This is a genomic window from Pseudomonas sp. SJZ080 (assembly GCF_007828295.1).
GTDB lineage: Bacteria > Pseudomonadota > Gammaproteobacteria > Pseudomonadales > Pseudomonadaceae > Aquipseudomonas > Aquipseudomonas migulae_A.
In genome coordinates, this window is sequence record NZ_VIUK01000010.1 from 151,271 (window position 1) to 204,604 (window position 53,334).

Below are 53,334 nucleotides of genomic sequence, written 5' to 3' on the forward strand. Positions count from 1 at the left end.
TGGTGCCCGGGGTGCGCTGGGGTATGTTGCTGGGTTCTGATGAGCTAAAGCAACACCTGAATAAATACCACCCCCCCCCTGTTGGAGCCGGCTTGCTGGCGATGGCGATTCCAAAGACGCCATCGCCAGCAAGCCGGCTCCTACAAGGACGGTGTTGTCAGGCGAGTTCGGGGGTGGTGGCGTAAGCCTGTTCCAGCAGAACAGTAAAGCGGTTGAACGCTGCGATGGCGCCTCTATCCAGCTCTGCTTCTTCCTGCTCGGTGAGCTCCAGACCATCCAGGGTCTTGACGAAGCTTTTCCAGCCTTCAGCGCGGCCACCGGCCGGTTCGCCGAGGTGACGGGCGCCGAAGGTTTCGCTCAGGCCCAAGCCCGCTGCGCGCTTGATCAGGAACGCTGCGCCAAGCTTCGAGCCTTCGGAAACAAACAACCAACCCAGCGCTTCGGCCTTGGTCGGATTCTTCACGGCACCCGCGACGGGTGCCGGCACTCCGGTTTCCAGATCAGCCAGGTCAGCCTTGGCCGCTTCGGCACGGCAGCGTGCCGCCAGATCAGGAACGATGGCGATCAGTTCGGCATCGTTGTACAGCCCCACCAGTTCCGACTGGAACAAATACTGCGCAACCACGAAACGGGCGAAACTGGCCTGGGTTTCGAACGGTGCGTGGGCTTTGACCAAGGCGTCGAGTCTGGTGTGTGGCTCGTTCGTGATCTGGTTCAAACGTTGCGAACGCAAAGCCGGGCGTCGAGCAGTGTCCTGGGTAGTCATGAGAAGTCCTTGAAGAAAAGAGGCGCTTGATAACGAGACGAACAAGAAGGCGCCTGACAGTAAAAAAACTCACTGTGCAGCTCTATTAAAAGCCGCACAGCGACATGGGCAGAATCAGATATCCCAGACCAGATTGACCGCGAAGTTGCGACCCGGTTGGGTCAGGCGATCAAGGTTGGCCGGGCTGATGACCGAAGCCTCGCCGACGCCGTCGTAACCGCGCACGTCATCCCACAGCCAGTACTTCTTGTCGGTCAGGTTGTAGACCCCGGCGCTGACGGTCACCTCGTCGGTCACTTTGTAGAAACCGGTCAGGTCCAGCACGCCGAAGCCCGGTGATTTGAACTGGCTGCTGACGCCATCCGGCGATTTGAATTTGGTGTCGTCGACGCGATCCTTCTTTTTCACCAGCGTCCAGCTGAGCAAGCCACCGTAGTTGTCCTGGTCGTAACCGAGGCCGAACACACCGGTCAGCGGGTTGACGCTGTTGATCGGTTCGCCGTTGTCGTTGTTGCGACCGTAGGCGTAGGCCACCGAGCCTTGGGTATACAGCCCTTGTGGCGCGCCGAACACGTCGAGGTTCAGACGTCCCTTGATCTCTGCGCCCTTGATGGTGGCGTGTTTGATGTTGGCGCTCTGGAAGGTCAGCTCGCTGTAACCGGGGGTGATGGCGTCCTCTTCGATGAAGTCGCGGTACTTGTTATAGAACACGGCCACATCGAAGGAGCCTGACTCGAAATTACCGCGCAGCCCGGTTTCGAAGCCTTTGCTGGTTTCCGGCTCGAGGTTCGGATTCGGTTCCACGCGATAGCCAGTGGTGGTGTTCTCGAAGCGCCCGAATAACGCCTTGGCGGTCGGCGTGCGGAAACCTTCGGCGTACTGGCCGTACCAGGTGTAGTGATCGGTCAGCGCGTAGGTCAGGCCGAATTTTGGCGACACACGGTGCCAGGTCTTGGTGTCGTCACTGACGGTGCCGCCAGGAGTAGCCGCCACCGTATTCATGAATTCCTGGGTGATGTGCGGCTTGAGCTCGGTGTAGTCGTAGCGCAGTCCCGGCAGGAAGGTCCATTTGTCCCAGCTGATCTGATCCTGGGCAAACAGGCTGTAGGTGTTGACGGTCGGGTCCGGGAAGTCGCTGGATTTTCTCAGGACATCCAGTGGGCTGACGGCACCGACGACGCGGCAGGAACCAAAAGACTGGTAGCAGGTGCCGTTGCCGCTGCGCGACCCGGTGACTTTCTGCTGCTTGATCGTGGTGCCGTAGGTCAGCAGGTGCTCGGTGTCGGCAATGCCGAAAGCCTTGTCCAGTTGTGCGTCGAATACCCACTGCTTTTCTTCGTAAAGGGTTTCCCGGGTGCGCAGCACTTTGCGCGAGAACGGGAAGTAGAACTCTTCGGTGCTTTGGTCAGTCTTGGCGACCTGATGGTTCAGGCTCCACTTGACGTTATCAACCAGCAGGCTGTCGAGGGCGAAGCTGTGTTCCAGGCCGAAACGCTCGCGGGTGACGGTGTCGTTGCCGGTGCGCCACTGGTACATGCCGCCGGGCAGAGCACTGTTTGAAACGGTTGGTGCGCCTTGGAAATAAGGACCGCCGTAAGCACTTTTCTGATCGGTGTCCCTGTCGTCCTTGTACTTTTCATATGTCAGGCCCAGACGCGAGTCTTCGTTGTAGTTCCAGCCAATCTTGGCCAGCACGTTGTAAGTGCGCACGTCTTCCGGGTTGGCCGCAGTGCGCGCCAGGCCGGTGCCATTGTTGCTACCGTAGGATTCGGTTTCGTGACCGTCGCGCTGGCTGTAATGCAGCAAGCCATCGAACTGGTCGGCGCGGCCGGCCACGGTGGCGGATTTCAGCCAGCTGTCGTCGGCGGAGCTGTAGCCGGTTTTCAGGCGGGCGCCGACGTCTTTGCCGGGCTTGATGATGTCGTTCGGGTCTAGGGTGAAATAGCTGACGGCGCCGCCGATGGCGTTGCTGCCGTACAGCACAGAGGCCGGACCGCGGAGGATTTCGACGCGTTTGATGATCTCCGGGTCGACGTAGTTGCGCTGGGTCTTGGCGTAGGGGCCGTTGAAGAAATCGTTCGGCACTTCGACGCCGTCGACCTGGGTCAAAATCCGGTCGCCGTCAATGCCGCGGATGTTGTAGCCGCTGATCCCGCCGCGCTGGCCGGCACCACCGACCGAAACGCCCGGTTCGTAACGCACCAGGTTCTTGATGGTGTTGACGTTGTTGCGGTCCAGCTCTTCGCGGGTGTGAACAGTGACGGTCCCCGGCACGCTCTCGATGCTTTGTTCCTGGCGGGTGGCGCTGATGGTCACCTGGTCCAGGTTGATCGCATTACTGTTACTGCGCTTCTCCAGCACGATGTTGTTGCCCAGTTTGCGATAGCTCAGGTTGGTCCCCACCAACAGGCGATCCAGGGCTTTCTCCGGCGACAGGGAGCCGCGCGCACCCGGCGAGGCCACGCCTTGCGCGAGTTCTGCCGGCAAGCCGACCTGCCAGCCCGTCACGGCAGTAAAGGCATTGAGTGCCGAGACCAGCGACTGTTGCGGGATGGCAAACGCGTAATCGCCCATGTTGCGCACCGGCTGCTCGGCGGCGGTGGCGGCCATGAGCGGCGCGCTGCCGGCCATGAGGATGGCGGCGGTCAGCAGTGAGAGCACGCGGGAAGGTGAAGAGGAGTGGCGGGTAAGGCGAGAGGACATCGATAGCGCTCCGTGTCGCACGAATCTTTATAGGTGCTGATTGGCATATGAAGATGCGAATCAATTGCATTGGCTATAACGAGACGTACGGGCTCAGGCTATCGAGTAAAAATAATTCTCATTTAGTTCAGGATCACCAGCGCCGGAAATTCCTGGAGCCGTGCCGAGGTGATGTGGGCCAGCGAACGGACGACGTCCAGCGGCTGGTCGAGGCGGTAATTGCCCGTCACGGCGACGTCCGCCAACTGTTCGTTGGTGTTGATGATCCAGCCCGGGTAGTAGCGCCGCAGTTCGGCCAGCACCTGGCTCAGCGGGCAGTTCTCGAACACCAGTCGGCCCTGGACCCAGGCCAGGTCGGTCGCGGCGTCGAGTTTGGCGGGCCGGTCGAAACCGTTGGGTCCGATGCGAATGCTCTCGCCGGCGGACAAGCGGATTCGCGCGTCGTCGCGAGTCGCGCGTAGATCGACATCGCCGCGCTGCACGCGAACCTGGGTCACGCCATCGAGGTAACGTACGGCGAACGCCGTGTCGTGCACGCTGGCCTTCACCGGGCCGGCATCGATTTCCAATGGCTGGCCGAGATGGGCCGGCACTTCGAAAAACGCTTCGCCTTGATACAGACGGGCGACATGCCTTTGATCATTGATGGTGCTGGAGAACGCCGAATTGGTATTGAGCAGGACCTTCGAGCCGTCTTCCAGTTGCAGGCGCTGACGTTCACCGACCACGGTCAAGTGATCGGCCTGAAGGCGCATCGGCACATTGCTGAAGCTGAACAAACCGAGAATCAGCACGGCAGCAGTGGCCAGTGGTTTCCAGTGCGGGCGCAGGCGCGACAGCACAGTCACCCTGGGCGGCAGGGCGGCCAGGTTTTGCGCACATTGCACGACTTGCGGGCCGTCCCAGATTGCCTGGGCCTTGGCGAACGCTTGCGCATGCAATGGATCAGCGTCCAGCCATTCGTGGAACTGCCGGGTTTGTTCCTCGCTCGCACTGCCCATGACGATCAGCCAGTCCAAAGCCTGGTCCATCGCGCTTGCGGCGTCCCGTGCCGGGGAAGGCGGAGGGGAGCGGTGGGTGTCCGTCACGGTGTTTCCTCGGCAGTGTCTGTGCACGGCTGTTTTTTTAGTGAAACCTGAAAGTGGGCAAGGGTAGCAAAGCGTGGCGTGCTCAGTCGCCGTTCAACCGCTCGGCGACACCGACGCAGATGGCCATGATCAGCTTCAGCTCCTTTTGCACGGTGCTCAACGACACGCCGAGTTTCTCGCAAATCTCCAGGTAACTGTGCCCGTGCAGGCGACTGAGGATGAAGATCTGTTGCTGGCGGGCGCTGAGTTCACCAAGGCTCACGTTCAAGCGCTCCAGCAGTTGTTCGGCATGGGCAGCGTCTTCGGCACTGCTGGCGGGGGCGGCGATACTTTCCACCACGTCCGGCGGAACGTCGTCGAGCATCGTGCGGGACTGAATGCGCCGCGCACGCAAATGGTCCAGCGCCAGGTTGCGGGCGGTCTGGAAAACAAAGGGTTCAAGGTGATCGATGGCGCGCTCGCCAAGGGCTCGGGTCACGCGCAGGTAGGTTTCCTGCAGGAGGTCTTCGGCGGTGCTGTGATTGTTGACCATCCGCTCCAAAGTGCGCAGCAGCGAAACCCGCTGGGCGATGAAGACGTGATTGAAGCGCGATTGACTCACGGGAAGACCTGATCCATTTCGAGCGAATGATAATGCTTATCATCCGCTCGAGTGGTCAAGTATTGATTTGTGAAGGTTTATGCCCGGCCCAACAGATACGTCGCGTAATCAGGGATGCGCTGTGAGTGCGCCTGATCCATCAGCGGGCTGCTGAGCAGGTAGTCGGCGCTGCATTCGTTGCAGGCTACCGGAATGTTCCAGACCGCCGCGACCCGCAGCAACGCCTTGATGTCCGGGTCGTGGGGCTGCGGTTCGAACGGATCCCAGAAGAACACCAGCATGTCGACCCGCTGCTCGGCGATTCGCGCGCCGAGTTGCTGGTCGCCGCCCAATGGGCCGCTGATCATGCTCTCCACCGGCAGGTCGAGGCGTTGTTGCAACAACAACCCCGTGGTACCAGTGGCAACCAGCTCATGTTGCGCGAGCTTGTCTTTGTGCCGCTCGGCCCAGTCCAGCAAAAACACCTTGCAGTGGTCATGGGCGACCAGGGCGATACGCTTGCGCGCTGCCACGGTCTTTTGCGTAAAGCTGATTCCGATCATGGGGTAGTCCGAAGGCAAATTACCGACGATGGTGTTCATGAGGCCGCCATCGCCAGCAAGATCGGGTACGCCGCAACCTTGTAGGAGCCGGCTTGCTGGCGATAGCGGTGTCACGGACGCCAACTTGAGTACGCCATCGCCAGCAAACCGGTCGGGTACGGTACAACCCTTGTAGGAGCCGGCTTGCTGGCGATGGCGGCATCACAGGTGACAACTTACTCGGCGTTGCACAACGCCAGGCAGTTATCGAGCATGCGGTTGGAGAAGCCCCATTCGTTGTCGTACCAGGCCAGGACCTTGAGCAGCTTGCCGCTGGACTTGGTGTGGTTGGCGTCGAAGATCGACGACAGCGGGTTGTGGTTGAAGTCGCTGGAGACCAGCGGCAGGGTGTTGTAGCCCAGAATCTTCGAATGCTGGCTGGCTTCCTTGAGCAGCGCGTTCACTTCATCGGCCGACGCTTCGCGCTTCAGTTGCACGGTCAGGTCCACCAGCGAGACGTTGATCACTGGAACACGCACCGCCATGCCGGTCAGTTTTCCTGCCAGTTCCGGCAGCACCAGGCCGACCGCTTCAGCGGCGCCGGTTTTGCTCGGGATCATGTTCTGAGTCGCCGAACGGGCGCGGTACGGGTCGGTGTGGTAGACGTCGGTCAGGTTCTGATCGTTGGTGTAGGCGTGAATCGTCGTCATCAGACCGCTTTCGATGCCCAGCTCGCGGTGCAGCACCTGAGCCACCGGTGCCAGGCAGTTGGTGGTGCACGACGCGTTGGAAATAATCTGATGGGATTGGCGCAGAATGTCGTGGTTAACCCCATACACCACAGTGGCGTCGGCGCCTTTGGCCGGGGCTGAGATGATCACTTTGCGTGCGCCGGCCGTAATATGCGCAGCGGCTTTGGCCCGGTCGGTGAACAAACCGGTGCATTCGAACACGACATCAATCTTTTCCGCGGCCCAGGGTAGCTCGGCCGGGTTACGAATGGCGCTGACGGAAATCCGGTCGCCGTTGACGGTCAGGCTTTCCTGATCGTGCTGGACATCGGCATCGAACGTGCCGTGAACGGTGTCGTACTTGAGCAGATGAGCGTTCATCGCGCTGTCGCCCAGATCGTTGATGGCAACGATCTGCAGATCCTGGCGATAGCCCTGGGTATACAGTGCGCGCAGGACGTTGCGGCCGATTCGGCCAAAACCATTGATTGCGATTCGAAGAGTCATTTAACAGGGCCGCCGTCGTTTTGTTGTTGGAATTACAAGATTATTCGCATAAAAATAGAAAACAAGCCTTTTTAATGGCAATATTTTGTTCAATCTACAACGAGTGACCTGAATCAACTGGTCCGAATGATCAAGAAAGCCGTCTGTCATCCCAACAACAACGGCTCTTGTTCAGCATAGACAATCAGGTCGCCACATCCGTTAGCCTGGAGTTCTACACATGCATCCCCGCGTCCTTGAGGTCACCGAACGGCTTATCGCCCGCAGCCGCGCAACACGCGAGGCTTACCTTGCGCTCATTCGCGGTGCAGCCAGCGACGGCCCGATGCGCGGCAAGCTGCAATGCGCCAACTTCGCCCACGGCGTGGCCGGTTGCGGCACCGAAGACAAGCACAGCCTGCGGATGATGAACTCCGCGAACATTGCGATCGTTTCGTCCTATAACGACATGCTCTCGGCGCACCAGCCGTATGAAGTTTTCCCTGAACAGATCAAAAAAGCCCTGCGCGAAATCGGCTCCGTCGGCCAGTTCGCCGGCGGCACCCCGGCGATGTGCGATGGCGTGACCCAAGGCGAACCGGGCATGGAACTGAGCCTGCCAAGCCGTGAAGTGATCGCGCTGTCCACCGCTGTTGCCCTTTCCCACAACATGTTCGACGGCGCGCTGATGCTCGGCATCTGCGACAAGATCGTGCCGGGCCTGATGATGGGCGCGTTGCGCTTCGGTCATCTGCCGATGATTTTCGTACCGGGCGGGCCGATGGTCTCGGGCATTTCCAACAAGCAGAAAGCCGATGTGCGTCAGCGTTATGCCGAAGGCAAGGCCTCGCGCGAAGAGCTGCTGGAGTCGGAAATGAACTCCTACCACAGCCCCGGCACCTGCACCTTCTACGGCACAGCCAACACCAACCAGTTGCTGATGGAAGTCATGGGCCTGCACTTGCCGGGCGCCTCGTTCGTCAATCCGAACACGCCGTTGCGCGAAGCCCTGACCCGCGAAGCGGCGCATCAGGTCACGCGCCTGACCAAGCAGAATGGCAATTTCATGCCGATCGGCGAAATCGTCGATGAGCGTTCGCTGGTCAACTCCATCGTGGCGCTGCACGCCACTGGTGGTTCGACCAACCACACGCTGCACATGCCGGCGATTGCCATGGCGGCGGGCATTCAACTGACCTGGCAGGACATGGCCGACCTCTCCGAAGTCGTGCCGACCCTGAGCCACGTCTACCCGAACGGCAAAGCCGACATCAACCACTTCCAGGCGGCGGGCGGCATGTCGTTCCTGATCCGCGAACTGCTGGAAGCCGGCCTGCTCCACGAAAACGTCAACACGGTTCTGGGCCACGGCCTGAGCCGTTACACCAAGGAACCGTTCCTCGATAACGGTGAGCTGGTGTGGCGCGAAGGCGTCACCGACAGCCTCGATGAAACCATCCTGCGCCCGGTGGCGCGTGCGTTTTCGCCCGAGGGCGGCTTGCGCGTGATGGAAGGCAACCTTGGACGTGGCGTGATGAAAGTCTCGGCGGTCGCCCTGGAAAACCAGATCGTCGAAGCACCGGCGATGGTGTTCCAGGATCAGCAGGATCTGGCTGACGCGTTCAAGGCCGGTTTGCTGGAGAAGGACTTTGTCGCGGTGATGCGCTTCCAGGGGCCGCGCTCTAACGGTATGCCGGAACTGCACAAGATGACGCCGTTCCTCGGCGTGCTGCAGGATCGCGGTTTCAAAGTCGCACTGGTGACTGACGGGCGCATGTCCGGCGCCTCGGGGAAAATCCCGGCGGCGATTCACGTCAGCCCCGAAGCATACGTGGGCGGCGCTTTGGCGCGAGTCCAAGAGGGCGATATCATCCGCGTCGATGGCGTCAAAGGCACCCTGGAGCTTAAGGTGGACGCCGAAGAATTTGCAGCGCGCACGCCGGCCAAGGGCCTGTTGGGCAACAACATTGGCACCGGTCGCGAACTGTTTGGTTTCATGCGCATGGCCTTCAGCTCCGCAGAGCAGGGCGCCAGCGCCTTTACTTCTGCCCTGGAGACGCTTAATTGAAACTGGCTTTGGTCGGTGACATCGGTGGGACCAACGCACGTTTCGCGTTGTGGAAAAACCAGCAGCTGGAATCGGTCCAGGTGCTGGCGACGGCGGATCATGCCAGCCCGGAAGAAGCCATCGGCGTCTACCTGAGCGGGCTCGGTCTGGCGTTGGGTTCGATCGGTTCGGTGTGCCTGTCGGTGGCCGGTCCGGTGAGCGGCGATGAATTCAAGTTCACCAACAATCACTGGCGCCTCAGCCGCAAGGCGTTCTGTCAGACCTTGCAGGTCGATCAACTGCTGCTGGTCAACGACTTCTCGGCGATGGCGCTGGGCATGACCCGTTTGCAACCGGGCGAATTCCGCGTGGTGTGCGAAGGCACGCCGGAACCGTTGCGGCCGGCGGTGGTGATTGGTCCTGGCACGGGCCTGGGCGTCGGCACCTTGCTCGACCTGGGCGAGGGCCGCTTCGCCGCATTGCCGGGCGAGGGTGGTCACGTCGATTTGCCGTTGAGCAGCCCGCGTGAAACTCAGCTGTGGCAGCACATCTTCAATGAAATCGGGCATGTCAGTGCTGAAACGGCGTTGAGTGGCAGCGGTTTGCCGCGCGTCTATCGGGCGATTTGTGCGGTGGACGGGCACACGCCTGTGCTCGAAACACCGGAAGCGATTACGGCGGCCGGTCTGGCAGGTGATCCGATTGCGCTGGAAGTGCTGGAGCAATTCTGCTGCTGGCTCGGTCGCGTCGCCGGCAACAATGTGCTCACCCTGGGCGCACGCGGTGGTGTGTTTATCGTCGGTGGGGTGATTCCGCGGTTTGCCGATTTCTTCCTTGAAAGCGGTTTCGCCCGGTGTTTTGCCGACAAGGGCTGCATGAGCGATTACTTCAAGGGGATTCCGGTGTGGCTGGTGACGGCGCCGTATTCCGGGTTGGTCGGCGCAGGTGTGGCGCTCGACCAGGCTTGAGGCCGGGTTTGTTTCATCGCCAGCAAGCCGGCTCCTACCAAGACTCCGCGGCCCCCTGTAGGAGCCGGCTTGCTGGCGATGGGGCCAGAACAGACACCAACGATTTATGATCGATCAGGCATAATCCGCCCAATTCAAACAACAAGGACGCCGCCCCGTGAGCTCAGTCAACAAGTCGATTTTGTTGGTCGATGACGATCAAGAGATACGCGAGTTGCTGGACACCTACCTGACCCGCGCGGGTTTCCAGGTGCGTACCACGCCCGATGGCGCCGGTTTCCGCCAGGCGTTGAACGAGGCGCCGAGCGATCTGGTGATCCTCGACGTGATGCTGCCCGACGAAGACGGTTTCAGCCTCTGCCGCTGGATTCGCCAGCATCCGCGTCAGGCGCAGGTGCCGATCATCATGCTCACTGCCAGCTCCGATGAAGCCGACCGCGTCATCGGTCTGGAGCTGGGCGCCGACGACTACCTCGGCAAACCCTTCAGCCCCCGTGAATTGCAGGCGCGCATCAAAGCCTTGTTGCGCCGCGCGCAGTTCGGTCAGGAGCGTTCCGGCAGTGAAGTGCTGGCGTTCGATGACTGGCGCCTGGACATGGTCAGCCATCGGCTGTTCCACATCGACGGGGAGGAAGTGATTCTCTCCGGCGCCGATTTCGCCCTGTTGAAACTGTTCCTTGATCACCCGCAGGAAATCCTCGACCGCGACACCATCGGCAACGCCACCCGTGGCCGCGATCTGATGCCGCTGGACCGGATCGTCGACATGGCAGTCAGCCGTTTGCGCCAACGCCTGCGCGATACGGAAAAGCCGCCACGGCTGATCCGCACCGTGCGCGGCAGTGGCTACCAACTGGCAGCCAATGTGGTTGCCAGCAATGGTCACTGAGTTTTTCCGCAAGCTCGCGGCCAAGGTGCCAGTGCCACGTTCGCTGCTCGGGCGGATGTTGTTGCTGACCCTGCTGGCGGTGCTGTTCGCCCAGGCGCTGTCGAGTGTGATCTGGGTCTCGCAACTGCGGGCCACGCAGCTTGAAGGCCTGGTCACCAGCGCCCGCAGCCTCGCCCATTCGATGACCGCCAGCGTCAGTTACTTTCGTTCGTTGCCGGTCGCGTTCAGGCCGCTGGTGCTCGACCAGTTGCGCAGCATGGGCGGCACCCGTTTTGTCGTGACCCTCAATGACAAACCCTTGGGCATGGAAGTGCTGCCGGTTACCCCGCGCAAAGAAGCCGTGCTCAAAGCGGTGGACGAAGTGCTGCGCCAGTCGCTCGGCCAGGACACGGATATTTCGGTGACGTTCGTGAGTCCCGAAGACCTGCGGATTTTCAACGGTGGCCTGAAGCTCGATGAGCTGCCGCGCTCCTGGGCGCATTACGCGTTGACCCTGGAACCGGTGAATCCGCCGGTGCTGGTCACGCAAATCCAGATGGCGCCGGGCGAGTGGCTGTACATCGCCTCGCTGTTGCCCGAGCCCTACACCAGCCTTGAAGAGCAGGGGCTGCCGGCTCAGCAAGTCTGGTTCATCGTCCTCACCAGCGGTTTTTTGCTGTTGTTCATCGGCCTGCTGGTGCACTGGCAGAGCCGGCCGCTCAAGCGTCTGGCGCGTGCTGCGCGGGACATGTCCCTCGGTGCCGAAGTCGAACCGGTGGCGGAGGGCGGCGGCAGTGAGGTGGTTGAAGTGGGTCGCGCCTTCAACGCCATGCGCGAACGCATCAGCCGTTACCTGACTGAACGCAGCCAGTTGTTCAGCGCGATTTCCCATGATTTGCGCACACCGATTACACGACTGCGACTGCGGGTGGAATTGCTCGAAGACGAAAAGCTGCAAGCCAAGTTCGGCCGCGATCTGGATGAGCTGGAGCTGCTGGTCAAAGGCGCGTTGCAATGCGTGAAAGACACAGACATCCACGAAAACATCGAGCAGGTGGATCTTAACCATGTGCTCGATTGCCTGGTGGAGCCGTATCTGGCGCCCAATGGCAACGGTCGCGTGACTCAGCAGGGCCGGGCGCTGGCGGCGTATCCGGGCAAACCGCTGGCGCTCAAGCGCTGCATCGGCAACCTGATCGACAACGCCCTGAAGTACGGGCAGAACGCGCACCTGCATATCGATGACGACGAGAACGCGTTTGTTCTGCATGTCGATGATGAAGGGCCGGGCGTGCCGGAGCAGCGGCTGGAGCAGGTGTTCGAGCCACACTTTCGCCTGGCCGGGCAGCAGCAGGGTTATGGGTTGGGGTTGGGCATTGCGCGCAATATTGCCCATAGTCATGGCGGGGAAGTCAGCCTGCAGAATCTGCGTGAAGGTGGATTGCGGGTGACCCTCCAATTGCCTCGATCAATCGACTGAAAAAACACAAATCCCTGTAGGAGCCGGCTTGCTGGCGATAGCGGTGTGCCTGACACACCGCGTTATCGCTGATCGCCAGCAAGCCGGCTCCTACACAAACGACCAGGCGCCACGCCCGAGAATTGTCACGGGTTGGTGACATAACTCGCCCCCTTCGTTACAAGCCCGCCACTGCCCGTTGTTTAGACTGCCCGCAGTCATAACAACAAAAAAGGCACCCCATGGACACCTTCCAACCCGCCTTCAGCAGTTGGCTGAACGCACCGGCCCATCAGCAGTGGCTCGCCGCCGAAGGCCTGCGCCTGCTGGCGTTTGCCAAGGCATCGAAGCTCCCCGAAGGCTTCGGCAATCTCGATGAAAAAGGCCGGCTCCCGGCCGGCGCCCACGCCGAAACCATGAACACCGCACGCATGACCCACAGCTTCGCCATGGCGCACATCCAGGGCCTGCCGGGTTTCGCCGAGCTGGTGGATCACGGCATCAATGCCCTTCGCGGGCCGTTGCGCGATGCCGAACATGGTGGCTGGTTCGCCACCGCGCATCCGCTTGATGACAACACCGGCAAGGCCGCTTACCTGCACGCCTTCGTTGCCCTGGCCGCCAGTTCCGCCGTGATTGCGCAGCGTCCCGGCGCGCAAGCCTTGCTCGATGACGCGATCAACATCATCGACACGCATTTCTGGAGCGAAGAGGAGGGCGCGATGCGCGAATCCTTCAATCGCGACTGGAGTGAAGAAGAACGCTATCGCGGCGCCAACAGCAACATGCACGCCACCGAAGCCTTCCTCGCCCTGGCCGATGTCACGCAAGACAATCGCTGGTTGTGCCGCGCGCAACGGATCGTCGAGCGCGTGATCCACGGTCACGCCGCCGCCAACGATTACCTGGTGGTCGAGCATTTCGACCGCGACTGGCAGCCGCTGCACGAGTACAACCACGACAACCCGGCCGACGGTTTCCGTCCTTACGGCACCACGCCGGGCCACGGCTTTGAATGGGCCCGGCTGTTGCTGCACCTCGAAGCCGCGCGAGTACAGGCCGGGATGCTGACGCCGGGGTGGCTCGCCACCGACGCGCAAAAACTCTTCGAGCACAACTGCCGCCACGGCTGGGAGGTCGACGGGCTGCCCGGGATTGTCTACACCCTCGACTGGGACAACCGCGCGGTGGTTCGCCATCGCCTGCACTGGACCCATTGCGAAGCCAGCGCCGCCGCCAGCGCGTTGCTCAAACGCACGGGCGAGGCGCACTACGAAACCTGGTACCGACTGTTCTGGGAATTTTGTGACAGTCATTTCATCGACCGTTGCGATGGCAGTTGGTATCACGAGCTCGATCCGCAGAACCGCCCGAGCGCCGATATCTGGGCCGGCAAACCCGATCTCTATCACGCCTGGCAAGCCGTGCTTATTCCGCGCCTGCCACTGGCGCCGAGCATGGCCAGTGCCTTGGCGAGGTTGTCCCAGAGCGGTTCTATGTAACCATGCGGTGACATTCACGCGTCCCTTCGTTACCTGCGAGGGGATGACTCCTGTTTAAAATCCAATGCAGCGCAAGCACCAGACTTGCATGCATAACAACAAGAAAGGTACTTCTAGATGAACGCGATTTCTCGCCTCGCTACTGTCATTTCTCTCGCGTCGCTGCTTCCCCTTAGTGCATTTCCCCTCAGTGCCCTTGCCGCCGATTCCAAAGGTTCAGTGGAAGTCGTTCACTGGTGGACGTCGGGTGGTGAAAAAGCAGCGGTCGATGTCCTCAAGGCTCAAGTCGAAAAAGACGGCTTCACCTGGAAGGACGGCGCAGTCGCCGGGGGTGGCGGTTCCACGGCCATGACCGTACTGAAAAGCCGCGCCGTCGCCGGTAACCCACCGGGCGTTGCACAGATTAAGGGGCCGGACATCCAGGAGTGGGGCAGCACTGGTCTGCTCAGCACCGACACCCTGAAAGACGTTTCCAAGTCTGAAGGCTGGGATAACCTGCTGATCAAGAAAGTCTCCGACACCGTCAAATACGAAGGTGACTACGTTGCTGTTCCGGTGAACATTCACCGTGTGAACTGGCTGTGGATCAACCCACAAGTGTTCAAGAAAGCCGGCATCGACAAAGCACCGACCACCCTCGAAGAATTCTACGCCGCTGGCGACAAGCTCAAGGCCGCCGGCTTCATCGCGCTCGCCCACGGTGGCCAGCCTTGGCAGGACAGCACCGTGTTTGAAGACGTGGTGCTCTCGGTCATGGGCGCCGACGGTTACAAAAAAGCCCTGGTAGACCTGGATCAGAAAACCCTCTCCGGGCCTGAAATGACCAAGTCGTTCACCGAGCTGAAAAAACTCACCGGCTACATGGACCCAAACCGCGCCGGTCGTGACTGGAACATCGCTGCCGCCGACGTCATCAACGGCAAGGCCGGCATGCAGATGATGGGTGACTGGGCGAAAAGCGAATGGACCGCGGCCAACAAAGTCGCCGGCAAGGACTACCAGTGCGTGCCGTTCCCGGGCACCGAAAAAGCCTTCACCTACAACATCGACTCGATGGCTGTATTCAAGTTGAAAGCTGATCGCAAGGGTGACATCGCCGCCCAGCAAGACCTGGCCAAGGTCGCTCTGGGTACCGATTTCCAGAAAGTCTTCAGCATCAACAAGGGTTCGATCCCGGTCCGTACCGACATGCTGAACGAGATGGACAAGCTCGGTTTCGACGCCTGCGCTCAAACCGCCGCCAAGGACTTCCTGGCGGACGAGAAGACCGGCGGCCTGCAACCGAGCATGGCGCACAACATGGCCACTTCCCTGGCTGTGCAAGGCGCGATCTTCGACGTGGTCACCAACTTCATGAACGACAAGAACGCTGACCCGGCCAAGGCCAGCGCGCAACTGGCATCGGCTGTCAAAGCCGCCCAGTAATCCCGAGCGCCACGGGTTGACCTGTGGCCTCATTCGACGCGCTCTCCTGTAGGAGCCGGCTTGCTGGCGAGGCGGTGTGCCTGACACACCTCGCCGCCTGAATCGCTAGCAAGCCAGCTCCGACAGATTGCTCTTCAATTCTTACACTGGATTATCCCGATGAGCTCTGTGGCGGTTTTCAGCAAAGCCTCACCGTTCGATGCGCTGCAACGCTGGTTACCCAAGTTGGTACTCGCACCAAGCATGCTCATCGTGTTGGTTGGTTTCTACGGTTACATCATCTGGACATTCGTACTGTCCTTCACCAATTCCAGCTTCATGCCGAGCTACAAATGGGTCGGCCTGCAGCAATACATGCGCCTGATGGACAACGACCGCTGGTGGGTCGCGAGCAAGAACCTCGCGCTCTTCGGCGGCATGTTCATCGGCATCAGCCTTGTCCTGGGCGTGTTCCTCGCGGTGCTGCTGGACCAGCGCATCCGCAAGGAAGGCTTCATCCGCACCGTTTACCTGTACCCGATGGCGCTGTCGATGATCGTCACCGGTACCGCCTGGAAATGGCTGCTCAACCCAGGCCTGGGCCTGGACAAAATGCTGCGTGACTGGGGCTGGGAAGGCTTCCGTCTCGACTGGCTGGTGGATCAGGATCGCGTGGTTTACTGCCTGGTGATCGCCGCTGTGTGGCAAGCCTCCGGGTTTGTGATGGCGATGTTCCTGGCCGGTCTGCGCGGTGTCGATCAATCGATCATCCGTGCCGCGCAAGTCGACGGTGCGAGCCTGCCGACCATCTATTTGAAGATCGTCCTGCCGAGCCTGCGCCCGGTGTTTTTCAGCGCCTTCATGATCCTTGCGCACATCGCGATCAAGAGCTTCGACCTGGTGGCGGCGATGACGGCGGGCGGTCCCGGCTACTCGTCCGACCTGCCGGCAATGTTCATGTATTCCTTCACTTTCAGCCGTGGCCAGATGGGCATCGGTTCGGCCAGCGCCATGCTGATGCTCGGTGCCGTGCTGACCATCCTCGTGCCGTACCTGTACTCCGAGCTGCGAGGCAAACGCCATGACTAATCAACTCGGAAAACCGACGCTGAGTTTCAGTCGCATCGCGATTTACGCCACGCTTCTGCTGGCTGCTGCGGTGTACCTGATTCCGCTGATCGTGATGCTGCTGACCAGCTTCAAATCCCCGGAAGACATCCGTACCGGCAACCTGCTGAGCTGGCCGACCGTCATTGACGGCATCGGCTGGATCAAGGCCTGGGACGTGGTCGGCGGCTACTTCTGGAACTCGGTGAAAATCACTGTGCCAGCGGTTCTGATCTCGACCTTCATCGGTGCCATGAACGGTTACGTGCTGTCGATGTGGCGCTTCCGTGGCTCACAGTTGTTCTTCGGCCTGCTGCTGTTTGGCTGCTTCCTGCCATTCCAGACCGTGCTGCTGCCGGCATCGTTCACCCTCGGCAAGTTCGGCCTGGCCAACACCACCACGGGTTTAGTGCTGGTACACGTGGTCTACGGCCTGGCGTTCACCACGCTGTTCTTCCGTAACTACTACGTGAGCATTCCGGATGCGCTGGTCAAGGCTGCACGCCTGGATGGCGCAGGCTTCTTCACGATTTTCTGGAAGATCCTGCTGCCGATGTCGATCCCGATCGTGATGGTCTGCCTGATCTGGCAGTTCACCCAGATCTGGAATGACTTCCTGTTCGGCGTGGTCTTCGCCAGTGGCGATGCCCAGCCAATTACCGTGGCCCTGAACAACCTGGTCAACACCAGCACCGGGGCCAAGGAATACAACGTTGATATGGCCGCCGCGATGATCGCCGGGCTGCCGACACTGCTGGTCTACATATTCGCTGGCAAGTATTTCCTGCGTGGGCTGACGTCCGGCGCGGTCAAGGGGTAGAAACATGGCAACTCTCGAATTACGCAACGTCAACAAGACCTACGGCACCGGTTTGCCGGACACCCTGAAAAATATCGAACTGAAGATCGATGACGGTGAGTTCCTGATTCTGGTCGGCCCGTCGGGCTGCGGTAAATCCACACTGATGAACTGCATCGCCGGTCTGGAAAACATCAGCGGCGGCGCGATCCTGGTGGATGACGCCGACATCAGCGGCATGAGCCCGAAAGATCGCGACATCGCCATGGTGTTCCAGTCCTACGCGCTGTACCCGACCATGAGCGTGCGCGACAACATCGCCTTCGGCCTGAAGATCCGCAAAATGCCCGCCGCTGAAATCGACGAAGAAGTCGCTCGCGTCTCCAAGCTGTTGCAGATCGAACATCTGCTCAGCCGCAAGCCCGGACAGCTTTCCGGTGGTCAGCAACAGCGCGTGGCGATGGGCCGTGCCCTGGCGCGGCGGCCGAAGATTTACCTGTTCGACGAACCGCTGTCCAACCTCGACGCCAAGCTGCGCGTCGAGATGCGCACCGAAATGAAACTGATGCACCAGCGCCTGAAAACCACCACGGTCTACGTGACCCACGACCAGATCGAAGCGATGACGCTGGGCGACAAGGTGGCGGTGATGAAGGACGGGATCATTCAACAGTTCGGCACGCCGAAAGACATCTACAACAACCCGGCCAACCTGTTCGTGGCGAGCTTCATCGGTTCACCGCCGATGAACTTCATTCCCCTGCGTTTGCAACGCAAGGACGGTCGTCTGTTGGCGCTGCTCGACAGCGGTCAGGCGCGCTGCGAGTTGCCGTTGGGCATGCAGGATGCCGGTCTGGAAGACCGCGAAGTGATCCTCGGCATGCGCCCTGAGCAGATCGTGCTGGCGGGCAGCGAGCCGAATGGTTTGCCGACCATTCGCGCCGAAGTGCAGGTCACCGAGCCGACCGGTCCCGACACGCTGGTGTTCGTCAATCTCAATGAAACCAAGGTCTGCTGCCGCCTGGCGCCGGACGTTGCACCGGCCGTGGGCGAGACCCTGACGCTGCAATTCGATCCATCGAAAGTGTTGTTGTTCGATGCCAAGACCGGGGAGCGCCTGGGGGTGGCCGGTCAACCGCAACTCGAAGCACGAGCTGCCAACGTGACCCAGTTCAAAGGCCGCTGAAGATCAATTGTAGGAGCCGGCTTGCTGGCGATAGCGGTGTGTCATTCAACGCAAATGTCGACTGACACACCGCTATCGCCAGCAAGCCGGCTCCTGCAAGGGGGAATCCGCGGCGGGTGGCCTGTCATCCGTCGCAACTGATGTAACCGCGTTAAATAAAAACAGTTAATAACAATAAAACGAGGATGTAGGGATGAAGAAGAACAACAGCGCTCAGCTTATCTGCCAGTTGTCAGCGATTGCGGCAATGATGCTGGCCGGCAGTGTGCACGCGGCTGACGCGTTCAGCGCAGATTCCGAATGGATGACCGGTGATTGGGGTGGTGAGCGGACCAAGCTGATCGAGCAAGGCATCGACATCAAGATGGACTACGTCGGTGAAGTGGGCGGCAACCTTCACGGCGGCTACAACAATGACAAGACAGCGCGTTACGCCGACCAGTTTGGCCTGGGCGTGGCGCTGGATCTGCAAAAGCTGTGGGGCTGGGATAACACCCAGGCGAAGATCCAGCTGACCAACCGTAACGGTGAGAACATCTCCAATGATCGTGTCGGCGACCCGCGTGCCGGCACCTTGAGTTCTTCCCAGGAAGTCTACGGTCGTGGCCACATGGTCCGACTGACCCAGTTGTGGATCAAACACCAGTTCCTCGACGGTAAACTGGACGTCAAGGCGGGTTACTTCGGCGAAGGCGAAGACTTCAACACCTTCCCTTGCGAGTTCCAGAACCTGGCGTTCTGCGGTTCCCAGGTGGGTAACTGGGCGACCAATATCTGGTACAACTGGCCAGTCAGTCAGGCCGCGATCCGTGTGAAGTACAACATCTCGCCCGAGTTCTATGCGCAGATCGGCGCCTACAACCAGAACCCATCGCAACTGGAGCACGGCAACGGCTTCAAGCTCAGCGGCAGTGGTACCAAGGGCACCGTGTTGCCGGTCGAACTGGTCTGGTTGCCTAACCCGAACAACCTGCCGGGCGAATACCGTGTCGGTTACTACAAAAGCACGGCCAGCGCCGATGACGTTCGTGAAGACGACAACGGCAATGATGCGGCAACCAGCGGCAACGCTTACCGCAGCCACAGCAGCAAGTCCGGCTACTGGTTCGTGGCGCAACAACAGCTGACCGACCACAACGGTGACAAGAGCCGCGGCCTGACCGTTTCGGCCAACGCCACGTTCCACGACAAGGACACCAACATCGTCGACAACTATCAGTCGCTGATGTTTGTGTACAAGGGCCCGTTCGATGCTCGTCCGAAAGATGACGTCGGTATCGGTTTCGCCCGTATCCATGTCAACGATGACGTGAAGAAAAACGCCGAGCTGGTCAACGCCTCCAATGGTGTCACCCAGTACGAAGATCCACGCTTTGCGCCACTGCGTGACACTGAATACAACTACGAGATCAACTACGGCTTCCACGTTACCAACTGGCTGACCGTGCGTCCCAACCTGCAATACATCACTCACCCGGGCGGTGTGGATGAAGTCGACAACGCGCTGGTGGCCGGCCTGAAAATTCAGTCGGTGTTCTAACGCTGTTGCGATAAGCTCCTCTCTATGTGCGCATTTTTGCGGACAGCCCAGGCTGTCCGCTTTTTTTTGTGGTATGCCAACGCACACCTGTGGCGAGGGGATTCACTGGGCACAAGAGTATGAGTACATCCATGATTTTCAGGACCGTGGCACATGCATGAGCATCCGCTACAACGCTTCTTCAAATCCTTGCGCGAACGTCCGGTGTTTGCGTGGGAGCGCTATCAGATGCGCGACGTGCTGGTGATCGATCATCCCCTGTGTCAGGCGGTGTTCAGTCGGCAGGGCGCACAATTGCTGCACTTCCAGCCCAAAGGGCAGAAACCCTGGCTCTGGTGCGCGGCGAAGTGGCCGCATGTCGGCGCGATTCGCGGCGGCGTGCCGGTGTGTTGGCCGTGGTATGGCCGGCATCCGAGTGAAAACGCGTGGCCGTCCCATGGCTGGGCGCGGTTGCTGGACTGGAAACTGCTCGACAGTCGCCATGACGAAGAGGGCGTGCACCTGCATTGGCAACTGCAGTTGTGTGACTGGCAAGTGGACCTGCATGCCCACCTTGGCGAACGCATGGAATTGCGCCTGAGCACCGAGCATCAGGACAGCCTGCCGTGCCAATTGAGTCAGGCGTTGCATGCCTATTGGCGTATCGGTGACGTCGGTGAGGTAGCGCTGTCTGGGCTCGACGGTGCGCAAGGTTACGACCAGTTGAACCGCCAGGTTTGCCAGCAGGAAGGCGAGTTGCGGGTAGAGGGTGGCTGTCAGCGAGTGTTCCAGCATGACGGCGAATTGCAGCTCAAGGATCACGCCTGGCAGCGGGAATTGTGCATTGATACCGGGGATGATGCGGACACGGTGGTCTGGCATCCCGGGACGCGTCCACTATTGGGCGTCAGTTGGAACGAGATTTCCGAGTTTGTCTGTGTGGAAGCGGCGAGTGGCGGGACCGATAGCCTGAGCCTGGCGCCGGGGCAGAAGGCTCATCTGAGTTTGCAGGCGCGGGTGGGGGCATGATTTTTTGGTGTGGCCGCCGACCCCTTCGCGAGCAAGCCCGCTCCCACAGTTGACCAGGTTCCTTGAGTTGGAATGCGGTCGAATGTGGGAGCGGGCTTGCTCGCGAAGGTGGCCTATCAGGCAACGAAGAACTCGGGCGATATCAGTTGAACTCATCCCCAATCGGATACCGACTGGCATTCAGACTCTCTTTGATCTTGCGCAAATGCGGCTGGAAGTCCACGCCACGGCGCAACGTCATGCCGGTCGCCAGCACGTCCAGCACGGTGAGCTGAATGATCCGCGACGTCATCGGCATATAGATGTCGGTGTCTTCCGGCAGCGGAATGTTCAGGCTCAGCGTACTGGCCTTGGCCAGCGGCGAGCCTTCGGCGGTCAGCCCAAGCACCGAGGCGCCGTTTTCCCGGGCGATGCGCGCCACTTCCACCAGTTCGCGGGTGCGGCCGGTGTAGGAAATGATCACGAACAGCTCGCCGGTGTGGGCCACCGAAGCAATCATCCGTTGCATCAGCACATCGGCATGGGCGGTGACTGCCAGGTTGAAGCGGAAGAATTTGTGCTGCGCATCCAGTGCCACCGGGGCCGAGGCGCCGAGGCCGAAGAAGTGGATCTGCCGGGCCTGAATCAACAGGTCGACGGCGCGGCTGATCAGGTTCGGGTCCAGCGCCTGCAAGGCACTGTCCAATGACGCGATGGCGCTGCCGAAAATCTTCTTGGTATAGGCTTCCGGATTATCGTCGGCCTCGACCGCGCGGCTGACATAAGCGGCGCCACTGGCCAGGCTCTGGGCCAGCTGAAGCTTGAGCTCCGGGTAGCCGCTGACGCCGAACGAGCGGCAGAAACGGTTCACTGTCGGTTCGCTGACCTTGGAGGCCTGGGCGAGGGCAGCGATGCTGAACCGGGTGGCCTGCTCTGGGTTGAGCAGGATCACTTCGGCGACTTTGCGTTCCGCCTTGTTCAGGTCTTCAAGGCGATTCTGGATCTGTTCCAGTAAATTTCGCACGCGGTCCATATGATTTCCTAGGTTTTGCAATGCAAATAAGGGCTCGGCTATGCAAATTGGGCCTTTGATGCGGCCCCAAGCGGTGGCCTATCCTACTGATGGCTCCGACCGACCACCACTCGGAATCTGCATTTTGCGAAAATGTTGTGGTTATTACTACATTTTCTCTTGAGCGATGCCTTGAAAAAAGGTATTTGTAGCTTAACTTGATAAAAGAACAAACATCATGCCTTCGATTACGGTTGAACCGTGCACCTTTGCCTTGTTCGGCGCCCTTGGCGATCTGGCCTTGCGCAAGCTGTTTCCTGCCCTTTATCAACTCGATGGCGCAGGCCTGCTGCACGAGGAGACGCGCATCATCGCGCTGGCCCGTGAGCCCGGCAGCGAGCAGGAGCATCTGGCGTTCATCGCTTCCGAGCTACGCCGCTACGTCGGCGCCAAAGAGCTGGACGAAGCGGTGGTCGAGCGTTTTCTGGCCCGCCTGACCTATCTGCACGTCGACTTCCTCAAGTCCGAAGACTATGTGGCCCTGGCGGAAATGGCCGGCAGCGCCCAGCGAGTGATCGCCTACTTCGCCACGCCGGCCGCTGTTTACGGTGCGATCTGCGAGAACCTGGCGAAGGTCGGTCTGGCCGAGAACACCCGTGTGGTGCTGGAAAAACCCATCGGTTCGGACCTCGAATCCTCGCGCAAGGTCAACGACGCCGTGGCGCAGTTCTTCCCGGAGAACCGCACCTACCGCATCGACCACTACCTGGGCAAAGAGACCGTTCAAAACCTCATCGCCCTGCGTTTTGCCAACAGCCTGTTCGAAACCCAGTGGAACCAGAATTACATCTCCCACGTGGAAATCACCGTGGCCGAGAAGGTCGGCATCGAAGGCCGCTGGGGCTACTTCGACAAGGCCGGTCAGCTGCGGGACATGATCCAGAATCACCTGCTGCAACTGCTCTGCCTGATCGCCATGGACCCGCCGGCCGACCTGTCTGCCGACAGCATCCGCGACGAGAAAGTCAAAGTGCTCAAGGCACTGGCGCCGATCAGCCCGGAAGGCCTGACCACCCAAGTGGTGCGCGGCCAGTACATCGCCGGTTACAGCGAAGGCAAACCGGTGCCGGGCTACCTCGAAGAACCGAACTCCAACACCCAGAGCGACACCGAAACCTTCGTCGCCCTGCGTGCCGACATCCGCAACTGGCGTTGGGCCGGCGTGCCGTTTTATCTGCGCACCGGCAAGCGCATGCCACAGAAACTGTCGCAGATCGTCATCCACTTCAAGGAACCGTCGCACTACATCTTCGCCCCGGAGCAGCGCCTGCAGATCAGCAACAAGCTGATTATCCGCCTGCAACCGGACGAAGGCATTTCCTTGCGCGTGATGACCAAAGAACAAGGCCTGGACAAGGGCATGCAGCTGCGCAGCGGTCCGTTGCAGCTGAATTTTTCCGACACCTGGCGCAGCGCACGGATTCCCGATGCCTACGAGCGGTTGTTGCTGGAAGTGATGCGCGGCAATCAGAACCTGTTTGTCCGTAAAGATGAAATCGAAGCCGCGTGGAAGTGGTGTGACCAGTTGATCGCCGGGTGGAAGAAATCCGGTGATGCGCCCAAGCCGTACGCGGCAGGGTCCTGGGGGCCGATGAGCTCCATTGCTCTGATCACGCGGGACGGGAGGTCGTGGTATGGCGATATCTGATTTGAAACTGCCTCAGGGCGTCAGCGCCCATGAGTTCAAGAGCCCGGTGCTGCTGGCCGATGGTTTGGCGCTGAAAGTGGCCAAGCAACTGAGTGACGCTATCGACGCTCGCGGGACCGCGACGCTGGTGGTGTCCGGTGGACGCAGCCCGGTGGCGTTTTTCCAGAACCTGGCGAAGCAGAAGCTGGACTGGTCCAAGGTCGTCGTGACCCTGGCCGATGAGCGTTGGGTGCCGGTGGAACACGCCGACAGCAACGCCGGTCTGCTCAAGCGTTACCTGTTGCAAGGTCTGGCGGCCAAGGCTCAGTTCCTGAGTCTGTACAGCGCCAGCGCCAACCTTGATCAAGCGGCCGAGCAAGCCGACCGGTTGCTCGCCGAGTTGCCTGCTATCGACGTGCTGGTACTGGGCATGGGCGACGACGGCCACACCGCGTCGTTGTTCCCGAACAGCCCGAACCTGGCCGACGCCTTGAAAGTCGACGGCACGCGTCGTTGCTACCCGATGCTGGCACCGACCGTGCCGCATCAGCGCCTGACCATGAGTCGCGCGTTGCTGGCCTCGGCCAAACACACCGTTCTATCGATTTCCGGTCAGTCCAAGCTGACCACCCTGAGTGCCGCATTGGCCGGTGACGATGTCGCCGCCATGCCGATTCGCGCGTTTCTGCAACCTACGTTAGAGATTTACTGGTGCCCATGAGCCAAGGAACAGCCGCTATGACAACCCCATCCCCGACCGTTTCCATGGCGGACAAAGTTGCCCTGATCGACAGTCTCTGCGCCAAGGCGCGGATTCTGCCGGTGATCACCATTGCTCGCGAACAGGACGTGCTGCCGCTGGCCGACGCCCTCGCGGCCGGTGGCCTGACAGCCCTGGAAGTGACCCTGCGTTCGCAGTTCGGCCTCAAGGCCATCCAGATCCTGCGCGAGCAGCGTCCGGAGCTGGTGACCGGTGCCGGCACGGTGCTCGATCGCCACATGCTGGCCGCTGCTGAAGCGGCGGGTTCGCAGTTCATCGTCACGCCGGGCATCACCCGTGACTTGCTCGAAGCCAGCGTCGATAGCCCGATTCCGCTGTTGCCGGGCATCAGCAACGCCTCGGGCATCATGGAAGGCTACGGCCTGGGCTATCGCCGCTTCAAACTGTTCCCGGCGGAAGTCAGCGGCGGCGTCGCAGCAATCAAAGCCCTGGGCGGCCCGTTCGGCGAAGTGAAATTCTGCCCGACCGGCGGCGTCAGCCCGGCCAACATCAAGAGCTACATGGCGTTGAAAAACGTGATGTGCGTGGGCGGTAGCTGGATGCTTGATCCGGAGTGGATCAAGAACGGCGACTGGGCCCGCATTCAGGAATGCACCGCCGAGGCCTTGGCGCTGCTGGACTGATCTGCTTTTACCTGACACTTCGTTGTGTGTTCTACGGCTTTAACGGTGCGCTTGGTCGGTGCACCGTTTTTTTTTGCCCAACGAAAAACCATTTTCCGTAGGAGCCGGCTTGCTGGCGATGGTATCGACTCGGTCTGTCAGATGCACCGAGTCGATACCATCGCCAGCAAGCCGGCTCCTATGGGACACCACGCGATACATAGTTACCGCATCTCGCCGCTCGTCCGGCGTTAACCTGCGTTCATCTTATGGAAGAGAGAACGTCATGGACGACAACACCTTGGTTACATCCGCACAACCGGCTTGCCTGCTGTCACCCGAACAGATCGCCGGCCCCTATTTTCGAAACCCGAAACTGATCAGACGAAACATCAGCGAAGGCCTGGACGGTGTTCCCCTGGTGCTGAAACTGACGATCGTCGATACGATGACCGGGCAGCCGGTGAACGGCGCCATCGTCGATATCTGGCATTGCAATGCGCGTGGTGCGTATTCGGGCTGGAGCAAGATCGACCCGGACAAGGAAGTCGATGACGGCGCTATCGGCGCGATCCCGCGTACCGACGACGATACGTATCTGCGCGGCGGGCAGTTCACGGATCAGAACGGCATCGTACGCTTTACCACGATCTATCCGGGCTTCTATGCCGGACGCGCGCTGCACATCCACGTGGCAGTCCGAGTCACCGCTGGCAACAACTATCTTGAAGAGCGGCATGTCGCCTGGGTCGGCCAGTTGTACTTCCCCGAAGTAGCCTCGCGCTCGGTCCTCAACACCCGGCAATACAGCGGCCGAACCGTCGCACCACTGACCAACGATCAGGACGTTCTCTATGAAACCATGGGCGGCGAAGCCTCGACCCTGACCGTTCACACCCTCAGCCGAGACTCGAAAGAAGACGGATTTTTCGGGCACATGACCATCGGCATCGATACGTTCGCGGCGTCATCGCAGATCAAACCGGAGGACTTCGACAAGTACACCGTGTGACGTCAGCGCAGTTCGCTCAACGCGTTGCTCAGCCTATCCATTTGCGCCGCAGTGCTGGTCAGCCCCGGTGTGATGCGGATGCACGGGCCAGACGCCGCACCGCTGCGCGTCACGGTAAACAGGTTGTAGTCCTTGAGCAGCCGTTCGGCCATTGCCTGCTGATCGGCGTGCCGGGTAAAGCGCATCGCCGTGATGCCGCAATACAGCCGAGGGTCGTCCGGGGTCATGACTTCGATGCCTGGCAAATCACGCACTGCGCTGACCCAACGGTTACGCAGGTAATTGAGCCGAGTGCCCTTGGCGGTCGAGCCGCCCATGGCCCGATGCTCCTCGAACACCAGCGGCAGCGTCAGCAGTGCCGGGATGTTGGGCGTGCTGTACGGCGTGCGGGCGCGAATGTCGGTGATCGGGAAATGCATCTCGCCCATGTCCGGGTCGATGTCGGCCAGGCGCTCCGGAGCGATATACAGGAAGCCCAGGGTCAGCGGCGCACCGATCCACTTGTGCAGGTTATAACCGGCGAACGCGACGCCGAGGTCATCAAGGTTGAATTCGATCTGGCCCAGTGCATGAGCGCCATCGAGGATCACGTCGATACCGTGTTCTTTGGCGGCAGCGACAATGGCCTTCACTGGCATCACCAGCCCGGTGCGGTGAGTGACGTGGGTCAGCGCCATCAGCTTGAGCTTTGGATAACGCGCGAAGGTCTCGCGGTAAGTGGCCAGCAGACTGTCGAAACTGGCGGGGTGCGCGTGATCGATCTCGATCACTTCAGCACCGCGATGGCGCGCGAGCCAGCGCATGGCGCCTTTGACCGTGTCGTACTCCAGATCACAGATCAGCACCTGATCGCCCGGTTGCAGGCGATTGTAATTGCGGATAAGCGATTGCAGAGCATCCGACGCATTGCGTGTGAAGGCAACGGAATCGGTCGTCACGCCTATCAGTGCCGCGAGCTGTGCAGCGATCGCAAGGCTTTGGCCCTGTTCGAAGCGCTGGCGCACGTGCACCGAGTTGCTGCGGTTGATGAGTTCGATGTTGCGTTGGTATTCCTCGACCACCGTGCGCGACATGCGGCCGAAGTAACCGTTCTCGAGGTTGATCGGGCCGGGTTCGACGGCATAGCGGTCGGCAAAGGTCTGCCAAAACATTTCATCACGGGCGCGACGGGTGTTATCGGGCATGGGGACGACTCAGTGGCGAGGGGCAGGTTTGCCATGTTTGGCGCGCAGAGGCTCAAGCAACTCCGACAGGCCGTTGTGATCGATTTCCTGCATCAGGGCCAGCAAGCCGCCCAGTTCGCCATGGGGGAAACCTTCCCGGGCGAACCAGTTCAGGTAGGGGCCGGGCAGGTCGGCAATGATGCGGCCCTTGTATTTGCCGAAGGGCATTTCACGGGTAATCAGCAGTTCGAGCTTTTCAGGGTTCATCAGTCAGTCGTCTTGAATCGGTCAGTCTGGAAAATACAGGCATTCTGCATGCAGGCCAATTGACAGATCATGCAAATAACGCGGATACAGATGGCGGTTAAAAAGTTAACTAATTGAAATATAAGAAATAAATTATCAATTCGAAGCTGGCATGCAGGGTGCAACATCTATTGCATCTTTCATCAACCCGTGAGGAATTGAAAATGACCGACATGAATAAAGAAGCGATCTCTGTACTCAACGACCTGATCGAAACCAGCAAAGACGGTCAGGAAGGGTTCAAGACTTGCGCTGAAGACATCAAGCACCCAGAACTGAAATCGTTGTTCGCCAAACGTTCCGCCGACTGCGCCACTGCGGCCTCGGAACTGCAAACTGCCGTGCGCTCGATGGGTGGAGATCCGGAAACGTCCACCAGCGTCAGCGGTGATCTGCACCGTCGCTGGGTAGACGTGAAAGCGATGTTCACCGGCAAGGATGAAGAAGCCGTGCTGAACGAAGCCGAACGCGGTGAAGACCATGCGCTGAAGGCTTACAAAGAAGCCATGGAAAAAATCAACAAGCACAACCTGGTGGGCATCCGTGACCTGGTTGAACGTCAGTATCACGGCGTGCAACGCAATCACGATCAGGTGAAAGCCCTGCGTAACCAGGCTCGCGCACGCTCGTAAGCGCGCAACGCCTGTCAGAAACGCCAGCCAGTCTGGCGTTTTTTTGTGCCCGCGAATTAACACGGTAATTGCCCTTGTAGGCGCGGGCGAAGGCTGCGATCTTTTGACGGTATAGAGTTCGCCGAACAGCACGATCAAAAGATCGTCCGAACGCGGCCCGAGCCTTCGGCAGCTCCTACAATCGTTAAACCGTGCCTTCAAGAGAGCTTTACGTGCCTATCACTTTGCAGGCTTTGTTTGCGCCTGACCGCCATGCCCTGCAGTTCGCAATCAAGACCCTGCTCGGCGGCGGCCTCGCGCTGTGGCTGGCATTGCGCTGGGGGCTGGAGCAACCGGCCTGGGCATTGATGACGGCGTTCATCGTCGCTCAGCCACTGTCCGGGATGGTGGTGCAAAAGGGCCTGGCGCGGCTGTTGGGGACGCTGATCGGAACGATCATGTCGGTGGTGTTCATGAGCCTGTTCGCCCAGACGCCATGGTTGTTTCTTCTGGCATTGGCGCTGTGGCTCGGGCTGTGTACGGCGAGTTCGACGTTGCTGCGCAGTGCCTGGTCCTATTCGTTTGTGCTGGCCGGTTACACGGTCGCAATCATCGCGTTGCCGGCCATTACCCATCCGCTGACGGTGTTCGATCAAGCCGTGGCGCGCTGCACGGAAATCTGTCTGGGCATTCTCTGTGCCACCGCCGCCAGTGCTTTGCTGTGGCCGATGCGGGTCGAGCGACAACTGGCGGATCAGGCGCGAGCGGCTTGGCAGAGCGGGATGAATGCCGCGCGCGCGACGTTGGCCGGCGATGGTCAGGCGCGCAAAGGGCTGCTGGAAATCCTCGGTCGAATCGTCGCGGTGGATGCTCAGCGCGAGCACGCCTGGTTCGAAGGTGGACTGGGCCGGCAACGTGCGCGGGCCATCAGCGGGCTGAGTCAGAAACTGTTGATGCTGCTGCGCATCGCCCGTTCGGTGCGGCGGCAGTGGAAGCAGTTGGAGCCATTGGAAGCCGAACAGTTGGCGCCGTGGATGACCGAGGTTCAGGAAGCACTCGCCAGCCCGGATACCGCGACGTTGCAAGCCTTGCGACCGCGCCTGCTCGATGCGTCCCATGACCCTCGGATCAGCTCAGCGCAAAGTTATTGCCTGGTCCGTTTCACCCTGCTGATGGACACCGCGATGGCGGCGAGTACGGCATTGCGTGCGGTAGAGGAGGGCCAGGAAACCGTCGACCCGCCGCGCACCCTGGCACCGCACCGCGACCTGTCATTGGCGCTGGTCTTCGGGGCGCGCAGTGCATTGGCGTTTCTGGTGGTGTCGTGTTTCTGGCTGGCGACTGCCTGGCCCGCCGCCTCAGGCGCATTGGTGCTGACTTGCGTGGTGTGCAGCCTGTTCGCCAGTCGCGAGAACGGCGCGCAGATCGGCATGAGTTTCATGCGCGGAATTTTTCTGGCGATCCCGGCGGCGTTTATTGTCGGGCAGATTCTGCTGCCGCAATGGAGTGGTTTTGCGCTGCTGTGCATGGGCATGGGCGTGCCGTTGTTTTTCGGCGCGCTGGGCATGGCCAAGCCACAGATCGGCGCCACGGCGACTTCGTTCTGCCTGCACTTCATCGTGCTGGTCTCGCCGCTCAATGCGATGAAGTTCGATGTCGCAACGTTCTTCAACAGTGCTCAGGCCATGGTGGTGGGCGTCGGCGCGGCGGTGTTGGCGTTTCACTTGCTGATCCTGCGCAACCCGGCCTGGCACGGGCGACGTTTGCTCGCGGCGACTCTCGACGATCTGGTGCGCCTGACCCGACGCAATCTGCGCGGTGCCGAAAGCTGGTTCGGCGGGCGCATGGCCGACCGTTTGCTGCAACTGGCGCGGCACTATCCGGAGCTACCGGAGCCTGCGCGCAGTCGTTGGGATGACGGCTTGCTCGGTCTGGACATCGGCGATGAACTGCTGCATTTGCGCTTGAGCCTGGCGGTGGCTCAGGTGCCGGTCAGTGCGCCGCAGCGGCGCTATCTCGAGGCACTGGAAAAAGCCCTCGAGCAAGGCCCGAGCGGTCGTTGTGCCGATGCCTTGGAACAACCCAGCCAAGAATTCTTGAAAACCTTGTTCGCGTTGCCGCCCAGCGATGCCGTGAAACTGGCCCAGGGCGCTGTGCTGCAATTGCAGAACAGCTGGCGCGCCTGGTGTCGTCAACAGGAGCAAAGCCATGGGCTTGCGTGAATGGTCGGTGGGCGGCGTGCTGCTCAGTCCGTTTCTGATTTATGTGCTGCTGGCGCTGCTCGTCACCGCAGGCTTGCGTCTGTTGTTGCGCCTGACTCCGGTCGGTCGCTGGATCTGGCACGAAGCGTTATTCGATTGCGCTTTGTACGTCTGTGTATTGACCCTGATCACCGTCGTCCTCGGACCTTTATAAGGAGTTGAACATGCGTACCTCCGTACGTGTCGCGGTTACCCTGTGCCTGGTGGCGGTGGCGATTTTTGCCGGTTTCCATTTGTGGCAGTACTACATGCTCACGCCGTGGACCCGGGACGCGAGGATTCGCGCCGACGTGGTGGTGATCGCCCCGGATGTGTCGGGCTGGGTGCGTGAACTCAAGGCTTTCGATAACCAGGAGGTCAAGGCCGGCGACCTGTTGCTGAGCATCGACCGCGACCGGTTCGAAGCCGCGCTGGAGAAGGCGCAAGCGGTGGTGCAGACCCGTCAGCAGCAACTCAACCTGCGCGAGCGCGAAGCCAGCCGTCGTGCCAGCCTCGGGCCGCAAGCGATCAGTGCCGAGCTGCGCGAGAATGCGCAAATCAACGCCGGCATCGCTCGTGGCGAACTGCGTGAAGCCCAGGCCGAAGCCAAGGTCGCCGAACTCAACCTCGCCCGCAGTCAGGTCCACGCGCCACGTAGCGGACACATCACTAACCTGCGTCTGGCCCAAGGCAATTACGTGAATGCCGGACAACCGGTGATGGCGTTGATCGATGATTCAACGTTTTATGTGCAGGCGTATTTCGAAGAAACCAAACTGCCGCGGATTCGCGTCGGCGACCCGGTGAAGGTCTGGTTGATGAGTGCGGGCGAGGCGCTGCAAGGGCAGGTGGAAAGCGTCAGCCGCGGGATCACCGATCGCAACACCACGCCGGATGGGCAGTTGCTGGCGGAGGTGGAGCCGACGTTCAACTGGGTGAGGCTGGCGCAGCGCATTCCGGTGCGGATCAAACTGGACAAAGTGCCCGAGGGGATCAATTTGAGTTCGGGGATGACAGCGAGTGTGCAGGTGCAGGGGCCGTAGAAGTTCCTGTGGCGAGGGGGCAAGCCTCCTCACCACAGGGGAGCGGTGGATCAGCCGATGCTGATCGCCGGCAGTTTCGGCAATGTGACGGTCTGCTGTTTACGCGGCGCCAGAATCTCCGCCTCGCCATCCACTACCAACTCATCGCGCTGATTGAACACACGGGTGGCAATGCGCACACGAAACTTCGGCAGCTTCTCCAGGATTTCCAGGCGCACCGTCAGCGTGTCGCCAATTTTCACCGGCTTCTGAAAGCTCATCTGCTGACCGATATAAATGGTGCCCGGCCCAGGTAATTCACAGGCAACGGCTGCGCTGATCAGTGCACCGCTGAACATGCCGTGAGCGATACGTTCCTTGAACATGGTGCCGGCGGCGAATTCAGCGTCCAGGTGCACCGGGTTGTGGTCACCGGACATCGCGGCGAACAGTTGAATGTCGCGCTCTTCGACCGTCTTGGTGTAGCTGGCGGTCTGCCCGACTTCAAGGGCTTCGTAAGGGGTGTTGGTAACCTGGGTCATCGGTCTCAATTCCTGTGACAAATAAAAAAACCACAAAAAAACTATTCGGATCGGGGTGGGCGGCGGTGGCTCAGGGCTTGCGCGATCCAGCTCAACACGTCGGCCGTCACTTCATCGCGATTGCTCTCGTTGAACAGTTCGTGCCGTGCCTGCGGGTAAATCGTCAGTTGCAGACTCTGGCTGCCAGCGGCACGTAGCGCATTGGCCAGATCTTTCAGACGCTTGCCTTCACTCACCGGATCACATTCGCCGCCAATCACCAGCAACGGCAGGCCCGGATCAATCTGAGCGAGATTGGACGCTTTGCTGATTTGCTGCAAGCCGCCAAGCAAGTCGATCCAGAACTGATTGGTGCAGCGAAAGCCGCAGAGCGGGTCGCGGGCGTACTTGTCGACTTCGGCCGGGTCGCGGCTGAGCCAGTCGAACGCGGTGCGGGCCGGTTTGAACTTCTTGTTGAACGAGCCGAACGACAGCCATTCGATCAGCGCGCTGCGCCCCTTCGGTCCTTGGCGCAAGCGTTCGAGGCGCGCGATTTGCCGGGCGGCGCGATAAAGCGCAACCGGTTGAAAGTTCGAACCACTGAGGATCGCGCCATACAGGCTGGCGCTGTGATGCAGCAGATAGGCCTGGGCGATGTAACTGCCCATGCTGTGGCCGAGCAGCACGATCGGCACGCCGGGATGTTGCTGGCCGATGTGCTGATTGAGGCTGGCCAGGTCACCGACCACCTTGCACCAGCCGTCGTCATCGGCGAAATGACCGAGAGTCCCGTTTTCGGCAGTTTTGCCATGTCCGCGCAAGTCTGGTGCGTAGACGCCATAACCCTGTTCACAGCATTTTTCGGCCAGGCGGGCATAGCGACCACTGTGCTCGGCCATGCCGTGGGCCAGCAGGATCACGGCTTTCAACGGCGCGGCAGGCAGCCACTGGTTGACGAAGAGGCGGCTGCGGTCACTCGCGGTCAACCAGAAGGTGTCGTGGATCATGGCGATTCCTTTGCATGGGCTCGGTGCATTGTATAGCGCATCCTTCGCCAGACGTCTGATCAGGCCACGCCACGGCACCAAGATTCACAGGATCAATGACGGGCGTTGGCATATTTGCCTGTTTCGTCATAGCTGCTAGTGTCCGTGAAGCTCCGCTTTTTGCTTTCTGTTTTTCAGACAGCGCAGAGAGTGGCCCCGGATAGGTTCAGGTAAAGAGGACAAGAACAATGCAACCTGATTTCTGGAATGACAAACGCCCGGCCGGCGTACCCCTGGACATCGATCAAGGGGCTTACAAGTCGGTGATCGAGGTGTTCGAGCGTTCCTGCAAAAAATTTGCGGACCGCCCGGCCTTCAGCAACATGGGCGTGACCCTGACCTACGCCGAACTGGAACGCTACAGCGCCGCGTTCGCCGGTTACCTGCAAGCCCATACCGACCTGGTGCCGGGGGATCGCATCGCGGTGCAGATGCCCAACGTCCTGCATTACCCGATTGCCGTGTTCGGTGCGTTGCGCGCCGGGCTGATCGTGGTCAACACCAACCCGCTGTACACCGCGCGGGAGATGCGTCATCAGTTCAAGGATTCCGGTGCCCGGGCGCTGGTCTACCTGAACGTGTTCGGGCAGAAAGTCCAGGAAGTGCTGCCCGACACCGACCTCCAGTACCTGATCGAAGCGAAGATGGGCGACATGATGCCCGCCGCCAAGGGCTGGCTGGTCAACACCCTGGTGCGCAAGGTCAAGAAAATGGTCCCGGACTATTCCTTGCCGCAAGCCGTTTCCTTCAAGAGCGCGTTGCGCCTGGGCCGGGGCCTGGGCATCAAGCCGCTGAACGTAGGTCTCAACGATATCGCCGTGCTGCAATACACCGGCGGCACCACCGGCCTGGCGAAGGGCGCGATGCTGACCCACGGCAACCTGGTGGCAAACATGCAGCAGGCGCGGGCGTGCCTGGGGCAGTTCGGCAGCGATGGCCAGCCGCTGCTGCGCGAAGGTCAGGAGGTGATGATCGCGCCGCTGCCGCTGTATCACATCTATGCCTTCACCGCGAATTGCATGTGCATGATGGTGACCGGCAACCACAACGTGCTGATCACCAATCCGCGAGACATTGGCGGTTTCATCAAGGAACTGAAGAACTGGCGGTTTTCGGCCCTGCTGGGCCTTAACACGCTGTTTGTCGCGTTAATGGACCATCCGGATTTCAAGACCCTGGATTTCTCCAGCCTCAAACTGACCAACTCCGGTGGCACTGCGCTGGTCAAGGCCACCGCCGAGCGCTGGGAGCAACTGACCGGTTGCCGCATCACCGAAGGCTATGGCCTGACCGAAACCTCGCCGGTGGCGTGCACCAACCCGTACGGCGACAAATCGCGGATCGGCACGGTCGGCCTGCCGGTGCCGGGCACGACGTTGAAAGTCATCAATGACGAAGGCATCGAGCAACCGCTGGGCGAGCGCGGCGAACTGTGCATCAAGGGCCCGCAGATCATGAAGGGCTATTGGCAGAAACCCGAAGCCACCGCCGAAGTGCTGGATGCCGAAGGCTGGTTCAAGTCCGGCGACATCGCGGTGATCGACCCGGACGGTTTCGTGCGCATCGTCGATCGCAAGAAAGACATGATCATTGTCTCGGGTTTCAACGTGTACCCGAACGAGATCGAAGACGTGGTGATGGCTCACCCGAAAGTCGCCAACTGCGCGGTCATTGGTGTGCCGGACGAGCGTTCGGGCGAGGCGGTGAAGTTGTTTGTGGTGGCGCGTGAGTCGGGGGTCAGCCTTGAAGAGTTGAAGGCCTACTGCAAGGAAAACTTCACGGCGTACAAAGTGCCCAAGCACATCGTGTTGCGTGAGTCGTTGCCGATGACGCCGGTGGGCAAGATTCTGCGGCGGGAGCTGCGGGATATCGCCTGATCGGTCATGGATCTTTTGCTTTGATGCCCCGGTTTTCGGGGCTTTTAGCGTCTTATAGAATCTTTGCTCTAAAATGACTGCTTGTTATTCTTGAGTCACCAACGTGACTGTAGAGGCTGCTTTTGGCTCTAGTCGGCCCTTGGCAAAGCTGCTACTCTCGGCGCGCTTTGGGACCTCTCGGCCAGCTTCAACAGCCAGACTCACCCATAATCAAACACCAATAATAACCGCATCAAAATGCGGTATTTGAATTCGCGTTGCTGAGGAGTGGGCTTCCATGATCGAAGACTTCTGGAAGGATAAGTACCCTGCCGGGATTGCTGCCGACATCAATCCGGACGAGTATCCGAATATTCAGGCAGTGCTGAAACAGTCCTGCCAACGCTTCGCCGACAAACCGGCTTTCAGCAACCTGGGCAAGACAATTACCTACGGTGAACTGTACGAATTGTCCGGCGCCTTTGCCGCTTACCTACAACAGCATACCGACTTGCAGCCGGGCGATCGAATCGCCGTGCAGTTGCCTAACGTCTTGCAGTACCCGGTCGCTGTGTTCGGTGCCATTCGCGCCGGGCTGATCGTGGTCAATACCAACCCGCTGTACACCGCGCGGGAAATGGAACACCAATTCAACGACTCCGGCGCCAAAGCCCTGGTGTGCCTGGCCAACATGGCGCACCTGGCCGAGACCGTCGTGCCGAAAACCGGCGTCAAGCATGTCATCGTCACCGAAGTGGCGGACCTGTTGCCGCCGCTCAAGCGCCTGCTGATCAACAGCGTCATCAAGTACGTGAAGAAGATGGTCCCGGCGTATCACTTGCCAAAGGCCGTCAAGTTCAACGACGTGTTGAGCAAGGGCCATGGCCAGCCAGTGACGGAAGCCAACCCGGCCAGCAGCGACGTGGCGGTGCTGCAATACACCGGCGGCACCACTGGCGTGGCGAAGGGCGCAATGCTGACCCATCGCAACCTCGTCGCCAACATGCTGCAGTGCAAGGCGCTGATGGGTTCCAACCTCAACGAAGGCTGCGAGATCCTGATCACGCCGCTGCCGCTGTACCACATCTATGCGTTCACCTTTCATTGCATGGCGATGATGCTGATCGGCAACCACAACATCCTGATCAGCAACCCGCGTGACCTGTCGGCGATGGTCAAGGAACTGTCGAAGTGGAAGTTCAGCGGCTTCGTCGGCCTGAACACGCTGTTCGTTGCCCTGTGCAACAACGAAGGTTTCCGCAAACTGGATTTCTCGGCGCTGAAAGTCACCCTGTCCGGCGGCATGGCCCTGCAACTGGCGGCGGCCGAACGCTGGAAAGCGGTCACCGGCTGCGCCATCTGCGAAGGTTACGGCATGACCGAAACCAGCCCGGTGGCGACAGTGAACCCGATCCAGAACATCCAGATCGGTACCATCGGTATCCCGGTTCCGTCGACCCTGTGCAAAGTCATCGACGATGCCGGCGTTGAACAGCCGATGGGCGAAATCGGCGAGTTGTGCGTGAAAGGTCCGCAAGTGATGAAAGGCTACTGGCAGCGCCAGGATGCCACCGATGAAATCCTCGACAGCGAAGGCTGGTTGAAGACCGGTGACATCGCGCTGATCCAGCCGGATGGCTACATGCGCATCGTCGATCGCAAGAAAGACATGATTCTGGTGTCCGGTTTCAACGTGTACCCGAACGAGCTGGAAGACGTGCTCGCGACCCTGCCGGGCGTGCTGCAATGCGCGGCCATCGGCGTGCCGGACGAGAAGTCGGGCGAGGCGATCAAGATTTTCATCGTCGCCAAACCGGGCGTGACGCTGACCAAGGAACAGGTGATGGAGCACATGCGCGCCAACGTCACCGGCTACAAGGTGCCGAAAGCCGTGGAGTTCCGCGATGCGCTGCCGACCACCAACGTGGGCAAGATCCTGCGTCGGGAATTGCGTGATGAAGAGCTGAAGAAGATCAACGCGAAGAAAGTAGGCGCGTAAATAAAAAGCCCCGCAGATGCGGGGCTTTTTGTTACCTGACAGTAAAAAATTCTGCGTCTGTCAGACCGCTTTCGCGAGCAAGCCCGCTCCCACATGTGACCGAGTTCATTCAGTAGGAATGCGATCGAATGTGGGAGCGGGCTTGCTCGCGAAGCTTTTGCTTTTGTTTTACAAGCGGAACGGCGCGAAATTGACGTTGGTCCCCGCCGGGCGCATGTCCTGCAAGTACGAATCCTTGTCCGCACTCAATTCCAGGCTCAACGCAGCCTTACGCTTGCCCTGGTTACGCACGACCAGCCCTTCGAGCTTCTCGCGCAGGAACACCGTCGGCACCTTCAGGTGCAGCAGTTCATCGGTGTCCGGCGTGTGCATCAGCAGGTGAATCCATTCGTACTGACCAACGGCCAGGCGTGCCACCGGGATATCGAACCACCAGATGTTGCGGTTACGGTTCAATTCGGTGAAATGGCAATTGTTGACGCCAAGCACAGCACCGCCGAGTTCCTGGTTTCTGCGGGCAATGGCCTGCTTTTTATCGAGTTTCATAACATTCCTACGGGATTGGATCTTCAGCGCCACGGCCTGAATACGTTGCGCATTCTCGGGGGTTGGTCGGCAAACATAAAGCCCAACCTGCACGGAACGATGAAATGTCGCCGGGAAAATAAATGAAACTCCGCGCAAACGCCCTCGGTCAATCCTTGTGTAACGACTTTTCTCGTTCAATTGTTCACAGGAGAAACACCATGAGCAGCACTGGCGATAAAGTAAAAGGCATGGCCAACGAAGCCGCCGGCAACGTCAAGCAGGGCGTCGGCAAGGCCACCGGTAACGACAAAATGCGCGCCGAAGGCGTCGTGCAGGAAAGGAAAGGCGAAGCTCAGCAAGCAGTGGGCAAAGCCAAGGACGCGATCAAAAAGGGTATCGACAAGGCTTGATTCGGCCTTGGATAAATATCAGAAGCGGCCATCCACGGATGGCCGTTTTTGTGTCAGCCTGAACTTGCACACTGAAATTGTTTCAAAGTCGCCAAGTAGGCTACTTTGATGTAGAAAACGGCCCCTGAGTCGCCACGACTTCTACCCAATTTGCGGCGAAAGGAGACGCTAATGTTTTTCCCACACATGAAAGGCCTGCGCCTGCACCGTGTCATGGTGCGCACGGTGACCGAATTCGTCGACGACGAGATGTCGACCTATGCCTCGGCGTTGGCCTATCAAATGCTGTTTTCGCTGTTTCCCTTCATCCTGTTCCTGATCGCCCTGATCGGTTTCCTGCACCTGCCGGACTTCTTCTCCTGGCTGCGCCTGCAATCGGAACTGGTCCTGCCGCCCCAGGCGCTCGAGCAGGTGAACCCGGTGATTGACCAGCTTCAGCAATCCAAGGGTGGCCTGCTGTCGGTCGGTATCGTCATTGCGCTGTATACGGCTTCGGCCGGCGTGCGCCTGATGATGAGCGCGATGAACGCCGCTTACGATGTGGTGGAGGGCCGTCCTGCGTGGAAACGTTTTCCGCTGTCGATTATCTACACCATCGGCATTGCCGGCATGTTGCTGGTCGCCGCCGCGTTGATGGTGCTCGGGCCGCAGGTGATGGGCTGGATTGCTGCGCAGGTCGGGCTGGAAGACTTCATCGTCACGGTCTGGACGATCGCCCGCTGGCCGGTCATCGTTGTCCTGATGATGATTGCGGTGGCGTTGATCTATTACGTCATGCCCGACGTCAAGCAAGAGTTTCGCTTCATCACCCCCGGCTCGGTGCTGGCGGTGGCGGTGTGGATCGTCGCTTCCCTGGGGTTCGCGTTCTACGTCAAGACGTTCGCCGACTACAACGCCATGTATGGCAGTATCGGCGCGATCATCGTGCTGTTGCTGTACTTCTATATTTCCGCGGCGGTGCTGTTGCTCGGTGCGGAGATGAATGCGGTGATCGAACACATGTCGAGCGAAGGCAAGGACCCTGGTGAAAAGGTCCCCGGCGAGCTCGCCCATGCACACAAACACCACGTTTCGGGACTGGGTCGGGATCACTCGATCAAGCCGAACACTGACGAAGTCATCAAATGATCCGTGAAATCCTGAAAATGGGCGACGAGCGCCTGCTGCGTGTCGCGCCACCGGTCCCGGCCGAAATGTTCGACAGCCCGGAGTTGTGGCAACTGATCGACGACATGTTCCAGACCATGGAAAGCGTCGGTGGCGTTGGCCTGGCGGCGCCGCAGATTGGTGTCGACCTGCAACTGGTGATCTTCGGCTTCGAGCACAGCGAGCGCTACCCGGATGCCGAAGCGGTGCCGCAGACCATTCTGATCAACCCGCTGATCACGCCGCTGAGCCCGGTCATGGAGGAGGGGTTCGAAGGTTGCCTGTCGGTGCCCGGCCTGCGTGGCGCGGTGGAGCGCTATCAGCAGATTCGTTACGAAGGTTTCGACCCGAAGGGCGAGCCGATCGTGCGCATCGCCGAGGGTTTTCATGCCCGTGTGGTGCAGCACGAATGCGATCATTTGATCGGCCGGTTATATCCTTCGCGGATTACCGACTTCAGCAAGTTCGGGTTCACTGAAGTGATGTTCCCGGATCTCGATCCCAACGCCGACGACTGATTTCACCGCAAAACCCTGTGGGAGCGGGCTTGCTCGCGATGGCGGAGTGTCAGCCAACATTGATGTCGACTGACACACCGCCATCGCGAGCAAGCCGCTCCCACATTAGATCTCCATACGCCTACCCGACCGGCTCCAGCCCCATCGCAATCATCGGCTTGCTGCGCGCATAGCGGCTCAAGCGTTCGACCATGGCGTAGGGCATGGCCGGATCGAAGGTAAAACCGCGTCGTTCATAAAATTCGCGCAAATCCGGATGGCAGAACAGCCACACCGGTTGTTCGAGACCTTTCACCGCTTCGGCGATCAATGTCGCCGCAATCCCTTGTTCGCGGCACGCCGGATCGACGAACAAGCCGGTCAGCCAATGTCCGCCCGAGACCGGGCGCAAACACAGCGCACCAATGATCTCGTCGCGCCTGGCGACCCACAATTGAGCGTCGCGTACCGCTTTCATCGACGATTGATGGGCACGATAAAACTTGTTCATCAGCGGCCAAAGCGGCTCGGCGAGCAAGGTGTACTGGGTGTCGGGCATGGAGGTGATCTGTCGGGGCGCAAAGCGGGCGATTATAAAAGAACGCGCGCCCGGCGATAGGTGTATACCTGATCTCACATCCCGTATGAGTGGAGTACGTATCATGGCCAAAGGCATGGATTCAAAAAAAGCGGCAAAAAAGAAACCGGCGAAAACCGCCGATGAAAAGCGCGCGGACAAGAAAGCCAAGAAGGTGGATGTGTTCGGTCATTAAGCGGTAAGCCAGAAACGCACGCCCCCCCTGTAGGAGCCGGCTTGCTGGCGATTCAGACCACTCGGTGTGTCAGGCACCGCGTTGCCTGAATCGCCAGCAAGCCGGCTCCTACAGACAGCGAAAAAATAATCTGCAAGATTTCCCTGCGCCATTGCACAGAGGGGGACTGGTCCCCGATCTGAGCAACGCCATGCCCCATTACTTCGACAGTGCCCACCGAGCAGAAATCGAAACCCTGCGTCAACGCCTGACCGCTCGCACCGAGTGGCCGACCTGGTTGCTGCTGATCGGCGTGTACGGCGGTTGGTTCAGCATCGTGCTCGGCAGTGCTCAGCTGGGTGTGTGGTGGAGCACGCTGTTGCTGATGCCATTGGTGGTGCTCTGGTTGTCGGTGCAGCACGAATTACTGCACGGTCATCCCACCCGCTGGACCCCGCTGAATAAAGTCCTCGGCTACGCACCGTTCGCCGTTTGGTATCCCTACACCCTCTATCGCGACAGCCACTTGCTGCATCACCGCGACGACGACTTGACCCTGCCGGGTCTCGATCCGGAAAGCCGCTACCTGAGCGCCGAGCGGTGGCAGGGCAGCTCAGTGTTCGAACAGAGCCTGCACTGGCTGAACAAAACCGTGCTCGGGCGCTTCATCCTCGGTGCACCGCTGGCCTTGCTGGCGCTGGCGCGGGAAGAGCTGCAACGTCTGAAAGCGGGCGAACGGCAGGCCTGGTTGATGTGGCTGACCCACGGCACACTGACCCTGTTGATGTTGCTGTTCATCGCCCGCTACAGCGTGCTGCCGGTGTGGCATTACCTGTTGCTGATCAGTGTGCCGGCGCTGTCGATTGCGATGATCCGCTCTTACTACGAACACCGACCCCATGCGCAACCGGAGCAACGCACCGTGCTCAACGAAGCCGGCTGGCCATGGCGCTGGTTGTTCCTGAACCTGAACTTTCATCTGGTGCATCACGACCTGCCAGGCCTGCCCTGGTACGACTTGCCCCGTGCCTATCACGCGCGCCGCGAGCAATGGGTGGCACGCAGCGGCGGGTTTCTGGTGCAGGGTTATGGCCAGTTGTGGCGTGAGAATGGGATAAAGGCGATCGACAGCCCGAAACACCCCTTCCACTGATTACGAACTCATTCCCCTTGTAGGAGCCGGCTTGCTGGCGATGAGGGTGTGTCAGTCGACATCAATGTTGGCAGAAAGAACGCAATCGCCAGCAAGCCGGCTCCTACGGTTGATTTTTGTTGTATGGGAATAATTTGATGACTCAAGACATCGCTGAGCTACTCATGTACGTCGCCCCAGAGCCGATCCGCCAGGCCAACGAACGCTGGCTGACGCGAATCCTCGAACGTCTGGGCATTGCGCGCCGCAACGCCGAAGCGCTGTCGTTAAGGGACCTGTGGCTGTCCCCGCATTTACTGCTGACCCAAACCTGCGGCTATCCGCTGATGACCGCATTGCGCGGCCAGGTGCGGATCATCGGCCGGCCTCGCTACGAACTGCCGGACAGCACCGGCGGCAACCATTGCAGCCTGTTGCTGAGTCGTGCCGATGATTCACGCCGGACCTTGCCCGCTTTTTTTGGCAGCCGAGGCGTGATCAACGGCGAAGACTCCAACAGTGGTATGAACCTGCTGCGTCAACGACTGGCATCGCTGCATCGCGACGGACAGTTCTTCGCCCGTGTCGGTATCAGCGGCAGCCATCGCGAGAGCCTGCGCTGGCTGCGTGAAAACCAGGCCGATCTGGCGGCCATCGATAGCGTGACCTTCGCCTACCTCGCGCGCCACGCCGAAGAGGAAGTGGCGGGATTGCGGGTGGTGGCGCGCAGTGCGCTCAGCCCGACCTTGCCTTACATCACCGCTGCGACGCTGACTGATGAACAGGCAGAGGCGCTGCGGCAGGTGATGAACGAGGCGTTGCGGGAGCTGCCTGATGTGGCTGGAATTCTTGGCTTGCAGGAGGTTTTGCCGGCGAGTGAGGGCGACTATCAAATCGTTCTCGACTATCAACAAGCAGCCGAGGCGTTGGGGTTCGGGCGCCTGCGTTGACTGAAGATTTTTCGCGGGCAAGCCACGTTCCCACAGGTTCTGTGTCGATCTCTGGATCGATGAACGACACAGAACCTGTGGGAGCGTGGCTTGCCCGCGAAGGCGATCTATCGAACGCCACATAAATTCCAAAAACGCATATAAAAATGCCTTTTAAATATTATTAATGAATAAGGCTCCTTGCTAGGATTCGCGTCACCGGACCACCGGACATTCAGCGACCCCCAACCTTTGGAGCCTCTATGTCCGGCACCGACTTATCCCATCGCACCGACGTGGGCGGATTGTTCCGCGCCCATTACCCCTGGCTGTGCGCTCGGTTGCGACGGCGTCTGGGGGCCAGCTCCAGTGTCGAAGACATCGCCGCCGAAACCTTCGCGCAACTGCTCGAATCCCCTGGGCTGACCCCGATTCGCGAGCCGCGCGCGCTGCTCACCACCATTGCCCATCGGCTGATTTACCAACTCTGGCGTCGCCGTGATCTGGAACGTCAGCACCTCGATCAACTGCAACACTTCGATCAGCCGCAAGCGAGTTCGCCCGAGGAATTGCTGCAACTGACCCAGACGTTGCACGGCCTCGACCGAACGCTTCAGCGCTTGCCGGGCAAGGTCCGGGCGACGTTCCTGTTGTCACGAATCGATGGCCTGACGTACCCGCAAATCGCCGCCGAACTGGGCATTTCCCAGCGTTCGGTCAGCGTCTACATGACCCGCTCCCAAACGCTGTGCGCCCAGCACAGCGCCAATGAACCCTTGCACCAGAGGTCCGCATGAAATCGATCAAAACCCTGCTCGGCAGTTCGCTGCTGGCCCTTAGCCTTGTGGCCAGCCACGTTCCCGCCGCTGAAAAAACCGCGCCGATCCACTTCGGCGACATCACTTGGGAGAGCGGCAGCCTGATCACCGAGATCCTGCGGCTGATCGTCGAAAAAGGTTACGGCTACCCGACTGACACGTTGCCGGGCAGCACCGTCAGCCTCGAAGCGGCATTGGCCAGGAACGATATCCAGGTGATCGGCGAAGAGTGGGCCGGGCGCAGTCCGGCATGGGTCAAGGCGGCATCGGAAGGTAAAGTGTTTGGTCTGGGCGACACCGTCAAAGGCGCCACCGAAGGCTGGTGGGTGCCGGAGTACGTGATCAAGGGTGACCCGGAGCGCGGGATCAAACCGCTGGCGCCAGAGCTGAAATCCGTCGCCGACCTGGCGCGCTACAAGGACGTGTTCCGAGACCCCGAGGACCCGAGCCGCGGACGCTTCCTCAACAGCCCGACCGGGTGGACCTCGGAAATCGTCAACAGTCAGAAACTCAAGGCTTACGACCTGACCGCCAGCTTCGTCAACTTCCGCACCGGTTCCGGCGCGGCGCTGGATGCCGAGGTCGCATCGTCGATCCGCCGCGGCAAACCGGTGTTGTTCTACTACTGGTCGCCAACGCCGCTGTTGGGGCGCTTCAAACTGGTGAAGCTCGAAGAACCGCCCTTCGACGCCGAAGCCTGGAAGACCCTGGCCGATGCCAACAACCCGAACCCCAAAGGCACGCGCTCGATGCCGGCGAGCCTGGCCATTGGCGTGTCCGCACCGTTCAAGACGCAGTATCCGGATTTGGTGGCGTTCTTCGAGAAAGTCGATTTCCCGATCGATCTGCTGAACCGGACGCTGGCGCAGATGAGCGAAAAGCGCCAACAACCGCGTCAGGTGGCGGAAGCATTTTTGCGCGATCAGCCGCAGATCTGGAAAGGGTGGGTGCCGGGGGAGGTGGCTACCAAGGTGAGTGCGAGTCTGTAATTTCTTAAGCGCCTGTTCCACCGCGTTCGCGAGCAAGCCCGCTCCCACATTTAACCGAGTTCTCCCTGAAAGAAAGCGATCAAATGTGGGGGCGGGCTTGCTCGCGATGGGTCTAAAGCCTTACACCAACTCCGCGGCCAATGCCGCCTTCACCGCCGGCCGCTCATCAACCCGCGCCTGAAACTGCACCAACGCCGGCCACTCATTCAAATCAATCGAAAACAACGGAGCCCACCGCAACACCGTAAACAAATACGCATCGGCAATGCTGAACCCACCCGCCAGCAAATAATCCTGCCGCTCCAGCGTCTGGCACAACACCGCAAACCGCTTGAACAGCTTCTCCTTGATCAGCGCCTTCACTTCCTCCGGGAACTGCGCGTTGAACAACCACCCCAGTCCGCCATGAATCTCCGTCGACACAAAGTTCAACCACTCCTGCAACCGCACCCGCTCGAACGTCCTCTGGGCTGGCGCCAGGTTCGCCTCGGGTCGCAGATCCGCCAGGTACTGCAGGATCGCCGGGCCTTCGGTCAGCACTTCACCGTTGTCCAGTTGCAGCGCCGCGACGTAACCCTTCGGGTTGATGGCGAGGAAGTCGGCACCGCTGGCGGTCCGTTTGGTGCGGTTATCGACGCGAATCAACGCGAAGGGCAGGTCCAGTTCGCGCAGCACAATGTGCGGTGCGAGCGAGCAAGCGTGAGGGGCGTAATACAACTTCATCGGCAGGCCTCTGGTTCGGGGTTTTCGCCAGTGTCATAGTGCGCGGCGCCCTCGGTAAAATTAATCTTTCAGAACACGGCCATAAGGAAAGCTACTGCCATGATGAATCTGATGCACTGGCGAATGGTGGTGGCGGTGGCGGACACAGGCAACATCACCCGCGCGGCCGAGCGGGTCGGCATGACCCAGTCCGGTGCCAGCCAGGCGCTGGCGCTGATCGAAGAAACCCTCGGCGTTCAACTGTTCAGCCGGGAAAACCGCCAGACCCTGCCGACCGCCATTGGTCTGCCGGTCATCGAGCAGGCGCGCGCCATGCTCGGTGCCCTGGAAAACATCCGCAGTACCGTCGATGCCGCCAAAGGCATCCAGCGCGGGACGATTCGCCTGGCGAGTTTCCCCATGGTACTGGCGACCTTTCTGCCGCCGCTGCTGCGCCAGTTCAATCGGCTTTATCCCGGCATACAGGTGGTTGCCCTGGAAGTCAGCGACGATGAAGTGGAAACGCTGCTCGGCGGCGGTCTGGTGGATGTCGGTGTGGTGTTGAACCCGGCGCCGGAGCGCAATGCCGGCCGATTGGGGCGCGATGCCTGGGTGGCGGTTCTGCCGGGTGGCCATCCTTTGGCGCGGCGTTCGGTCGAAGAGGGTGTCTCCCTCGCCGAGTTGGCGGAGCAACCCTTTGTGCTGGCCACCGGCGGCTGTTCAACCAATGCCCGCAGTCTGGCCATCGACGCCGGTTTGCAGTTGCATGACGTCCGTGTCGAGGTCCGTGAATGGAGTAGTGCGTTCACCCTGATGCGGGAAAACATCGGTGTGACTCTGGTGCCGGAAATGACCCTGCCGAGCCAGCTCCAGGGGCTGCGTGTGGTGCCGCTGATACCGCGAATCGATCGCGAATTCGCCTTGGTGGTCGCGGCGAACAAGCCACCCTCGGCAGCGGTGCAGGCGTTGTTGAGCATGCTGGCTGAAAACTGAATCGGTTTCAGCTGAACCGATTTTGTCCTCGATGATGGCCGACTAGTGGCCTTGCAAGCCGATTGCGGCTGACTATGCTCACTCCTGACAACCATGTCGGTCGCAATATGAAGGCCGTCATGCACGCTTCAAGAGTGCGCAGTCCAAGGCACCGATGCGAGCAACAGGGAGCTTTTCATTAAAGGGAATTACTTTGAAAACATCAGGGCTGGCCCGGTCCCGGGCTATCAAGAGACGGATGTCTTGATAAGAGCGTTGCCACATGGACTCTCCGATTCAACATCATCGATCACCTGACCATTCCTCCTGTGGAGGAATGTGTGCGCCTGTGCCATGGAACGTTGTGGTGGATACGTTGAAAGACCGAAGAACTTTCATCAATCAAACGACCGCACTTAGGGTGATACGACCATGTTTAACCTACATCACAAGGCTGACCTGCTGGAAATCGAGCGCTACAGCTGTGCACTGAGCGAGGCCAATGCGAAGCTGGCCGCCGTCAGCCGTTCGATGGCGATGATTGAGTTCACCCCTGAAGGCATTGTCCTCGATGCCAACGAAAACTTTTGCGCCGCTATGGGTTACAGCGTCGAGGAAGTGCGCGGCAAACATCACCGGATCTTTTGCGAAGAAGCGTATTACCGCAGCGAAGACTACGCCAGATTGTGGCGTGACCTGGCCCGTGGCGAACCGGTCAGCGGCACTTTCTTGCGCTTGAACAAGAGGGGCAAGGAGATCTGGCTCGAAGCCAGCTATATGCCGGTTTTCGGCCCTGATCGCCAGGTAAAAAGCGTGATCAAAGTGGCCACGGACATCACTGCCAGGATTAACAAAGAGCACGAAAACGAAAGCATGCTCGCGGCGATCGGTCGTTCCATGGCGGTGATCGAATTCACCCCCGAAGGAAATGTGATCACGGCCAATGACAACTTCCTGAAGACCACCCATTACTCGCTCAATGAAGTCGTCGGTCAGCATCACAGCCTGTTTTGCCACCGAGCCGAGGCTGAATCCCAGACCTACAAAGGGTTCTGGGCTTCACTGAATCGCGGCGAATATCACTCGCACCGTTTTGAACGAAAGGATAAACACGGCCATACGATTTTCCTTGAAGCGTCCTACAACCCGTTGTTCGATACCAAGGGCCGGCTGTACAAAGTGGTCAAGTTCGCCAGCGACATCACGAATCAGGTGACCACCCTGCAAACCGCTGCCGAATCGGCCCACAGCACCTCGGTCCAGAACGACGCCTGCGCGCAGAAGGGGTCGCAGGTGGTGCAGCAAACGGTGCAGATCATCCAGGACATTTCCAAAGACTTGAACGAGGCAGCGTTGAGCATCGACGCGGTCAGCAAGCAGTCGGACATTATCGGCACCATCGTCCAGACCATTCGCGGCATTGCCGATCAGACCAACCTGCTGGCGCTTAACGCGGCGATTGAAGCGGCCCGGGCCGGGGAGCACGGGCGAGGGTTTGCGGTGGTCGCCGATGAGGTCCGCAGCCTCGCCGCACGCACCAGCCAGGCGACGCTGGAGATCGTCGACGTGGTGCGCAAGAACCATGATTTGTCATTGAACGCGGTATCGAGCATGCAGTCGAGTCTGAGCCGGACCGGTCTTGGGGTGGAATTGGCGAACGAGGCGGGGGAGGTGATTCTGGAGATTCAGCAGGGGTCGCGGCATGTCGTGGATGCGATCAGCCAGTTCAACTCAACGCTGCAGTTGAATTGAATCACAGACCTGTAGGAGCCGGCTTGCTGGCGATAGCGTCCGCAAGATCGCCATCGCCAGCAAGCCGGCTCCTACAAAAGCATCAGCGTTGTTACAGCGAGGCGAGGAACTTGTCGACCACTTGAGGGCTGCCTTTCTCGCTACCACCGTTTTCGTTCTCGGCCTGCGCCAGTTTTATCTTGTCCTGCATGCGATCGGCCATTTCTTTAGCGACCGCCTGTTGTTGTTGTTCCGGCGGCATTTGTTCCACTTCTTCTTTGGTCAGGCCCATCTCTTCCAGAATGGCTTCCTGCATGCGCTCTTCCGGGGTTTTGCTCATGTATTCCTTGAAGGCGTCCGTGGCCGTGCCACCACTGAACTTGCCTTGCGCATCAGTCGGAAGCGGGGCGTAAGTCAATTGCAGTCCCACGCGTGTTTTCGCGAACGCTTCATCAACGTTGTCGCTGATTTTGCTCGCCTCACTGACTTGCTGCGTGGCGTTTTGAGTGGCGGACTTTTGCACTTGTGCGGTTTGCGCCTGAACGTTGCCTTGCAACGTTTGCAGCATCGCACTCTGAAGTCCGGCAGCGGCTTCGGCGGTCGGATCTTCGCCAGGCTTCTTGGGGATGGGGGTCATTAACGATTGTTTATTAGCACTGACCAACATGATGAGTAGACCTTGTAGGTATTTGCGGTGCAGTGCTTTCAGCAAATAGTATGCCTATATTAAAAATACTAAATATATCAATAAGTTAAGTTTTAAATGGTGGGCGGGTATCGCGGATTTTGCGGTTAACCTTTGCCGCCGTGCGGCAGCCGTCGACCGCCGCGAAGCAGGCATGACTTCAAGGCAGGCCGTTGCAGCCATGCTTGAGGAAGCCGGGGCGTTGAGCCAGTTTTTGGAAATACTCATCGATGGCAGGGAAGTCGGGGCGGTCCATCGGGGTCATCAACCAGCGGTTGACCGACAGCCCGATGACAATGTCGGCCAGAGTGAACCGTGGTCCGGCGACATAGGCTTTGGTGGCCGCGAGTTGATGCTCGAGGATGCTCATCTTCTGATTCCAGTCGCGCAGGCCGTTGGCAATGCGATGCGCGTCCTGGAACTCTGGATCCTTGCGCACCAGGGCCGTAAACGCGTAGCTCCAGGAGGTGTTGAGGTCGGTGGCTTGCCAATCCATCCACTGCTCGACCCGCGCTCGCGCCGCCGGTTCGTGCGGCAGCAGATCGTGATGCGGGTGTTTGCCGGCCAGATAGCGGCAGATGGTATTGGACTCCCACAGCACGCCGGCCTCATCAATGATCACCGGCACCTGCGCGTTGGGGTTGAGTCGGGTGAATTCCGGGCTGTGGGTCGATGCGAACCCGCTGCCCCAGTCCTCGCGTTCGTAGGAAATGTTCAGCTCGTCGCACGTCCACAGGACTTTTCTGACGTTGATGGACGATGCTTTACCCAGGATTTTCAGTGTGTGTTCCATGGAGCTACTCCTTTAGCGATTCGACGCTTCAGGAATCTAACAGCGTGTCGGCCAATGCGCGACTCAATCGGGTCGGGTTGCCAAATCCAGCAGAGAGGCTCGCACCGGGCTGGTGTTCATCCGCCCCGCAATCAGCGGGATGGGAAGCACTCATCAAGATTAGTTGAAAACCCGCCGCGTCGGCGATGCGCCGTTTAACGGTTTGGCTGCGCAAGCGCTGGCGACCTTAAGTCATGCGGTATCAGATCGGTCCAGATTGGCGTCGAGCATGCACTGGGGAGGTGCTGATTGAGGAGCGGTTGCCTGAGGATCCAGCCTTGAAGCTGTTGATCGATAAATACCGGCGTCGGCTCGATGCACTCGCCTCTGGGCGCAACCTTGGCCTGGTCCACCGAAACAAACAGCGGGCCGTCGGGATCGAACCTGGTCTTTGAGTGCTCTAGCACGCCTGTGTCCTTAGCGGCATAACACACATTCCTGCGCCCGGTCAGGTCGGTGGTCGTGACGCCAACGCCCTCGACATTTGCATGCCAGACGTTCATCACGACAGCGGGGCCCAGCCCCTTGGGGTGGGCGGCGAGGCAGGTTTTGATCGCCGGCATGAAACGCGGGTCGTTCAGGAAATGAGTCCAATCGTCTGGCTCAGAAGCCTGTATCTGAAGCGTCTGTCCCCACGAGACGGCTAGCAGGAAGGCCATGATGATTGTCTTGCGCATGTACGAGTCCGCCGGGAATGGAGAGGGCGGATTTTGCACGCGGCGCGTATGGGGTAAAGGATAAAAGGTGTAACTGATCGTTCCCGTTCAGTCCTTCGAGCGTGGCAACGATCAGCCCTGAACTACGTGCTCTCGCGCACCTTCAACTCAAACCCCATGTCCTGCACCGGTTTCGCCACCGTGTTGCCCGCCATCAAGGTCAGCATCTGCTCTGCGGCGCGTCGACCGATGGCCTCGCGTGGGGTGCTGATGCTGCTCAGGCGCGGGACCATGTGGGCCGAGGCGGGCAGGTCGTTGAAGCCGAGGATCGCCACTTGTTCGGGGATTTTGATCCCGCAGCGCATCGCCTCCAGCAAAGCGCCCTGCGCCAGGTCGTCGTTGCCGAAGAAGATTGCATCGACATCGGGGTGACTGGCGATCAGTTGGAGGAACAACTCGCCACCCAGGCCGACGGAGGAGGCGCGCGGGGTCAGCACTTCCAGGTCCGGGTCATAGCGACCGGCCTTTTGCAGGGCTTTGCGGAACCCTTCGCCGCGCAGCAACGTGCGCTGGTCCAGTTGCGCGCCGATGTAGGCCAGGCGCTTGCGACCGCGTGACAGCAAATGCTCGGCCGCCGTTTCGCCGGCGGCGAGCTGCGAGAAACCGACGCAATTGAGGCCTGCCGCACTGTCCAGTTCCATCATGTACACGCAGGGAATGTTGCTCGCCTCGATCATCCGCCGCGAACTTTCGGTGCGATCAAACCCGGTCAACAGCAAGCCGCGAGGCTGATACGCCATGTAATTGCGCAGCAGGTTTTCTTCTTCATCACGCGAATAATGGAAGTTGCCGATCAGCACTTCGAAGCCCTTCGGTCGTAAAACCTGATGAATGGCTTCCAGCGTGTCGATGAACAGCAAGTTCGACAGCGACGGCACCAACACCACGACGGAATGGCTCTGGGCCGAGGCTAACGCGCGGGCGGCGGGGTTGACCACGTAGTTGAGCTCAAGCGCCGCTTTCTGGACTTTTTCCACCAGTTCGGTGGCCACCGTGCTCACGCCACGCAAGGCGCGGGAGGCGGTAATCGGGCTGACGCCGGCCAGTCGAGCCACTTCATTGAGGGTAGGACGGCCAGTGGTTCGAGTATTTTTATCGTTTTTAGGGGAGGTCATCGGGCAGCTTGCCAAACAAAATTCAAGGCACTAAGGTAGCGCTGTCCCGAGGCAGCTGCAAATGCGTAAGCGAGTTTTGCCTGAACCTCGCTTTTCGGCGTCGGGAACGAACACGCTGCAACCCACAAAAATGACAAGAAGGCGTCGGCAACTTCTGCTTTTGAACGAGTGTCATAGCTTTCAAAGGTAGCGCTGTCTGCGCGCTGAGGTGTTACATGAATCATCCCATCACCGCCCTGGTCATCATGGGCGTTGCCGGTTGCGGCAAGACCTGCGTCAGCGAAGCCCTGTGCGAGCTTAGCGGCGCCACTGCCATTGAAGGCGACACTTTTCACCCTGCCGCCAATATCGAAAAGATGAGCGCAGGCATTCCCCTGAACGACGACGACCGTGCCGGCTGGCTCAACAGCCTGTGCGACGAACTGCGCCGCGTCGACGCCACGGGCGCACGCCCGGTGCTGACCTGCTCGGCCCTCAAACACATTTACCGTGAACGTCTGCGCAGCGCCTTGCCGGGCCTGGGCTTCGTGTTCCTTGAACTCACGCCTGAAGTGGCGGCCGATCGTGTCTCCCATCGGCCGGGCCATTTCATGCCGTCGACGCTGATCGACAGCCAGTTCGCCACCCTTGAATCCCCCGTTGGCGAGCCGCTGACCCTGGCCCTCGATGCCTCGAACCACAGCGTCGACCAATTGGCGAAACAGGCGCATGCCTGGTGGCTGGAACACGGCTTGAAACGCGCCGGTTGATTTTGCTCGAAGAGATAGCGCTGTCCTTATGGCTTTCGAATTACCCGTTTTAATAACAACAACAACCAGGAGACACCCCTAATGTTTGGCATGTCCCACGAGACGTTCCTGCTGCTCGATGCAGTGGTCACGGTGATCGGGCTTATCGTCCTGATCACCAAGTTCAAGTTCCACCCGTTCATTGCCCTGATCATTGCCGCAGCCTTTCTCGGGCTGACCTCCGGCATGCCGATCGGCACCATCATCAAGGCGTTCCAGGACGGCTTCGGTGGGGTGCTCGGTTTCGTCGGGATCATCCTCGCGCTGGGCACGATGCTCGGCAAAATGATGGCCGAGTCGGGCGGGGCGGATCAGATTGCCCAGACCCTGATTCGCGCGTTCGGCAAGGACAAGGTGCAGTGGGCAATGATGTTCGCCGCGTTCCTGGTGGGCATTCCGCTGTTCTTCGAAATCGGCTTCGTGCTGCTGATCCCGCTGGTGTTCATCGTTGCCCGGCGTACCGGCGTGTCGATCATCAAGATCGGTATCCCGCTGCTGGCCGGCCTGTCTGCGGTGCACGGCCTGGTTCCGCCGCACCCGGGTCCGTTGCTGGCCATCGGCGTGTTCGGTGCCGACATCGGCAAGACTATCCTCTACGGTCTGATCGTTGCGCTGCCGACGGCCATCATCGCCGGCCCGATCTACGGCACCTTCATCGCTAAATACATTCCCGGTCATCCCAACCAGGAACTGGTGGATCAACTGGCGCGCGAGAACGATTCTGCCGATCTCCCGAGCTTCTCCATCACCCTGATCACCGTGCTGTCGCCGGTGTTCCTGATGTTGCTCAAGACCTTTGCCGATGTGGTGCTGCCGGAAGGTAACTTCTTCCGCACCTTCATGGACCTGATCGGTCACCCGATCTCGGCCCTCCTGCTGGCATTGCTGCTGTCGCTGTACACCTTCGGCTACAAGCAAGGCATTGGCTCCAACCAGATGCTCAAATGGCTGGACGCGAGCCTCGCGCCGACCGCCGCGATCATCCTGATCATTGGTGCCGGCGGTGGCTTCAAGCAAATGCTGGTAACCAGCGGCGTGGGTAATGTCATCGGTAACATGGCGGTGGCCGCGCAGATCTCGCCAATTCTGCTGGCGTGGCTGGTGGCGGCGGTGATCCGAATCGCGACCGGTTCGGCGACCGTGGCGACCATTACTGGCGCTGGCATCGTGGTGCCGGTGGTGGGGATGATGCCGGGTGTGAACCGTGAGTTGCTGGTGCTGGCCACCGGTGCCGGTTCGTTGATCCTGTCTCACGTCAACGACGCTGGTTTCTGGCTGGTGAAGCAGTACTTCAACATGACCGTGGCGGAAACCTTCAAGACCTGGACGGCGATGGAAACCATCCTGTCCGTTGTAGGCCTGGGCTTCATTCTGCTGCTGTCGTTGTTCGTTTAAGCAACACCGCAACGCGTTTGTAGGAGCCGGCTTGCTGGCGATGGAATCGACTCGGCTCGGCGTTAAACCGAGTCGCCTGCATCGCCAGCAAGCCGGCTCCTACAAGTGTCAGGCGTTGGTTTTTGCGATCAGCCCATCCGTGCGGAACATCCCGCGAACTCCGCGCACGGCCTGACGAATCTGTCCGTTTTAGGCCTGGGCTTCATTCTGCTGCTGTACCGCAACGCGTTTGTAGGAGCCGGCTTGCTGGCGATGGAATCGACTCGGTCAGGCGTTAAACCGAGTCGCCTGCATCGCCAGCAAGCCGGCTCCTACAGGTGTCAGGGGTTGGTTTTTGCGATCAGCCCATCCGTGCGGAACATCCCGCGAGTCCCGCGCACGGCCTGACGAATCTGTCCGTTGTAGGCCTGGGCTTCATTCTGCTGCTGTACCGCAACGCGTTTGTAGGAGCCGGCTTGCTGGCGATGGAATCGACTCGGTTAGGCGTTAAACCGAGTCGCCTGCATCGCCAGCAAGCCGGCTCCTACAGGTGTCAGGCGTTGGTTTTTGCGATCAGCCCATCCGTGCGGAACATCC

At 59.9% G+C, this 53,334-nt stretch carries 49 protein-coding genes and 2 pseudogenes; 33 read left to right on the forward strand and 18 right to left on the reverse strand.

The window, feature by feature from the left end; all coding sequences use genetic code 11:
- Positions 1 to 157 precede the first annotated feature (157 nt).
- The 6 genes from FBY04_RS15515 to gap form a co-directional block, all read right to left on the reverse strand.
- Positions 158 to 766, reverse strand: a complete 609-nt coding sequence (locus FBY04_RS15515) for a biliverdin-producing heme oxygenase (protein ID WP_145315735.1) — start codon at positions 764 to 766, stop codon at positions 158 to 160.
- A gap of 114 nt (positions 767 to 880) precedes the next feature.
- Complete coding sequence (locus FBY04_RS15520) at positions 881 to 3,469, reverse strand: TonB-dependent receptor (RefSeq protein WP_145315736.1); 2,589 nt, start codon at positions 3,467 to 3,469, stop codon at positions 881 to 883.
- Positions 3,470 to 3,591: 122 nt separating this feature from the next.
- Positions 3,592 to 4,557 carry a FecR domain-containing protein gene (locus tag FBY04_RS15525; RefSeq protein ID WP_145315737.1) on the reverse strand — a complete coding sequence of 322 codons (966 nt, stop codon included), beginning with the start codon at positions 4,555 to 4,557 and terminating at the stop codon, positions 3,592 to 3,594.
- An 82-nt stretch (positions 4,558 to 4,639) separates the two neighbouring features.
- Positions 4,640 to 5,158, reverse strand: coding sequence for an RNA polymerase sigma factor (locus tag FBY04_RS15530; RefSeq protein WP_084319017.1), 519 nt, complete (start codon positions 5,156 to 5,158; stop codon positions 4,640 to 4,642).
- 77 nt (positions 5,159 to 5,235) lie between these two features.
- On the reverse strand, positions 5,236 to 5,700 hold the full coding sequence (locus FBY04_RS15535; protein WP_145315761.1) for a methylglyoxal synthase: 465 nt from the start codon (positions 5,698 to 5,700) through the stop codon (positions 5,236 to 5,238).
- A gap of 215 nt (positions 5,701 to 5,915) precedes the next feature.
- Positions 5,916 to 6,917, reverse strand: coding sequence for a type I glyceraldehyde-3-phosphate dehydrogenase (gene gap / locus FBY04_RS15540; protein ID WP_008031008.1), 1,002 nt, complete (start codon positions 6,915 to 6,917; stop codon positions 5,916 to 5,918).
- A 220-nt stretch (positions 6,918 to 7,137) separates the two neighbouring features.
- On the opposite strand from gap, the gene edd reads away from it, so the two are divergent.
- From edd to FBY04_RS15595, 11 genes are all read left to right on the forward strand, one after another.
- Complete coding sequence (gene edd / locus FBY04_RS15545) at positions 7,138 to 8,964, forward strand: phosphogluconate dehydratase (RefSeq protein ID WP_084319019.1); 1,827 nt, start codon at positions 7,138 to 7,140, stop codon at positions 8,962 to 8,964.
- On the forward strand, positions 8,961 to 9,911 hold the full coding sequence (locus tag FBY04_RS15550; protein WP_084319021.1) for a glucokinase: 951 nt from the start codon (positions 8,961 to 8,963) through the stop codon (positions 9,909 to 9,911). The genes edd and FBY04_RS15550 overlap by 4 nt, the downstream gene beginning before the upstream one ends.
- Positions 9,912 to 10,068: 157 nt before the next feature.
- A complete protein-coding gene (locus FBY04_RS15555) occupies positions 10,069 to 10,800 on the forward strand; it encodes a response regulator (RefSeq protein ID WP_007903365.1) in 732 nt (243 codons plus the stop codon).
- Positions 10,790 to 12,259, forward strand: a complete 1,470-nt coding sequence (locus tag FBY04_RS15560) for an ATP-binding protein (protein ID WP_145315738.1) — start codon at positions 10,790 to 10,792, stop codon at positions 12,257 to 12,259. The genes FBY04_RS15555 and FBY04_RS15560 overlap by 11 nt, the downstream gene beginning before the upstream one ends.
- 221 nt (positions 12,260 to 12,480) lie before the next feature.
- Complete coding sequence (locus tag FBY04_RS15565) at positions 12,481 to 13,740, forward strand: AGE family epimerase/isomerase (protein WP_145315739.1); 1,260 nt, start codon at positions 12,481 to 12,483, stop codon at positions 13,738 to 13,740.
- 117 nt (positions 13,741 to 13,857) lie between these two features.
- The gene (locus tag FBY04_RS15570; RefSeq protein ID WP_084319027.1) at positions 13,858 to 15,165 is read left to right on the forward strand and encodes an ABC transporter substrate-binding protein; all 1,308 of its coding nucleotides are present in this window, start codon (positions 13,858 to 13,860) and stop codon (positions 15,163 to 15,165) included.
- A gap of 159 nt (positions 15,166 to 15,324) precedes the next feature.
- Positions 15,325 to 16,233, forward strand: a complete 909-nt coding sequence (locus tag FBY04_RS15575; protein ID WP_084319029.1) for a carbohydrate ABC transporter permease — start codon at positions 15,325 to 15,327, stop codon at positions 16,231 to 16,233.
- Positions 16,226 to 17,071 carry a carbohydrate ABC transporter permease gene (locus FBY04_RS15580; protein WP_084319031.1) on the forward strand — a complete coding sequence of 282 codons (846 nt, stop codon included), beginning with the start codon at positions 16,226 to 16,228 and terminating at the stop codon, positions 17,069 to 17,071. The genes FBY04_RS15575 and FBY04_RS15580 overlap by 8 nt, the downstream gene beginning before the upstream one ends.
- Positions 17,072 to 17,075: 4 nt before the next feature.
- A complete protein-coding gene (locus FBY04_RS15585) occupies positions 17,076 to 18,236 on the forward strand; it encodes an ABC transporter ATP-binding protein (RefSeq protein WP_084319033.1) in 1,161 nt (386 codons plus the stop codon).
- A gap of 193 nt (positions 18,237 to 18,429) precedes the next feature.
- Complete coding sequence (locus tag FBY04_RS15590; protein ID WP_084319035.1) at positions 18,430 to 19,776, forward strand: carbohydrate porin; 1,347 nt, start codon at positions 18,430 to 18,432, stop codon at positions 19,774 to 19,776.
- A 153-nt stretch (positions 19,777 to 19,929) separates the two neighbouring features.
- Positions 19,930 to 20,784, forward strand: a complete 855-nt coding sequence (locus FBY04_RS15595; protein ID WP_084319036.1) for a D-hexose-6-phosphate mutarotase — start codon at positions 19,930 to 19,932, stop codon at positions 20,782 to 20,784.
- Between the two features lie 142 nt (positions 20,785 to 20,926).
- On the opposite strand, the gene FBY04_RS15600 is transcribed toward FBY04_RS15595, so the two are convergent.
- Positions 20,927 to 21,787 carry a MurR/RpiR family transcriptional regulator gene (locus FBY04_RS15600; RefSeq protein WP_173667542.1) on the reverse strand — a complete coding sequence of 287 codons (861 nt, stop codon included), beginning with the start codon at positions 21,785 to 21,787 and terminating at the stop codon, positions 20,927 to 20,929.
- Positions 21,788 to 22,013: 226 nt separating this feature from the next.
- On the opposite strand from FBY04_RS15600, the gene zwf reads away from it, so the two are divergent.
- The 4 genes from zwf to FBY04_RS15620 all read left to right on the forward strand — a co-directional run bounded on the left by zwf (position 22,014) and on the right by FBY04_RS15620 (position 25,857).
- Positions 22,014 to 23,483, forward strand: coding sequence for a glucose-6-phosphate dehydrogenase (zwf, locus tag FBY04_RS15605; RefSeq protein ID WP_084319038.1), 1,470 nt, complete (start codon positions 22,014 to 22,016; stop codon positions 23,481 to 23,483).
- Positions 23,470 to 24,183: a 6-phosphogluconolactonase gene (gene pgl / locus FBY04_RS15610; RefSeq protein ID WP_084319040.1), complete on the forward strand. Its 714-nt coding sequence runs from the start codon at positions 23,470 to 23,472 to the stop codon at positions 24,181 to 24,183. Before zwf ends, pgl begins: the two co-directional genes overlap by 14 nt.
- 17 nt (positions 24,184 to 24,200) lie before the next feature.
- A complete protein-coding gene (locus FBY04_RS15615; RefSeq protein WP_017340425.1) occupies positions 24,201 to 24,866 on the forward strand; it encodes a bifunctional 4-hydroxy-2-oxoglutarate aldolase/2-dehydro-3-deoxy-phosphogluconate aldolase in 666 nt (221 codons plus the stop codon).
- A gap of 265 nt (positions 24,867 to 25,131) precedes the next feature.
- Positions 25,132 to 25,857, forward strand: coding sequence for an intradiol ring-cleavage dioxygenase (locus FBY04_RS15620; protein ID WP_145315740.1), 726 nt, complete (start codon positions 25,132 to 25,134; stop codon positions 25,855 to 25,857).
- A gap of 2 nt (positions 25,858 to 25,859) precedes the next feature.
- On the opposite strand, the gene FBY04_RS15625 is transcribed toward FBY04_RS15620, so the two are convergent.
- Both FBY04_RS15625 and FBY04_RS15630 read right to left on the reverse strand, forming a co-directional pair.
- Positions 25,860 to 27,041 (reverse strand): aminotransferase class V-fold PLP-dependent enzyme, encoded by a 1,182-nt coding sequence (locus tag FBY04_RS15625; RefSeq protein WP_145315741.1) that lies wholly within the window; start codon positions 27,039 to 27,041, stop codon positions 25,860 to 25,862.
- Between the two features lie 9 nt (positions 27,042 to 27,050).
- Positions 27,051 to 27,287: a DUF3820 family protein gene (locus tag FBY04_RS15630; RefSeq protein WP_003213031.1), complete on the reverse strand. Its 237-nt coding sequence runs from the start codon at positions 27,285 to 27,287 to the stop codon at positions 27,051 to 27,053.
- A gap of 203 nt (positions 27,288 to 27,490) precedes the next feature.
- On the opposite strand from FBY04_RS15630, the gene FBY04_RS15635 reads away from it, so the two are divergent.
- The 4 genes from FBY04_RS15635 (at position 27,491) to FBY04_RS15650 (ending at position 31,220) form a co-directional block, all read left to right on the forward strand.
- Entirely contained in the window at positions 27,491 to 27,958 is a 468-nt protein-coding gene (locus FBY04_RS15635) for a PA2169 family four-helix-bundle protein (protein WP_084319046.1), read from the forward strand.
- 212 nt (positions 27,959 to 28,170) lie between these two features.
- Entirely contained in the window at positions 28,171 to 30,159 is a 1,989-nt protein-coding gene (locus FBY04_RS15640) for an FUSC family protein (RefSeq protein ID WP_084319048.1), read from the forward strand.
- Complete coding sequence (locus FBY04_RS15645; RefSeq protein WP_145315742.1) at positions 30,146 to 30,352, forward strand: DUF1656 domain-containing protein; 207 nt, start codon at positions 30,146 to 30,148, stop codon at positions 30,350 to 30,352. Before FBY04_RS15640 ends, FBY04_RS15645 begins: the two co-directional genes overlap by 14 nt.
- Positions 30,353 to 30,362: 10 nt before the next feature.
- Positions 30,363 to 31,220 carry an HlyD family secretion protein gene (locus FBY04_RS15650; protein ID WP_145315743.1) on the forward strand — a complete coding sequence of 286 codons (858 nt, stop codon included), beginning with the start codon at positions 30,363 to 30,365 and terminating at the stop codon, positions 31,218 to 31,220.
- Between the two features lie 50 nt (positions 31,221 to 31,270).
- Here the strand turns inward: FBY04_RS15650 and FBY04_RS15655 are convergent, their stop codons facing one another.
- Both FBY04_RS15655 and FBY04_RS15660 read right to left on the reverse strand, forming a co-directional pair.
- Positions 31,271 to 31,741 (reverse strand): MaoC family dehydratase, encoded by a 471-nt coding sequence (locus FBY04_RS15655; RefSeq protein ID WP_084319053.1) that lies wholly within the window; start codon positions 31,739 to 31,741, stop codon positions 31,271 to 31,273.
- Between the two features lie 41 nt (positions 31,742 to 31,782).
- On the reverse strand, positions 31,783 to 32,727 hold the full coding sequence (locus tag FBY04_RS15660; protein ID WP_145315744.1) for an alpha/beta hydrolase: 945 nt from the start codon (positions 32,725 to 32,727) through the stop codon (positions 31,783 to 31,785).
- Positions 32,728 to 32,954: 227 nt separating this feature from the next.
- Between FBY04_RS15660 and fadD2 the strand changes: the two genes are divergently transcribed.
- Together fadD2 and fadD1 are read left to right on the forward strand one after the other, a co-directional pair.
- On the forward strand, positions 32,955 to 34,643 hold the full coding sequence (fadD2, locus tag FBY04_RS15665) for a long-chain-fatty-acid--CoA ligase FadD2 (protein ID WP_145315745.1): 1,689 nt from the start codon (positions 32,955 to 32,957) through the stop codon (positions 34,641 to 34,643).
- Between the two features lie 277 nt (positions 34,644 to 34,920).
- Positions 34,921 to 36,621 carry a long-chain-fatty-acid--CoA ligase FadD1 gene (gene fadD1, locus FBY04_RS15670; protein ID WP_084319059.1) on the forward strand — a complete coding sequence of 567 codons (1,701 nt, stop codon included), beginning with the start codon at positions 34,921 to 34,923 and terminating at the stop codon, positions 36,619 to 36,621.
- Between the two features lie 168 nt (positions 36,622 to 36,789).
- Here the strand turns inward: fadD1 and FBY04_RS15675 are convergent, their stop codons facing one another.
- Positions 36,790 to 37,167 carry a hypothetical protein gene (locus FBY04_RS15675; RefSeq protein WP_007996168.1) on the reverse strand — a complete coding sequence of 126 codons (378 nt, stop codon included), beginning with the start codon at positions 37,165 to 37,167 and terminating at the stop codon, positions 36,790 to 36,792.
- Between the two features lie 200 nt (positions 37,168 to 37,367).
- On the opposite strand from FBY04_RS15675, the gene FBY04_RS15680 reads away from it, so the two are divergent.
- From FBY04_RS15680 to def, 3 genes are all read left to right on the forward strand, one after another.
- The gene (locus FBY04_RS15680) at positions 37,368 to 37,559 is read left to right on the forward strand and encodes a CsbD family protein (protein ID WP_017340413.1); all 192 of its coding nucleotides are present in this window, start codon (positions 37,368 to 37,370) and stop codon (positions 37,557 to 37,559) included.
- Between the two features lie 171 nt (positions 37,560 to 37,730).
- Positions 37,731 to 38,687, forward strand: coding sequence for a YihY/virulence factor BrkB family protein (locus FBY04_RS15685; RefSeq protein WP_084319061.1), 957 nt, complete (start codon positions 37,731 to 37,733; stop codon positions 38,685 to 38,687).
- Positions 38,684 to 39,223 carry a peptide deformylase gene (gene def, locus FBY04_RS15690; protein ID WP_145315746.1) on the forward strand — a complete coding sequence of 180 codons (540 nt, stop codon included), beginning with the start codon at positions 38,684 to 38,686 and terminating at the stop codon, positions 39,221 to 39,223. Before FBY04_RS15685 ends, def begins: the two co-directional genes overlap by 4 nt.
- A 121-nt stretch (positions 39,224 to 39,344) precedes the next feature.
- Here def and FBY04_RS15695 read toward each other — a convergent pair whose 3' ends face one another.
- A complete protein-coding gene (locus FBY04_RS15695; RefSeq protein WP_084319064.1) occupies positions 39,345 to 39,761 on the reverse strand; it encodes a GNAT family N-acetyltransferase in 417 nt (138 codons plus the stop codon).
- 404 nt (positions 39,762 to 40,165) lie between these two features.
- Here FBY04_RS15695 and FBY04_RS15700 point away from each other — a divergent pair, with 404 nt between their 5' ends.
- The 4 genes from FBY04_RS15700 to FBY04_RS15715 all read left to right on the forward strand — a co-directional run bounded on the left by FBY04_RS15700 (position 40,166) and on the right by FBY04_RS15715 (position 43,822).
- Positions 40,166 to 41,107 (forward strand): fatty acid desaturase, encoded by a 942-nt coding sequence (locus FBY04_RS15700; RefSeq protein WP_145315747.1) that lies wholly within the window; start codon positions 40,166 to 40,168, stop codon positions 41,105 to 41,107.
- Positions 41,108 to 41,244: 137 nt separating this feature from the next.
- Positions 41,245 to 42,036, forward strand: coding sequence for a phosphate/phosphite/phosphonate ABC transporter substrate-binding protein (locus FBY04_RS15705; protein ID WP_145315748.1), 792 nt, complete (start codon positions 41,245 to 41,247; stop codon positions 42,034 to 42,036).
- 242 nt (positions 42,037 to 42,278) lie between these two features.
- Positions 42,279 to 42,812, forward strand: coding sequence for a sigma-70 family RNA polymerase sigma factor (locus FBY04_RS15710; RefSeq protein ID WP_145315749.1), 534 nt, complete (start codon positions 42,279 to 42,281; stop codon positions 42,810 to 42,812).
- On the forward strand, positions 42,809 to 43,822 hold the full coding sequence (locus FBY04_RS15715) for an ABC transporter substrate-binding protein (RefSeq protein WP_145315750.1): 1,014 nt from the start codon (positions 42,809 to 42,811) through the stop codon (positions 43,820 to 43,822). The genes FBY04_RS15710 and FBY04_RS15715 overlap by 4 nt, the downstream gene beginning before the upstream one ends.
- 120 nt (positions 43,823 to 43,942) lie before the next feature.
- On the opposite strand, the gene gstA is transcribed toward FBY04_RS15715, so the two are convergent.
- Positions 43,943 to 44,545: a glutathione transferase GstA gene (gene gstA / locus FBY04_RS15720; protein WP_084319074.1), complete on the reverse strand. Its 603-nt coding sequence runs from the start codon at positions 44,543 to 44,545 to the stop codon at positions 43,943 to 43,945.
- A gap of 99 nt (positions 44,546 to 44,644) precedes the next feature.
- On the opposite strand from gstA, the gene FBY04_RS15725 reads away from it, so the two are divergent.
- From FBY04_RS15725 to FBY04_RS33240, 3 genes and pseudogenes are all read left to right on the forward strand, one after another.
- A complete protein-coding gene (locus FBY04_RS15725) occupies positions 44,645 to 45,517 on the forward strand; it encodes a LysR family transcriptional regulator (protein WP_145315751.1) in 873 nt (290 codons plus the stop codon).
- Positions 45,518 to 46,033: 516 nt separating this feature from the next.
- Positions 46,034 to 46,705, forward strand: a pseudogene (locus FBY04_RS33235) (PAS domain-containing protein); the annotation flags it as partial.
- A 111-nt stretch (positions 46,706 to 46,816) separates the two neighbouring features.
- Positions 46,817 to 47,248 (forward strand): annotated as a pseudogene (locus tag FBY04_RS33240) (methyl-accepting chemotaxis protein); the annotation flags it as partial.
- A 91-nt stretch (positions 47,249 to 47,339) separates the two neighbouring features.
- Here the strand turns inward: FBY04_RS33240 and FBY04_RS15735 are convergent.
- From FBY04_RS15735 to FBY04_RS15750, 4 genes are all read right to left on the reverse strand, one after another.
- Positions 47,340 to 47,894, reverse strand: a complete 555-nt coding sequence (locus FBY04_RS15735; protein ID WP_145315753.1) for a hypothetical protein — start codon at positions 47,892 to 47,894, stop codon at positions 47,340 to 47,342.
- A 178-nt stretch (positions 47,895 to 48,072) separates the two neighbouring features.
- Positions 48,073 to 48,705 (reverse strand): glutathione S-transferase family protein, encoded by a 633-nt coding sequence (locus FBY04_RS15740; RefSeq protein WP_145315754.1) that lies wholly within the window; start codon positions 48,703 to 48,705, stop codon positions 48,073 to 48,075.
- 194 nt (positions 48,706 to 48,899) lie between these two features.
- Positions 48,900 to 49,421, reverse strand: a complete 522-nt coding sequence (locus FBY04_RS15745; RefSeq protein ID WP_145315755.1) for a hypothetical protein — start codon at positions 49,419 to 49,421, stop codon at positions 48,900 to 48,902.
- Positions 49,422 to 49,543: 122 nt separating this feature from the next.
- Positions 49,544 to 50,575: a LacI family DNA-binding transcriptional regulator gene (locus FBY04_RS15750; protein WP_084319086.1), complete on the reverse strand. Its 1,032-nt coding sequence runs from the start codon at positions 50,573 to 50,575 to the stop codon at positions 49,544 to 49,546.
- A gap of 215 nt (positions 50,576 to 50,790) precedes the next feature.
- Here FBY04_RS15750 and FBY04_RS15755 point away from each other — a divergent pair, with 215 nt between their 5' ends.
- Together FBY04_RS15755 and FBY04_RS15760 are read left to right on the forward strand one after the other, a co-directional pair.
- A complete protein-coding gene (locus FBY04_RS15755; RefSeq protein ID WP_145315756.1) occupies positions 50,791 to 51,324 on the forward strand; it encodes a gluconokinase in 534 nt (177 codons plus the stop codon).
- An 81-nt stretch (positions 51,325 to 51,405) separates the two neighbouring features.
- The gene (locus tag FBY04_RS15760; protein ID WP_084319090.1) at positions 51,406 to 52,758 is read left to right on the forward strand and encodes a GntP family permease; all 1,353 of its coding nucleotides are present in this window, start codon (positions 51,406 to 51,408) and stop codon (positions 52,756 to 52,758) included.
- Positions 52,759 to 53,334 lie beyond the last annotated feature (576 nt).

Coding starts and splice junctions, on each gene's coding strand:
- FBY04_RS15515 (WP_145315735.1), bottom strand. CDS start 766: ATGACTACCCAGGACACTGCTCGACGCCCGGCTTTGCGTTCGCAACGT.
- FBY04_RS15520 (WP_145315736.1), bottom strand. CDS start 3,469: ATGTCCTCTCGCCTTACCCGCCACTCCTCTTCACCTTCCCGCGTGCTC.
- FBY04_RS15535 (WP_145315761.1), bottom strand. CDS start 5,700: ATGATCGGAATCAGCTTTACGCAAAAGACCGTGGCAGCGCGCAAGCGT.
- gap (WP_008031008.1), bottom strand. CDS start 6,917: ATGACTCTTCGAATCGCAATCAATGGTTTTGGCCGAATCGGCCGCAAC.
- edd (WP_084319019.1), top strand. CDS start 7,138: ATGCATCCCCGCGTCCTTGAGGTCACCGAACGGCTTATCGCCCGCAGC.
- FBY04_RS15560 (WP_145315738.1), top strand. CDS start 10,790: ATGGTCACTGAGTTTTTCCGCAAGCTCGCGGCCAAGGTGCCAGTGCCA.
- FBY04_RS15565 (WP_145315739.1), top strand. CDS start 12,481: ATGGACACCTTCCAACCCGCCTTCAGCAGTTGGCTGAACGCACCGGCC.
- FBY04_RS15570 (WP_084319027.1), top strand. CDS start 13,858: ATGAACGCGATTTCTCGCCTCGCTACTGTCATTTCTCTCGCGTCGCTG.
- FBY04_RS15575 (WP_084319029.1), top strand. CDS start 15,325: ATGAGCTCTGTGGCGGTTTTCAGCAAAGCCTCACCGTTCGATGCGCTG.
- FBY04_RS15580 (WP_084319031.1), top strand. CDS start 16,226: ATGACTAATCAACTCGGAAAACCGACGCTGAGTTTCAGTCGCATCGCG.
- FBY04_RS15585 (WP_084319033.1), top strand. CDS start 17,076: ATGGCAACTCTCGAATTACGCAACGTCAACAAGACCTACGGCACCGGT.
- FBY04_RS15590 (WP_084319035.1), top strand. CDS start 18,430: ATGAAGAAGAACAACAGCGCTCAGCTTATCTGCCAGTTGTCAGCGATT.
- FBY04_RS15595 (WP_084319036.1), top strand. CDS start 19,930: ATGCATGAGCATCCGCTACAACGCTTCTTCAAATCCTTGCGCGAACGT.
- zwf (WP_084319038.1), top strand. CDS start 22,014: ATGCCTTCGATTACGGTTGAACCGTGCACCTTTGCCTTGTTCGGCGCC.
- pgl (WP_084319040.1), top strand. CDS start 23,470: ATGGCGATATCTGATTTGAAACTGCCTCAGGGCGTCAGCGCCCATGAG.
- FBY04_RS15615 (WP_017340425.1), top strand. CDS start 24,201: ATGACAACCCCATCCCCGACCGTTTCCATGGCGGACAAAGTTGCCCTG.
- FBY04_RS15620 (WP_145315740.1), top strand. CDS start 25,132: ATGGACGACAACACCTTGGTTACATCCGCACAACCGGCTTGCCTGCTG.
- FBY04_RS15625 (WP_145315741.1), bottom strand. CDS start 27,041: ATGCCCGATAACACCCGTCGCGCCCGTGATGAAATGTTTTGGCAGACC.
- FBY04_RS15630 (WP_003213031.1), bottom strand. CDS start 27,287: ATGAACCCTGAAAAGCTCGAACTGCTGATTACCCGTGAAATGCCCTTC.
- FBY04_RS15635 (WP_084319046.1), top strand. CDS start 27,491: ATGACCGACATGAATAAAGAAGCGATCTCTGTACTCAACGACCTGATC.
- FBY04_RS15645 (WP_145315742.1), top strand. CDS start 30,146: ATGGGCTTGCGTGAATGGTCGGTGGGCGGCGTGCTGCTCAGTCCGTTT.
- FBY04_RS15650 (WP_145315743.1), top strand. CDS start 30,363: ATGCGTACCTCCGTACGTGTCGCGGTTACCCTGTGCCTGGTGGCGGTG.
- FBY04_RS15655 (WP_084319053.1), bottom strand. CDS start 31,741: ATGACCCAGGTTACCAACACCCCTTACGAAGCCCTTGAAGTCGGGCAG.
- FBY04_RS15660 (WP_145315744.1), bottom strand. CDS start 32,727: ATGATCCACGACACCTTCTGGTTGACCGCGAGTGACCGCAGCCGCCTC.
- fadD2 (WP_145315745.1), top strand. CDS start 32,955: ATGCAACCTGATTTCTGGAATGACAAACGCCCGGCCGGCGTACCCCTG.
- fadD1 (WP_084319059.1), top strand. CDS start 34,921: ATGATCGAAGACTTCTGGAAGGATAAGTACCCTGCCGGGATTGCTGCC.
- FBY04_RS15675 (WP_007996168.1), bottom strand. CDS start 37,167: ATGAAACTCGATAAAAAGCAGGCCATTGCCCGCAGAAACCAGGAACTC.
- FBY04_RS15680 (WP_017340413.1), top strand. CDS start 37,368: ATGAGCAGCACTGGCGATAAAGTAAAAGGCATGGCCAACGAAGCCGCC.
- FBY04_RS15685 (WP_084319061.1), top strand. CDS start 37,731: ATGTTTTTCCCACACATGAAAGGCCTGCGCCTGCACCGTGTCATGGTG.
- def (WP_145315746.1), top strand. CDS start 38,684: ATGATCCGTGAAATCCTGAAAATGGGCGACGAGCGCCTGCTGCGTGTC.
- FBY04_RS15695 (WP_084319064.1), bottom strand. CDS start 39,761: ATGCCCGACACCCAGTACACCTTGCTCGCCGAGCCGCTTTGGCCGCTG.
- FBY04_RS15700 (WP_145315747.1), top strand. CDS start 40,166: ATGCCCCATTACTTCGACAGTGCCCACCGAGCAGAAATCGAAACCCTG.
- FBY04_RS15705 (WP_145315748.1), top strand. CDS start 41,245: ATGACTCAAGACATCGCTGAGCTACTCATGTACGTCGCCCCAGAGCCG.
- FBY04_RS15710 (WP_145315749.1), top strand. CDS start 42,279: ATGTCCGGCACCGACTTATCCCATCGCACCGACGTGGGCGGATTGTTC.
- FBY04_RS15715 (WP_145315750.1), top strand. CDS start 42,809: ATGAAATCGATCAAAACCCTGCTCGGCAGTTCGCTGCTGGCCCTTAGC.
- gstA (WP_084319074.1), bottom strand. CDS start 44,545: ATGAAGTTGTATTACGCCCCTCACGCTTGCTCGCTCGCACCGCACATT.
- FBY04_RS15725 (WP_145315751.1), top strand. CDS start 44,645: ATGATGAATCTGATGCACTGGCGAATGGTGGTGGCGGTGGCGGACACA.
- FBY04_RS15735 (WP_145315753.1), bottom strand. CDS start 47,894: ATGTTGGTCAGTGCTAATAAACAATCGTTAATGACCCCCATCCCCAAG.
- FBY04_RS15740 (WP_145315754.1), bottom strand. CDS start 48,705: ATGGAACACACACTGAAAATCCTGGGTAAAGCATCGTCCATCAACGTC.
- FBY04_RS15745 (WP_145315755.1), bottom strand. CDS start 49,421: ATGCGCAAGACAATCATCATGGCCTTCCTGCTAGCCGTCTCGTGGGGA.
- FBY04_RS15750 (WP_084319086.1), bottom strand. CDS start 50,575: ATGACCTCCCCTAAAAACGATAAAAATACTCGAACCACTGGCCGTCCT.
- FBY04_RS15755 (WP_145315756.1), top strand. CDS start 50,791: ATGAATCATCCCATCACCGCCCTGGTCATCATGGGCGTTGCCGGTTGC.
- FBY04_RS15760 (WP_084319090.1), top strand. CDS start 51,406: ATGTTTGGCATGTCCCACGAGACGTTCCTGCTGCTCGATGCAGTGGTC.